Origin of the sequence: Pontibacter diazotrophicus, assembly GCF_003367245.1 — a bacterium.
Lineage (GTDB): Bacteria > Bacteroidota > Bacteroidia > Cytophagales > Hymenobacteraceae > Pontibacter > Pontibacter diazotrophicus.
Window position 1 is genome coordinate 230,687 of record NZ_QRGR01000008.1, and the last position, 48,352, is coordinate 279,038.

A 48,352-nucleotide genomic window follows, 5' to 3' on the forward strand; every position below is an offset into this window, starting at 1 on the left:
GTGGTGCCAATGCTAAAACTAAAATTAATTTCGGTTATTACACAGGTGTGCAGGAAACCTGGAACAGGCTGAATACTTTGACTGGTCCGCAGCAAGTAGAGCTTTACAATGAAATGGTCTTCAACAGGTATGGTGATGCTACAGGCTTGGGCTTTGCTTCACAAGCGGACTTAACGGCCTACTTCTTCAATGGTTTCAGACGTGCCAGAAACGATGCCGGATTGTGGGCTGCAGTAGATAGACCAGACGGCTTACGTGCTGTTTCAACTTTTGAGGACCCATCTACCGCGCCAAATACTGACTGGCAAGATCAGATTTTCAGAACAGCTCCTATCTCTAACTATGACCTGTCTATCTCCGGAGGTAATGAACGAACTAAATTCCTGGTGTCAGGTACTTATTTTGATCAGCAAGGTATTGTAATAGGTTCTGCTTTTGAGCGTGCCAATGGTAGATTAAACCTGGACCACAGCATTAGCGACAAGATCCGTGTTGGTACAAGCTTGGGTATAAGCCGTTCGGTTAACAGCCGTATACAGAACGATAACAATATCAACGGTGTGGTTAGTACTGCTTTATTGGTGGCAAGCGATATCCCGGTATACCGTGAAGACGGTACTTATGCAAAAGACCCAGGCGCCTCTACTGAAAACCCGGTTGCCGCAGCCGTTGAGCCTACTTTGTCCGCTATTAGTGCCCGTGTAATTGGTAATACTTTTGCAGAGTGGGATATACTTCCTAGCCTGAGATTCAGAACTACATTCGGCATAGATTACCTGACATTCCGTGAAGAAGACTTTAGACCTACGACTACAAATACTGGTGCTGGTTCTAACGGTTTAGGCCAGATGTCTTACAGACAGGACGTGTCCTGGTTGAATGAAAATACCCTGAATTATAATAAAGTATTTAACGAGATTCATGATTTCTCTGCTTTAGTGGGTATTTCTTATCAGCAATCTACTTTTAACTCCATATTTGCTGCTGCTACTGGTTTCCCTGGTAATGATATCCAGCAACTTTCTGCTGGTTCTATTAAAACAGATGCTTCTTCTTCTGAATCAGCATGGGGACTGGAATCTTACTTTTCCAGATTTAACTATAGCCTGATGAACCGTTACCTGTTTTCTGCCAGCGTAAGAGCTGACGGATCTTCCAGGTTTGGTGCTAACAACCGTTATGGTGTGTTCCCGGCTGCATCTGTTGGCTGGAGAATATCAGAGGAGGCGTTTATGGAAAACCTAGACTTCCTGAGCGAATTAAAGTTGAGAGCCAGTTACGGTATTACTGGTAACTCCGAAATTGGAAATTTTGACGCCCTGGCACTTGTTGGTGCAGGTGCTAACTACCTGCAGCAGGCCGGTCTGGCTCCAACGCAGTTAGGTAATCCTAACCTGACTTGGGAGGAGACAAAGCAGACTAACATTGGTTTGGATTTTGGTGTGCTGAACAATAGAATAGTGTTAAATGTAGACGCTTACCTGAAACTAACAGACAATCTTTTACTGGCAAGACCATTAGTAGGTAGCTCTGGTTTCACAAGCGTACAGGAGAACATAGGTTCTATGGAAAACAAGGGCCTTGAATTTGCTTTGACTTCTTATAACATTGAGTCAAACGAACCAAACGGCTTTAACTGGAATACGAACTTTAATATTGCCTTCAACAGAAATGAAATTACCAAATTGTATGGCGGTAATCCTTACGGTGTCGGATTTGCCAGTTGGGTTGAAGAAGGACAGCCATTAGGAGCTTTCAGAGGATATGTAGTGGATGGTATATTCCAGACACAGGACGAGATCACCGCGTTAAACGATGCAGCAGCAGCAAGTACAGGTAATGCAGGTGCTGTTTATCAGTCTGCAGCCACAAGTCCAGGGGACATTCGATTCAGGGATTTGGATGGAGACGGCAGAATCACTGGTGACGATCAGCAGATTATTGGAAGTGCACAGCCTAGGTATACAGGTGGTCTTACTAACAACCTTTCTTATGCTGGCTTCGACCTTTCTTTCTTCTTCCAGTTTACACAAGGCAATCAGATTTATAACAACACACGTGCTTTTTCTGAAGGTATGAACGGTGTGTTTGGTCAGACAGCTGGCGTACTTAACAGATGGACTCCTGAAAACACAGATACAGATGTACCCAGAGCTGTATATGGTGACCCGAACAACAACAGAAGAACTTCTGACAGATGGTTGGAAGATGGTTCTTACATAAGACTGAAGAACATTGTACTGGGTTATAACCTGCCAACAAGCTTAACAGAGCGTGTGCACCTGCAGCGTGCCAGACTATTTGTGCAGTCTCAGAACTTGTTCACTATCACGGATTACTCAGGATTTGATCCGGAGGTAAATACTTTCAGTGGTAGTAACGCCGCTCTCGGAACAGACTTCCTGGTTTATCCACAGGCAAGAACCATCACTTTTGGTGTAAACATTGGTCTTTAATTGTTAATCTGATTCAAAATGATTCATAATAAATATTTTAAAATAGTTGCGTTGGGCTTGCTGCTGTCTTCTACGGCATGCGACCCGCTGGATGTTGAGCCACAGGCTTCTTTACCTGCAGAGACTGCTCTTGATAATAGAACTGGTGCTGAGGCAGGTCTAATTGGTGCCTATAGTGCTTTGCAAAGTGTCAACTACATGGGACTGCGTTATTTTACATTTGCTGATTTAACAGCGGACAATGCAATACATAGCGGAACGTTTCCTTCATTTGCTCAAATTTCTCAGCAGAATATTCTTCCAGATAACGTGGAACTGAGCAACATGTGGAATGCGATTTATGCAGGTATCAATAGAGCTAACAATCTTATCGCAAATGTTCCGAATGTGGATGATCCAGCCTTTAACCAGGAGTCTGTATTAGGACAAGCCAGGTTTCTGCGTGCTTATCACTACTTCAACCTGATTAACTATTTCGGTGGCTCTACAACCGGGTTTGGTGATAATGGTCTAGGGGTGCCGCTTCGTACCGAACCTACAATAACGCCTGAGGATGCAAACCCAACCCCACGTGCCTCTGAGGCTGAAGTGATTGCGCTGGTGCTGGAAGATCTGGACTATGCTATCGCTAACCTACCAGAGTCTTTCGCTGGTGCTGCCGGAAAAGGACGTGCTACGCAGGCAGCAGCACTTGCCCTTAAATCTCGTGTTCAGTTATATCAGGGAAACTACCAGGATGCTGCAGAACTTGCACAGCAGGTAATAGAGTCTGAAAGGTTTACTTTGGTAGATAACTACCAGGATATCTATGAGCAGCGAAATACGGCAGAGTCTATCTGGGAGCTTCAGTTTGATCCTGTAAACGATAATAGTATTGCATTTTTCTGGTTGCCAACAGGTTTGGGAGGCCGTAACGAAGTATCTCCATCACCAGATTTAGCTGCAGCGCATGAAGAGGGTGATGAACGTTTAAATACGAACGTTTTAACACCTACTTACACTGGGAAGTATACCAGGATTTCAGACGGTACTGACCACGTAATGTTAATCAGATATGCAGAGGTGCTCCTGAATAGGGCTGAGGCATTGGCAAGACTGGGTGGTATAGAGAATTTACTTGAAGCTACCAGCCTGCTGAACGAAGTCAGAGAAAGAGCAGAACTTGCTCCTGTAGTTGAGTTAACACAGGAAGCCCTTATCGATGCTATTCTGCAGGAGAGAAGAATCGAGTTGGCAAACGAAGGACACAGATGGTTTGATCTCCGCCGTACACAAAGAGCTGCTGAAGAGCTTGAGATAACTGATCCGAACAGATTGCTTTGGCCAATCCCTCAAAGAGAAGTTTTAAACTCTGAGGATCTGGTAGAGCAAAATCCAGGATACTAATCTATATTCCTGAACAAATGAAAATAAGGGGTAGACATTATGTCTACCCCTTATTTTTTATCAAATTTTAGTACTTTAGTTGAATTAAAATTTTCAAATAACATAGATGAAAAAGAATGCAATTGCTTTGTTGGGTGCCGCCTGCTTTGTTTCAGGAGCATTTATAATGAAAGTAGCAGAAGATAAAATTACGCTGGATGTGCTGCAGGATGCACAAAAGCTCATAGGGCTTACCTTCACAAATGCACAGCTCGACTCTACCCTGTCGGAGATGGAGGATTTCAAAGAGAGTTATGAAGCTATCCGGAAGGTGCCACTGCCAAACGATGTAGCCCCGGCACTGGTATTCAATCCCATTCCGGTGGGGTATACCTTTGAAAAGCAGAAAGTGGCTTTTGATGTCGCGCCCCCCGCCAACGTGAAGCTGCCAAAGAAGCGCGAGGAGCTGGCATTTTACTCTATTCCGCAACTGGCAGAGCTGGTGCGTACGCAGCAGATAAGCTCTGAAGAGCTGACAAAATTTTACATCGCGCGCCTGAAGAAGTATGGCCCTACCCTGGAATGTATCACCACGCTCACAGAAGAACTGGCCATGCAACAGGCACGGCAGGCAGACAAGGAAATAAAAGCCGGAAAATACAGAGGCCTGCTGCATGGTATACCGTTTGGTGTGAAAGACCTGCTGTCGACAAAGAAGTATAAAACAACCTGGGGCGCTATGCCATACAAAGACCAGGTAATAGATGAGGATGCCACCGTTGTGCAGCGCCTGCAGGATGCAGGAGGCGTGTTAGTAGCGAAAACGACCTTAGGCGCGCTGGCCATGGGTGATGTTTGGTACGGCGGTAAAACACGTTCGCCCTGGGATATCAGCAAGGGCTCGAGTGGCTCTTCTGCCGGGTCCGCTGCGGCAGTGGCGGGTGGTTTGCTGCCCTTTGCCATTGGCACAGAGACCTTAGGCTCTATTGTTTCTCCGTCCACCGCTTGCGGTACCACAGGTCTGCGCCCTACTTTTGGCCGCGTGAGCCGCCATGGTGCCATGGCTTTGAGCTGGTCTATGGATAAGATAGGCCCGATTACCCGGTCCGCAGAAGATGCCGCTATTGTGTTTAATGCCATTTACGGCCCTGACGGGAAGGACCAGTCGGTGTACGATGCGCCTTTCAACTATAACCCGGGCATAGATGCAAAGAAGCTGCGCGTAGGTTACCTGAAAAAAGATTTTGAGCGCAGCTACGGCTTCAAGGAAAACGATGAGGCGACACTGGCCGCGTTGCGCCAGGCAGGTATAGAACTGGTGCCGATTGAGCTGCCAGATTTGCCGGCAAGGGAACTGACGCTGACGATTTCTGTGGAAGGGGCGGCTGCCTTTGATGAGCTTACCCGAAGTGGCCGCGACAGCCTGCTGGTGGCCCAGCATAAGAATGCCTGGCCGAATACGTTTAGGGCCGCCCGTTTTGTGCCAGCCGTAGAGTACCTGCAGGCACAGCGCGTGCGTACTTTGCTGGTGCAGCAGATGCAGGAGAAACTCAAGGACGTAGACGTATACCTGAGCCCTTCCTTTGCCAGTAACAACTTAGTGATGACCAACCTGACAGGGCACCCGTGTGTGGTGTTGCCAAACGGCTTCCAGAAAAATGGCATGCCCACCACCATCACGTTTATGGGTAAGCTTTTCGGCGAAGCGGAGTTACTAACTCTGGCTAAATTTTACCAGGAAATCACAGCGCATGACGAGCAGCACCCGGATATGAATTTCGGAAAGAAAAAGAAATCCTAAGAAATGCCGGAACCGCCACCTGAAACTAAATGCATCAGGTGGCGGTTTTGCTTAATGAGTTTGGGTTTCTTAATTTTATTCGCAACAGAGCTAATTACTCAACCTACTAACCAATCAACCTACAAAAAAACATTCATGTTATTCAGAAAACGAGCCGTAGCCCTGGTGGCCTACCTGATGCTGTGTGGCGGAGCCATGCAGGCGCAGGACGGGAAGATGGAACTCAGCGTGGAGAAAATAATGCGCGACCCGAAATGGATGGGTACTTCTCCGAGCAACATCTTCTGGTCAGAAGACGGCAAAAAGATCTACTTCAACTGGAATCCGGATGGCAACAAAGCAGACTCGCTGTACAGTGTATCTGCTGACGGCAAAAACATCTGGAAGGTAAGCCCGCAGGAACGCCGGAGCCTGCCTTCTCCTTATGGAGAATATAACCGCGCGGAAACAAAGAAGGTGTACGAGAAGAACGGCGACATCTTTTTGTATGATATAAAGTCCGGGAAGCCGCATCAGATAACAAATACTGTAGAGCGGGAAAATAGCCCCTCGTTCAGCCATAACGAGCAAAAGGTAGTTTACATTAAGGACAATAACCTCTTTGCCTGGCATGCGACCGACGGGCAAACTGTACAGCTAACCGACTTTAAAAAAGGACGAAAGGCGGCAGAAGAGGGAAAAGATGCCCAGCGGGACTGGCTAAAGTCACAACAGTTGTCGCTGCTGCAGATTGTGCGGGATCGCGAGGCTGAGAAAGAGGCGCAGAAAAAGCAACAGAAGCAGGACGCGCCGTCCCGCCCGAAAGAGATTTACATAGAGGATAAGTCTGTCAGCAGCATCAACCTGAGCCCGAATGAGCGCTTTATCACTTATCAACTGGTAAACCGCCCGAAAAACGCCAAGGTAGCCATTGTGCCGGATTACGTTACCTCCTCCGGCTATACAGAAGACATCAACACCCGCACAAAAGTAGGTGATGCGCAAGCTACCTATGAATTCTTTGTGTACGATACCCAGCGTGATACCGCTTTTGCCGTCTCCATGAAGGATGTCGCTGGCATTATGGAGCAGCCTGCTTACCTGCAGGAAAGAGAGGCGAAAGCCAGTGCAGCAAAGGACACAACCGATAGCAAAGCGAAGAAAATAGCAGAGCGTGCCACCGTTATCTATGGCCCTTTCTGGTCTGACAACGGCAGCGAGGCAGTGGTGGTAGCTCGCTCTCAGGACAACAAGGACCGCTGGATTCTGAAGTTAGACCCTGCGACAGGTAAGCTGTCGGTGCTGGACCGCCAGCGCGATGAGGCCTGGATAAGCGGTCCCGGTATCGGATACGGCTCCGGCGATATTGGCTGGATGCCGGACAACAAGCGCGTGTGGTTCCAGTCAGAGGAAAGCGGCTATTCGCACCTGTATACAGTGGATGTGAACAGCGGCACAAAGCAGGCCCTTACCAGCGGCAATTTTGAGGTGTCGGATCTGCGGATGTCAGATGATAAAAAAAACTGGTACTTTACCGCAAACCTGGTGCACCCGGGCGAGCAGCATTTCTACCGTATGCCTTTGCAGGGAGGGGAGATGGTACAATTGACCACCATGCCTGGTGCCCAGGAAGTCACGCTGTCGCCGGATGAGAAGCATCTGGCCATTCGCTCTTCTACCAGCAATCAGCCGTGGGAGTTGTATGTGCTGAATAACAGAAAAAACGCGAAGCCGAAGCAGGTGACGCAATCGCTGACTGAAGAGTTTAAGTCTTATGACTGGCGTGAGCCGGAGGTTATTTCTTTTAAGGTAAAGGATAATACGGATGTATATGCCCGCCTGTATCGCCCGGAGAACCCACAGAACAACGGACCTGCCGTGGTATTTGTACATGGCGCCGGCTATCTGCAGAATGCCCACAAGTGGTGGAGCAGCTATTTCCGGGAGTACATGTTCCATAACTTCCTGGTTGACCAGGGCTATACCGTGCTGGACATCGACTACAGGGGCAGCGCCGGCTACGGCCGCGACGTACGCACCGGCATCTACCAGTTTATGGGCGGCAAAGACCTGAGCGACCACGTAGACGGGGCAAAGCTCCTGGTAGAGAAGTATAACGTAGACCCGAACCGCATTGGTATCTATGGTGGCTCATACGGAGGCTTCATCACGCTGATGGCCATGTTTACAGAGCCCGATGTATTTGCTGCGGGTGCTGCCTTGCGCTCTGTTACAGACTGGGCACACTACAACCACGGCTACACCTCCAACATCCTGAACACGCCTCAATCGGATAGCCTTGCTTATGCAAAGAGCTCACCTATATACTATGCAGAAGGCCTGAAGGGTGCCCTGCTGATGTGCCATGGCATGGTAGATACCAACGTGCATTTCCAGGATATTGTGCGCCTGTCGCAGCGCCTCATCGAATTGGGGAAAGACAACTGGGAACTAGCTGTATACCCGGTAGAGAATCATGGTTTCACAGAGCCATCCAGCTGGACAGATGAGTACAAGCGTATTTTCAAACTCTTTGAAGAGAACCTGAAGGAGTAAATTCTTTAACCTATCACGAAAAGCGTATGGTGCCTGGCATCATACGCTTTTTGCTTTTATGGCTTCTGGGAGAAGTGTGTAAAATTTTTTTTTCTTTCAATCATGGCTCTAATCAAAGGAGCAGGTACTGGAACAAAAAAATAATGAATATAACATAAGTTGTGCAGGTCTAATGCTTGGCTTTAGCCCAGGGTAAAAGAATGTACAATTAGTGGCTTAGGTCAATGGAATCTGAAATATTTGGTTTCAGGAGCGTAATAGCCGGTGCTTCAATGTTTTAACACTAAAAGCAGAAGAGATTTAAAGGGATACTAGTGGTTTATTGAAAAAAGTAAATTTCACATTTAACGATAACCACTTGGGCTTCAGGTTGAGTTATAACAGAAAGAGAGAGGGGTGCTGGGAATAAGGCGATTGAATGGCTGGAATGTGAGGTTTTTTTCATCTTAGTTTAGATTTGTTTTTTTATGTTGTAACTTCGAGTTATAAACAAATTTCCAACCAAATTTTATTTTTATTTAACTTCATGAGAAAAGTTATATTTCTTAGTTTGGTGATGCTCCTGTCACTTGTAAGTCAGGTGTGGGCGCAAAGTCAGACTATCTCAGGGGTCGTATCCGACGCTGGGAATGGACAACCGCTGCCAGGTGTGAACGTGGTGGTAAAGGGTACATCTATTGGCACATTCACAGGAGCAAACGGAGAGTTTACTGTGGATGTGCCAGAGGGAAGCGAAACGCTGGTGTTCTCGTATCTGGGCTATGTAAACCAGGATGTAAACATTGCTGGCAAAACTTCTGTTAACGTGGCGCTGAAAGAAGACAGCAAGGCGCTTTCTGAGGTGGTGGTCATAGGCTACGGTACCCAGGAAAAGCGCGATATCACTGGTTCGGTAGCGTCTGTTAAATCAGAGGAAATCGAGAACCTACCCGTTGCTGGTCTTGACCAGGCTATTCAGGGTAGAATTGCCGGTGTAAATGTTACCTCCAGTTCAGGTACTCCGGGGGGAGGTATCTCTGTGCGTGTGCGTGGTACAAGTTCTATCTCGGCAGGTAACAGCCCGCTATATGTAGTAGATGGTGTGCCAGTTTCAAATACAGATATTTCGCAGGGTGGCTTCGGCAACCAGGAAATCAACCCGCTGTCTGAAATCAACCCGAACGACATTGAATCGATTGAGGTGTTAAAAGATGCTTCTTCTGCCGCTATTTACGGTTCGAGAGGCTCTAACGGTGTTGTGCTGATTACTACGAAGAAAGGTAAAGCCGGCAAAACACAGGTAGACATTGATGCTTATTCAGGTGTGCAGAGCTTTACAAAAAAAGTGGATTTCCTTAACTCTAATGAGTATGTGGATGTCGTAAATGAGGCGCGCCAGAACTACATGAATGACAATCCGGGCAATACAGTTGACCTTCTGGGTGCACCTGCTGTAAACACGAACTGGATAGACGAAATAACCAGGAACAATGCTGCCATTTCTAACCTGCAGGTAAGCGTAAGAGGCGGAAACGATAAGACACGCTTCTATATCTCCGGTGCCCGCTTTTTGCAGGAAGGTATTATCCTGAACAATGAGTATGAGCGTAAGAACCTCCGCCTGAACTTAGAACATTCTATCAGCGATAAAGTTGAGATTGGTTCTAATCTGGGTGTTAGCCGTTCAGTGAACAACCGTATCATCGGTGATAACAGCATTTTTGCGCCATGGCCAAACGCCCTGCAGTCCCGCCCGGACCAGCCTGCTTATAACGAAGACGGTACTTACTTTGCCACACAGCGAAACAACCCGGTACAGGGGGCGCTGGAGCCGCAGTATGAAACCACCATCTTCCGTGTTTTCGGTAATGTTTTCGGGTCTTACGAAATCATCCCGGGCCTGAAGTACAGACTTTCTGCCGGTGGCGACTGGTACAACAACAAGGAGTTCCAGTATGAGCCAATCACGTCTGGGCAGGGCTTCGGTACAAAAGGATATGGCCTGGCTGGTAACGGTGTGGCGAGCAACTACCTTGTCGAGAACACTATTGACTACTCAAAATCTTTTGGTGAACTGAACCTGTCTGCTTTAGCGGGTTATACTTACCAGGAGTTTGTAACAGAAAGACAAAATGTGCAGGGAACGGATTTCCCGTCTGCCAGCTTCCATTACATCACTTCGGCAGCCAAAATCCTTTCAGGTACAAGCACCTGGACATCAAATGCGCTGGAGTCTTACTTAGGGCGTGTTAACCTGGACTATGGTGACAAGTACCTGTTGTCTCTTGCCATCAGACGCGACGGTGCCTCTAAGTTCTCTGAAGACAACAAGTATGGTGCATTCCCATCTGTTTCTGTGGGCTGGAGACTTTCGCAGGAAGCATTTATGCAGCAGTTCGACTTCCTGAGTGACCTGAAGCTGCGTGCCAGCTACGGTATAACCGGTAACCAGGAAGGTATTGGCGACTATGCCGCCATGGCCCTCATCACAGGTGACCGCAACTACAACGACCAGTCAGGTATTGCCCCTTCGCAGCTTCCTAACCCGGACCTGAGATGGGAGCAGACAAAGCAGACAAACGTAGGTTTAGACCTTGGTTTGTTTAACAACAGAATCAGCCTTGGTGCAGATTACTTTATCAAGCAAACAGATGACCTGTTGCTTAGCAGACCGTTGCCAAGAACATCCGGCTACACCAGCATCACAGAGAACATCGGTTCTGTGGAAAACAAAGGTTTTGAGTTTGCTATCACAACCAGAAACTTCGATGGCGCTTTCAGGTGGTCTACTGACTTTAACATTGCCTTCATTAACAACGAGGTAACCAGACTGAACAACAACGAACCGTTTGACAGAGGCTTTGTAAACAGAGTGGCGGTTGGGCAACCAGTTGGTGCATTCTATCTGCTGGAGCAGGTAGGTATTTACCAGACAGATGAGGAAGTGCCTGCCAAGCTATATGCAAGGGGTGTAAGAGCCGGTGATGTTATGTTCAGGGATGTGAATGGTGATGGTGACATTACGACTGGCGCAGACAGAACGTTTGTAGGAAGCGCCGTGCCGGATTATTTCGGTGGTATCACTAATAACTTCGCTTACAAAGGATTTGACCTGAGCGTGTTCTTCCAGTACAGTGTAGGCAACGAGATCTATGCCATGTGGAAAGAACTGGATGCAGCCGGTAACCTGGGTGCCCGCGAGAACAACAACGCCATTGCCAGAGACGAAGCAGAGAACAGGTGGACTGCCCCGGGCACTAGCAACACTGTGCCAAGAGCTATTTACGGTGCTGCCGGTACTTATAACACACAGCGTTCTTCCAGATACCTGGAAGATGGTTCTTACCTGCGCCTTAAAACATTAAACCTTGGCTACTCTTTGCCAGGACAGCTGGTAGACAGAGTAGGTTTGAGAAAGGTAAGAGTTTATGCTACAGGCCAGAACCTGCTAACCTTTACAAAGTACTCCGGATTTGACCCTGAAGTAAGCTCTAACGCACAGGATGCTGTAACGGCAGCCAACGACCAGGCCACGCTGCCTCAGTTGAGAAGCTTTACGCTGGGTGTGAACATAGGCTTTTAATTATTCGACTTTACAAAGATGATAAATAAGATAAAATTCAAAGTTATTTGCATGGCAGTGGCTGGCTTATCGCTGACTGCCTGCGAAGATAAACTGGATATAGAGCCACGCGGCTCTATATCGCCGGAGGCTGTTACTCCGAGCGACACAGAGGTATTGCTGAATGGTGTGTATGACGGCTTCCAGGGTGGTGCCAGCTCTTACCAGTACCTGGCATTCCTGACAGACGATTTGTCTGCTGATAACCTAGCGTACAGGGCTACCTTCTTCCAGCATGGAGAGGTGGACGACAATGCTATTGCGGCCAATAACCTGCTTATCCAGTTTTACTGGCAAGGGCTGTACCAGGGCATTTACAGAGCAAATTTCTTTCTGCAAACGGTAGAGCCGCTGGATGAGTCTACTTTCAGCAGGCCAGAGCGTAAGCAGGAAGTAATAGCGGAAGCACGTTTCTTAAGAGCGTACGGCTATTATAACCTGGTGACACGATGGGGCGGAGTGCCAATCCTGAGAGAGCCGACAAGCGATAAAGTTGCCAGAAACTCCGAAGAGGAAGTATGGAACTTTATTATCGAGGATTTAACCTTCGCTGTAGAAAACGCAGGAGAGTTCAGAAGCGCGGCTTACGCCTCTAAGGCTGCCGCCAAAGCGCTGCTGGCAAGAGTATACCTGGCCACTAAGAACTACGCTGAGGCAGAAAGACTTGCAGAAGAACTCATAGCAGACAGCAATTTCCAGCTTTCCGATAACTATGACAATATCTTCACAAACAAGGGCAATGCTGAGCACATCTTCCAGCTGAACAGCACGCCAAACGATGGTACATCAATGAGCTACTTCCTGATTGCGAACGTTGTTCTCCCAAGCACAGGACAGCAGACAAATGGTGGCCGCTTTGAGTTGCCAATCGACAACTCGCTGGCCGCAGCATTCGAGGCCGGAGATGAGCGCAAGAACACAACGCTGCAGCCAATTACGTTTGGTGGGAGGGACTATAACATGGCTTATAAGTACCGCCAGAGTGCGGATGGTGCTGATGCTTGGCCTGTTGCGCGTATAGCAGAGATGTACCTGATTAGTGCAGAAGCCCGTGCCGAGCAGAATGACCTGGAAGGTGCACTGGAGAGACTGAACCAGGTAAGAGAGATGCGCGGCTTAGAAGCTACTGATGCTGCATCACTGGCTGAGCTCAGGTTAAAAATTGAGCAGGAGCGAAGAGTGGAACTTGCTGTGGAAGGCCATAGATGGTACGACCTTATCAGAACAGGAAGAGCCATCGAAGTGCTTCCGAACGTAACAGACGAGAACCAGTTGAAATACCCGATTCCTCAGGCTGAGATAGTGGTAAACGATTTGTTAGAACCGAATCCGGGGTACTAGTACTTAGCAACCCTATTCAAAAAAGAGGCTCCTGTTTGGGAGTCTCTTTTTTTTATGCTTTTCCAGACAAGGCTAAAAAGTATAAACAACGGCCACACCATCATGTTCAGGACTACTTACAGGCAGTAGTGCCACCCGCGAATCCCGCTTGTGCAGCTCTGGCACCAATATGCCGATGCCTGCCCCAATGGCATACCCTAAAATATTGTCGCTCAGAAAATGTTTGCCAGCCCTTAACCTCAGATACCCCACAGTGACGGGTACGGCTGCGGCGGCAGCCCATATATAAGGACGAGCCGGAGAGTCCGGGTTCAGGTCATGGAAAACCTTGGCGACGAAGAAAGTGGCTGTGGCGGTGGCAGCGGTGTGCCCGCCATAAAATGAGTTTTCGCCATACTTATGTAACCTGGCTTCCAGCGGAGCGTCAGTGGCATATACACTTGGCCGCTTCCGGTTTATCAGTCCGGCAGAGAGGCTGTATATACCTCCTGTAATAGACATGGCCTGGCCGTACAATAAAAATATCTGTGGTGCATCCTGCACTACCTTATCATCCAGCAGCAGGAGGAGGGGAGTAGCAAAGGACCCATAAAAGAAGTAGTCGCTGGTGTGTTCGGCATTGGCGCTGTAGTTGCCTGCTGCAAAGCGGTCGAAGCGATTCACATCGTTTCTATCCAAGCCTACCAGATCTGCCTCTGTTAACCTTTCTTTATTTGTTATCAGGAGACTTCCAGCCACGGATGCACCAATGGCACCTGCTGTTATAGCACCGTCCCGCAGCCAGTTCACGTGGTAAGGGGAGTTGCTGGTCTGGCTCCAGGCATAATTAGCCCCGAAACCGTATATAGCAAGCCATAACAGCAGGATTTTTTTCATTCGATTTTTAGAATGTGTAAGATAAGGCAGCGCCTCTGTAGTCTGGTGCAGCTACAGGAAACAGGCTGAGGTTTGTGTTGTTAGACTTCTTGTGCAGCTGAGGTACCAATATGCCGGCACCAGCGCCAACTACATACCCTATGATGACATCACTAAGAAAATGCTTGCCTGCCCGCATTCTCATGTACCCTACTACAGCAGGCACAGTAGCTGCTGCTGCCCATACATAATGCCTTGCCGGCGAGTCCGGGTTGAAGTCATGAAAAACCTTTGCCGCAAAGAACGTGGCTCCTGCTGTGGCTGAATTATGGCCCCCGTAAAAGGCATTCTTGGTGTTGCTTCTCATTTTTTCTGATAAAGAAACATCCGGGCTGTAGGCGTTAGGGCGCACACGCTCTACATGACCATTCGCCATGGTAAAAAAGGCTCCTGTTACCGCCATTGTCTCCCAATACAGCACAAATACCTGCCCGGCGTTGCTCTTTACATCCTCATCCAGGAGTAGTGCCAGCGGTGCTACAAAGGAGCCATAAAAAGGGAAGTCGCTGAGATTGTCTGCTGATTCTGAGTCCCAGCCTGCTGAAAACCTGTCGAAGCGATTCACATCGTTTTTGTTCAGGTTCGCAACCTCTTCCTCTGTCAGACCATTCTTGTCCTGCATTCTGGTTAGGCCATAGTAGGTCAGCCCCATGCCTGCCACAATAATGGGTGCATCTACTTTAAAACTTGTTTTATAAGGGGAGTTGTCCTGACTATAAGCCTCTCCTGCCAGAAAGGTAAATAAGGTAAGTACTGCTAGTATACGTTTCATATATATAATACGGGTGATTTGTTATGCTCTTCAAACGGGGCATATTTTCAAAAGGTTGTTGCAACAAAGGCAGCAGCAGCAACTTTTAAGGGCAGCGTGTGCATAATTTGATGGAGTATTGGATTATTTTAAGTATATGCTGAGGCAGCATTATCTTTCCTGATAGTGTTCTTCTCTTTTACCTATATATTTTAACTGTTGCAGAAATGTTTTAGCTTTGTAGCCGCTGCCGGATAGGCTAGCTGGTTTATACTTTGTACCTAAACCCACATAAAATGCCTTATTTATTTACTTCTGAGTCCGTGTCAGAAGGCCACCCGGATAAAGTGGCTGACCAGATCTCAGATGCATTATTGGATGAATTCCTGAAGCAGGACCCCCAGTCGAAGGTGGCCTGCGAAACACTGGTAACTACTGGTTTGGTAGTGCTGAGCGGAGAGGTGAAAACCGAAGCCTATGTAGATGTGCAGAAAGTGGCACGTGAGGTGATTAAACGCATCGGCTACACCAAATCTGAATATAAATTTGATGCGGAAGCCTGCGGTGTGATTTCAGCCATCCATGAGCAATCCGCTGACATCAACCAGGGGGTAGAGCGTTCAAACCCGGAAGATCAGGGGGCAGGAGACCAGGGTATGATGTTCGGCTACGCTACAAACGAGACAGACAACTATATGCCGCTGGCGCTTAGTGTTTCGCACCTGTTGTTGCAGGAGCTTGCCGCTATTCGCAAAGAAGGTAAGGAAATGACGTACCTGCGCCCGGATGCTAAATCGCAGGTGACGATTCGCTACAGCGACAACCACGTGCCGGAGAAAATCGACACCATTGTTATCTCTACACAGCACGATGAGTTTGTAGAAGCTTCTAACGAAAGTAACGAAGCCAGGAACGAGGCGGAGGCGCAAATGGTGCAGCGGATCAAAGAAGATGTGGACAGCATCCTGATACCACGCGTGCTGAAGCAACTGCCGGAGCGTATCCAGGAACTGTTCAACAGCAACATCACCTACCACATTAACCCGACTGGTAAGTTCGTAATCGGTGGCCCACACGGTGACACTGGTCTGACTGGCCGTAAAATCATTGTGGATACCTATGGTGGCAAAGGAGCACACGGTGGCGGCGCCTTCTCCGGCAAAGACTCATCTAAAGTAGACCGCTCTGCGGCCTATGCGGCCCGTCATATCGCCAAGAACCTGGTGGCAGCCGGTGTGGCTGATCAGGCGTTGGTGCAGGTAGCCTATGCCATTGGCGTGGCAAATCCGGTTGGTTTGTACGTAACTACCTATGGCTCTACCAACGTGAAAGATTCGAACGGCAACACCATGAGCGATGGCGAAATTGCCGAGAAAGTAAACAAGCTGTTCGACATGCGTCCTTACGCTATTGTGCAGCGCTTCGGGCTGCAGAACCCTATCTTCTCTGAAACAGCGGCTTATGGCCACATGGGTAGAACACCTTATATGAAGCAGGTGGAAGTAGGTAGAAACGGCCAGAAAGAAACAAAGGAGTTCGAGACTTTTACCTGGGAGAAGCTGGATCACGTGGAGAAAATTAAAGCGGAGTTTGGCCTGTAGTCTCTTAGACGAAAGACACGAAAGTATATAAAACAGAACGGCCTGCTATGCATAGCAGGCCGTTCTGTTTTATATACTTTCCTAATTCAGAATTTATAATTCTTAATTCATAATTAGAAAGCAAAGCTTCCTTAATGTGTTGCTTGCTTCTCTTTGTGTCGCTTCAGTTGGCGGCGCATCGCATCAACAGCGGCATCAGCAGCTGCCTCAAAGGAGTCCGCATTTTCCTGTGAAAAGAGCGTTGAGCCCGGTACAAACAAACGAATCTCCACCTCTTTATTATCTGTGCCACCCTGGCTGCCATTGTCCTTCATAAACACCTCCCCGTCTATTATCCTGTCGTAGAACGTTTCCAACTTATTCACCCGCTGCTGAATAAAGGCATTCAGCTGCTCGCTGGCATCGAAGTTGACGGAATACATTTGTAGCTTCATAGTCTTGAATTTTAATAGTTAAACTTACGCTTTTGGATGGGCTTTCTCGAAAACCGATTTAAGCTTCTCAATTGAATTATGGGTATATACCTGCGTTGCCGCAAGGCTTGCATGCCCCAATAGATCCTTTATTGCGTTCAGATCTGCCCCCTTGTTCAGCAGGTGCGTCGCAAAAGAATGGCGCAACACATGTGGGCTGTTATGTTCGGAGGTTGTGATCAAGCTAATGTATTTTTTTACAACGCGATAAACGAATTTGGGATAAAGGGGACGTGCCTTATTAGTAACGAGCAATTTTACGGAATTGTTATCAGCAAAATATTGCTTCTTCTGGGCTTCATAAGCGGCGATACTGTTTAGAAGAGAGTCGTTGAGGGGCACGATGCGCTCTTTGTTTCCCTTGCCCAATACGCGCACTACCTTTGCTCTATGGTCAATATCAGTATGATCCACGCCAAGAAGTTCTGCCAGGCGTATACCGGTGCCATACAGAAACTCCAGGATCAGGCGATCGCGCTGGCCTTCAAAGTTATCTTCGAAAGTAAAGTTGTCGAGCAGCGTATTAAAGGGCTCCTCAAGCACAAAGGCGGGTAATTTTTTAGACGCTTTAGGGGCTTTTATGCGCAGCATCGGGTTTACGGCAATGCGCTGTTGTGCGAGCAAAAAACGGTAATAAGATCGCAGGCAGGCAATCTTCCGGTTAATAGAGCGGGGTTGTATGTTGTGTTGCACCAGGGTCAGTAGCCAGGACCGGATAATGGTGTGGTCGGCCTCGGCAGCATCCGTGATGTCGTACACTTGCTGGAGGTACTGGGCAAACTGACCTAAATCAGTGTGGTAGGAGGTAAGGGTGTGCGGGCTGTACCGCTTTTCGTACTGGAGGTACTTAAAAAATAATTCCATAACTTAGTATACCTGATGTTCTGAATCAGGTATACTAAGTTATGGAAAAATAAAGTATCTTGTTAGAAAGACTAGTAGTTATCGTTAGCGAAAAGCTGCTGCTTGTATACCGCTCTTTCTTTCTGCTTTCTTCTTGCTACAGATGGTTTCTCAAAGTAAGCTCTAGAACGCAGCTCCTTCAGAACGCCAGTTCTTTCAAATTTCTTTTTGAATCTCTTCAATGCACGGTCTACAGACTCGTTATCTTTTACGTTAATAATAATCATATTTCTCTCTTTTCTCTTTGAATTAGGGTTGCAAATTTAACTAAGCTTGCACCTAAAAATCAACAGATTGGCTAAATATATTTACCGCCAACCAATCTTTTTATTTTGAAAGCTCGGAAAACGGCTAAATAAACGCCTCACTGCAGGTTTATTATTTAAGTACTGCTCTTGATATAACAAGTTTTTGTATCTCACTTGTTCCCTCGCCGATGGTGCAAAGCTTTGCATCACGATAATATTTCTCGGCAGGGTAGTCTTTTGTGAAGCCATAGCCGCCGAAAATCTGAACAGCTTCGTTGGCCACACGCACCGAGACCTCGGAGGCATACAACTTGGCCATGGCAGATTCTTTGTTCACGTTCAGGCCACGATTCTTCATATCTGCTGCCTGATAGGTCAGCAGGGAAGCTGCCTCAATTTCAGTGGCCATATCGGCCAGTTTAAAGGCAATGCCCTGGAAGCTGGAGATCGGCTTGTTGAACTGGTTCCGCTCCTGCGAGTATGCCAGCGCAGCATCAAAGGCACCCTGTGCTATTCCTAACGAAAGGGCGGCAATAGAGATACGGCCGCCGTCCAGCACTTTCATAGCCTGTATAAAGCCTTCGCCAACATTGCCCAGCATCTGGTCTTTGTGCACGCGGCAGTCCTGGAAAATAAGTTCTGTTGTTTCAGAGGCACGCATGCCAAGTTTGTTTTCCTTGCGACCGGCGCTAAAGCCAGGGGTGCCTTTTTCAATGACGAAGGTGGTCATACCATGCGAGTCACCAACTTCTCCTGTGCGTACAATCACCACCGCCACATTCCCTGACTTGCCGTGTGTAATAAAGTTCTTGGCACCATTAATTACCCAATGGTCACCGTCCTGTACGGCTACCGTACGCATGTTGCCTGCATCAGAGCCTGTATTTGGCTCCGTTAAGCCCCATGCCCCTATCCACTCCGCGGAAGCCAGCTTCGGGAGGTACTGCTGCTTCTGCGCCTCGTTGCCGAACTGTAGAATATGGCCGGTGCACAGGGAGTTATGCGCTGCCATGGAAAGACCGATGGAGCCATCTATCCTGGACAACTCTGCGATGGCTGTTACATATTCTGTGTAGCCAAATCCTGACCCGCCGTATTCAGCCGGCACCAGTACGCCCATCAAGCCTAACTCTCCTAATTTTTTGAAGACCTCCACCGGGAACTCCTGGCTTTCGTCCCACTCCATCATCTTCGGTTTAATATGCTTTGCACCAAAATCACGGACCATTTCCGCAATCATACGCTGGTTTTCAGTTGTCTTTAGTTCCATTTATAGTTTAGAGTTGCAGGTAAATCAGTAGCCGTATAACGGGTAATCAATAGCCGTAGTTTACAAAGCTATATAAAAGTAACGCTATTTGAGCTTAAATTTTCTGTTTTCGTAAAATGAATTTGTTTTAACCTTACTTGTTTTAATAATTGCTGGTAAAAAGGGTCTTGTATTATGAATTTGATAATAAAAGCCTCGCCGATACATGGAAAAGGAAGTAAGCGTGATATGGAGGTGTTATGCGGTTTGATTGAGCATCATTTATTCATGAGACAGCTTATGCTGGTTATATGGTAATTATTATATATGTTTAATGGTATGCTTTTGTGCAGGACAGGGCGTTCCAGAGTTTATTTTGAAGGCGCCCTTAATTTCTGTTATTTTGAAGTATAATATTATACGGGAGCCCACAGCTGAAAGAGTCAGTATTTAGGAGATGATACAGTTTTTGAAGAATATTTTTGGGGACAGTACTCCGAAGGAAGAGTCGTTCAGCGCTTTGGGCGTTGATATGCACTCTCACATTCTGCCTGGCATAGACGACGGGTCAGAGAACATGGAGCGATCCCTGGAGTTGGTGCAGGTGATGCAGTCGCTCGGGTACCGCAAACTGATCATGACACCCCACATCATGAGCGACTTCTATAAGAACACGCCGGAAATTATCCGTGAAAAGCTGGCTTTGCTAAGGCAGGCGGTAGCGGAAGCGGGTATTGAGATGGAACTGGACTGTGCCGCCGAATATTACCTGGACGAAGGGCTGCTGCACAAGCTGGAGCACGGAGAGGAACTGCTGACCTTTGGCGATAACTACCTGCTGTTTGAAACATCTTTCCTGAACGAGCCGCTCAACCTACGGGAGGCAATCTTTAAAATGCGATCCAGGGGATACAAGCCGGTGCTGGCCCACCCGGAACGCTATACCTACTTTTATGGTAAGTTCGATGCGCTGGTAGCCCTGCGAGAGAATGGCGTGCTGTTTCAACCCAACCTTAATTCGCTCACGGGCTATTACTCGCCTGGTGCAAAGGAGTATGCCGAGCGTCTGATTGAAGGCGGCCTGGTGGACTTCCTGGGTTCTGACGCGCATGGCCTGAAGCATACCAACAGTTTGCAGAAGGTATTCAACAGTAAATACCTGAGCAAGGCGCTGGCGCTTCCCATTCGCAACAGTCAATTGTAATAACCCTTCTTTTTTATTTTTTCTCAAAGACATGGTATTTGTAACTGGTGGCAGCGGCCTGATTGGCACTTTCTTAATCCCGGCGCTTTTAGAGCAGGGGCATAAGGTAAAGGCGGTCTACCGGGGGCAGGTACCTGCTGTGCCCGGCTCGGAGCAGGTGCAGTGGCTGGAGGGCGATGTGCTGGACCCGCTGTTTCTGCGGAAGGCGCTACAGGATGTGACCCACGTTTTCCATAGCGCAGGCGTGGTGTCGTACGCACCCCAGGACGAGGAGCTACTAAAGCAGGTGAACATAGAGGGCACGGCCAACATAGTGGACGTGTGCCTGGAACATCCGGGCATCAAGCTGTGCCACGTAAGCTCCATCGCATCGGTGGGGCGGCCTAAAAGCGTTACGCTGCTCACCGAGAAAGATAAGTGGGATCCGGCAGAGGAACATTCCGCCTACGCCAGCTCTAAATACTGGGGCGAGCTGGAAGTGTGGCGGGGCATAGCCGAAGGACTGAATGCCGTTATCGTAAATCCTTCGGTTATACTTGGCCCTGCAGACTGGAGCCGCAGCAGCACGCAGCTCTTTAGATATGTATACCAGGAGCGGCCTTTTTATACGGGTGGCAGTGCCAACTTTGTGGATGTGCGGGATGTGGTAACGGCGATGTTGCAGCTTGCCTTCTCGGATATTTCAGGAGAAAGATTTATATTGAATGCGGGGCTCATGAGCTACAAAGATTTCTTCGAACAGGCAGCGCGCGGCTTCGGCAAAAAAGCCCCTTCTACCAAAGTGCCTCCGGCACTGGCGGAGGTGGTGTGGCGCTTTGAGCATGTGCGCACGTGGCTTACCGGTGGCCGGCCACTCATAACAAAAGATACGGCCCGGGTAGCGGCGAAGAGCCATGAATTCAGTAACGATAAAATTCGCAAGGCGATAAACCTTGCATTCAGACCCCTTTCAGAGTCAATAGTTTGGGTATGCGAAGAGCTACAGCTGTCTGCTTCAGAAGTAGACGGCAACCCCGGTAAATAAACTATTTGCACCGTAAAAATGTAGTAAGACAGAGGCTGATTTAGCAGCTTGTTGGATATTGGAGATGAAAGAAAATTTCGAAGAACATAACGAGGAACTTGAATTGATACAGCGCTTCGAGCGGATGCTCGGCAGCAACGAGACTGTATTTTTCGACCTGACTGATTTTGAATATATTATAGATCATTATACAGCCAGCTTTGAATATAAGAAGGCGCTGGCAGCCTGTGATTCTGCCATTGCGCAGTATCCCTTCTCTACTGATTTGCAGATTGATAAGGCGCAGTTACTGGCCATGGCAGGCAGCTTTGAAGATGCGCTTGTGCTGATTAACCAGGTAGCGGAGGTAGACCCGGAAAACGCAGATGTGCAGCTGACACGCGGCATTATTTTCACGCAGCGCGGGGAGTTCAGGGAGGCGATTGATTACTTTAAGAAAGCGCTGGCCTATGCCGAGGATGACCGGGATGATATCTACTTTAACATCGGCCTTGCCTACCAGACCTGGGGCAAGTTCAGCTCGGCTGTTAAGTACTATAAGAAGTGTATTGAGCTGAACCAGGAGAATGAGGCGGCGATGCAGGAGATAATATATTGCCTTGACGCTACAAACACCATCAGCGAGAATGTGCCCTTCTTTCAGCAGTTTGTGGACAATGAGCCGTACTCGTCTGTTGCCTGGTTTAACCTGGGGAACGTGTATAATAAAATGGGCGCGTATGACAAGGCCATCGCTGCCTATGATTACGCCACCATCATTACGCCGGACTTTATCACGGCCTACAACAACATGGCCAATGCGCTCGTGTTCCTGGGTGATTTCCCAAAGGCCATCGACGCGTTTAATGCGATGGTGGAGCACGGATCGCCCACGGCAGAGGCATACTGCAACATTGGCGAGTGCTACGAAAAACTGCAGCAGTGGGATCTTTCCCGCCGCTATTATCAGAAATCTGTGGATTTAGACCCGGAGATGGATGAGGCCTGGTTCGGCATCGGGATGATACTGGATGCGCAGGGCAAGTGGTACGAAGCGGTGCACTTCTTTAAGAAGGCCGTGGAGATGTATGACGACAGCGCCGATTACTGGGTAGCGCTTGCTGCCGCGGAGTATCATGTAGGCCATGTGGTGTCGGCTTTGGAGAGTTATGAGCGTGCCGCCGAGATCAGGCCCGACGACAAGGACATCTACCTGAACTGGTCCATCATCCTTTACGAGCAGGGCAACTTCGAAGAGGCTACTGACATAATTTTAAATGCGATAGAAATACAGCCTAAAGAGGCTGAACTGTATTATAGGGCCTGTGCCTACATGCTTTCGGCAGGAAAATACCGCGAAGCTTATAATTATCTGGAAAATGCGTTAATTTTGGACTTCGATAAGCATAAGCTGCTCTTCGAGTTCTTCCCTGAACTGGAGTCGCAGCGCGCATTATCCCGATTAATTGATCAGTATCGCAAATAGAAGTAGATGAATTATTCGCTGAATAGCATTCCAGAGCGTGCGCCAAAGCCACGTGAGCGCGGTTATACCATGGCCATGGACAAAGGGTTAAGTATCCGGGAAGTAGAAGACTTCCTGGAAGTAGCCTCAGAGTATGTAGACATTGTGAAGTTAGGCTGGGCCACCTCGTATGTGGTGCCTAACCTGCAGAAAAAGCTGGATGTGTACAGAGCCGCCGGTATACCGGTATACTTCGGGGGCACGCTGTTTGAGGCCTTTATTGTGCGCAACCAGTTTGATGACTACCGCCGTGTGCTCGATAAATATGAGATGACGTTTGCGGAGGTGTCCGACGGGTCGCTCGAAATGGACCACGAAGAGAAGTGTGAATACATCCGGACACTTTCGGAGCAGGTAACCGTGCTTTCAGAGGTGGGCTCCAAGGATGACCAGAAGATCATTCCGCCGTACATGTGGATCAGGCTGATGCAGGCAGAACTGGATGCCGGCGCATGGAAGGTAATTGGCGAAGCCCGTGAAGGCGGTAATGTCGGCTTGTTCCGTTCTACCGGTGAGGTACGAAGCGGCCTGGTAGAAGAAATCCTGACGAAGATCCCTTTTGAAAAGATCCTGTGGGAGGCGCCGCAGAAGGCACAGCAGGTATGGTTTATTAAGTTACTGGGTGCTAACGTTAACCTGGGTAACATTGCGCCAAGTGAGGTCATCCCGCTGGAGACAATCCGCTTAGGCCTGCGTGGCGACACCTTCAACCATTTCCTGGATATGGAAAAACCTTGCTAAAAAGATAAAGCGAAGCTCAGAAGTATATAAATTAGTATATAAATTGCCCGTCGGTATGGCCGCACGGGCAATTTTGTTTTTAGCTGCTACCTGGAGCTATTATCACACTTATGCAAAGACGAAACTTAAGAGATTACCTTTTACTTTTTACAAAAGGAGCAGGCATGGGCGCCGCTGATGTAGTGCCTGGGGTATCAGGCGGTACTATTGCTTTTATCACAGGCATTTACGAGGAACTGCTCGGCTCCATCCGTTCTGTAGACGGTGAGGCTGTAAAACTGCTGCTGCGCTTCCGGCTGGCAGACTTCTGGCGGCACATCAACGGGAGTTTTCTGGTGGTGCTGCTGGCAGGCATTGGCTTTTCTGTTGTCTCGCTTTCGCGTGTTATCCTGTTTTTGCTGGAGAACTACCCGGAACTGCTGTGGTCGTTCTTCTTTGGCCTGATAGTGGCCTCGGCCTTAGTGGTGGGTAAAAAGATTGCCCGCTGGACCCCTGGAGTGATTTTGGTTGGTTTGATAGGGGCGGCTGTTGCCTATTATATCACCGTGGCAACGCCTACGCAAACGCCGGAGGCCTACTGGTTTATTTTCCTGTCCGGGGCCATCGCCATTTGTGCCATGATTCTGCCCGGTATTTCGGGTTCCTTTCTACTGGTGCTGCTGGCAAAGTATGAGTTCATCCTGAATGCGGTGAAGGAGCTGCGGTTAGGCATTATTGCTGTGTTTGGATTAGGCTGCGTGGTGGGTATTCTGTCTTTCTCTCATGTTTTAAACTGGGCACTTAAGAACTACCACAGCGCCACGATAGCCCTGCTGACGGGCTTTATGGTGGGCTCTTTAAATAAGGTATGGCCATGGAAGGAGACACTGGAAACATACACCGACCGCCACGGCGTAGTAAAACCGCTGCTACAGGAGAACGTGCTGCCTGGCACCTACGAGTCCCTGACAGGGCAGGAGTCTTACCTGGGGTATGCCATTGTGCTGGCGATTTTTGGTTTCCTGCTCGTGTACCTCATCGACCGCTTTACTGACGACGATACTGCAAGAGTATAAAACAACATATAAACAGCATGCGCAAATTCGGACTTATCGGCAAAAAGCTTGGCCATTCCTTCTCAAAGAAGTATTTCACCCAAAAATTTGAAAGGGAGGGAATACAGGAGGCGCAGTATGAACTATATGAGTTGCCAGAGGCCCAGGCCCTGAAATCACTGCTCCAACACGAAACGGAACTGGTCGGGCTGAACGTAACGGTGCCCTATAAGCAAGACGTGATTCCGCTGCTGGATGAACTGGATGAGGTGGCTGCGAAAATAGGCGCGGTAAACACCATCAGCATAAGCGAAGGCAAAACCAAAGGCTTTAACACCGACTATATCGGTTTTAAGAGCACTCTGGAAGAATTTTACCCGCAAGCGGAACGGAAGCAGGCATTGGTATTGGGTACAGGCGGCGCCGCCAAAGCGGTATGGGCTGCCCTGGATGCGCTGCAGATTCCTTACCGGTCTGTGTCACGCAACCCGGACCCGGCAAAGCAGGAGCTGGGGTACGATGAACTGACACCGGCTTTGCTGCAATCTTACAACCTTATTATCAACACCACCCCCCTGGGTATGCACCCATATACAGATACTATGCCCGAGTTGCCCTACGAGGCGCTGACGGAGCAGCACTACCTATATGATTTAGTTTATAATCCGGAGCAAACGCTTTTTCTGAAAAAAGGAGCCATAGCTGGTGCTCAGACGTGTAATGGTCTGGATATGCTGTACCGGCAAGCCGATGCTGCCTGGGCTATCTGGAATGAGTAGCATGAAATAATCCTGTTTTTGTTTTGCTTAGTGTGCTGATATATTGCAACTTTATGCTGTGCTGTTCTCGTAGAATGACCATAGAACGATACAGAACAGATGACACAATTAGACACCCTAAAGCAGAAAACACACGCGATAAATACAGAAATCTACGCTTTATACCTGTCGTACCGCGATAGCCGTGTAAAATGGTATGTGCGTATGCTGTTGGCCTTGGCTATTGGCTATGCTCTAAGTCCTGTAGACCTGGTGCCGGATTTAACACCCGTTTTCGGTTACCTGGACGATGTGGTTATTGTAGCGGCAGGGTTTAGGATTTCTTATCAGTTGTTGACAAAACAAGTACGGCAAGAGGCACAGCTTCAGGCATTCGAAGATATGAGCAGCAACACCCCAACATCTGCTTTTGCGCTGAAAATTGTAAGTTATGCCTGGTTGCTGCTGTTTTCACTGTTGCTAGTGTTTTGCTATAAGCTGTTGCACATGCACACGCTGTAAAGGATAGAAGCATCAGGACAAAAGTCACCAGCTTTTCATATTACTTAACCGGCGATTTTAACGCTATATACATTTATCCAAATACTTACCCATACTATACTTGAGAAGAGAAGCCTCCTGCCCGGGAGGCTTTTTTCATTTTCTTCAAATATAGCCTCTGAAGTTCGAATAACAGGAGTTTAATTTCGTGTAATAAATTTTAGAATTACTTAAATAATTTCCGTTTGATGTTGTGACTGTAAATCATAAATTTCTCTATCTTTACAAAGGTTCTGGGGCGTTTTATGGGCGTTGCAAGAAAAGAATTCTGAAACTAAAAAAATATTTTCAGGTGCTTGCAACCATTCCGCCTCCACGGGAATCATGTGAGTGTGTAGGGCAAAAATAAACAGGCAGTTTTTGAAGCTATTTACAAAACCTAAGTCAGATGAGGATAAGCTCATAGAGGGGTGCATCGCGGGCAAACGCGAGATGCAGCGTCTCCTGTATGATCTTTATTCAAAAAAGATGATGGTGGTTTGCCTGCGGTATGCCCCTACCACGTTTGAGGCTGAAGATATTATGCAAGAGGCGTTTGTGAAAGTGTTTTCAAATATCGGGAATTTTAAGCGGGACTGCCCGCTGGAGTTCTGGATCAGGAAAATTATGGTGAACACAGCCCTGAAGCACCTGCGCGGCAAACAACTGCTCACGGTGTCGCATGAGGCGGAGGAGGTGAGTAACCTGGCCTCCGAAAGCTCCAGCCTGACAGGCTACTCTCTGGATGAACTGCTCAGCATGATCCAAAGCCTTGCTCCCCGCTACCGTATGGTGTTTAACCTGTATGCCATAGAAGGTTATAACCATAAAGAGATAGGGGAGATGCTGGATATCTCAGAGGGTACCTCTAAGTCACAGTATTCACGTGCGAGAGCCATACTGCAGGGTATGATCTCCCGCCAGGAAAATAACTATAAGAATGTCATCAGCAGCTAACGATAAGCGCGGTAAACTCGAAGAAGAGTTTCAGAGCCGTATGTACGATGCTGAGGCGTCGCCGTCTCAGCACCTTTGGGACCGTATAGACCATGAACTTACGGTGCAGGAAAATGGTGCGTATAAACAGCACGCGGGATTTTACCGGCAACTGGCCGCTGCCTGCATCACGCTCCTGCTATTGGCAGGCGGTTTAGGTGCCTGGTATTTCAGCAGCCCCGCTGGCACGGAACAGCCAATAGCCACCGTGGCACCTGCCACAAACTCTGGGCCCGCAGCTACTTTAAGTGCCCCTTCTGAAGAAGCGGAGATGGCAGGCGCAGTAGCAGCCACCACAACACCCCCGAAACAGGCAGAAAGAAAAGCGCCTGCTCCTGGCGCAACAGAAATAAATCCTGCAGCGCCGGCCCCTGCCGCTCTGGGTGCCATTGCAGAAGCTTCCAGCACCACATCGCGTAGCAAAACAGGCGTAACAGATGCAACTGCATTACCTCAGCCTGATGCAGGAAATGACCCTGTTGCAGAGATGGCTGCAGTTACTTTAACCATAGCAGAAACCAAAACACCGGACGCAGTTGAGGAAGCAGTAGAGAAAGAGAACCCTCTCATCCTGAGCAGGTCTTTGAGGCAAACGATAGCCGCGCTGTCAGCTACTGAACAGCAGGCTGGCAACAGCCCTGCCCTGTTGCAACAGCCGTTTGCTGCCAAAGGAGCCGAGGCAAAGGCTACCGACGACTTTAGAAAACTGAATGAGCAGGTGATGGCCCATGCCAAACGTATGGAGGAAGAGCAGAAAGCCAGGTTGCTTGCTTACAATGAAGCGGCAGCCAGCAAGAAAGACTCAGAAAAAGAGAATAGTAAAGGGAACAGCCGCTGGTCACTGGGAATGGCTTATGCTCCAGGCTACTTCAACCAGAATATTGGGTCTTCAGGCCAGGATATGAGTGCTGCCAGCGACCAGATGAGCCTGATGCCGAGTAGTTCCTCTTCCGCATCTATCTCCTCTCTGTACATGGATGAAGCGCGCGAGGAGTATGCTGAGAATGCTGATCCCGGATTTTCTTTTGGATTCGAAGCAAAGACAGGTTTCAAATTAGGCAAAAAGCTGAAACTGCTCACAGGGCTTGGCTTCCTGCAAAACACAACGCGTTCCAGGTCCAGCTACATGGTACAGGAGTCCCTGGGGAATTCTTATGCAAGAGGTTTTAATTCCAGCGGGCCTTCTACTGTGTTCATTCCTTCTATCAGTTCTAACCTCGCTGCAGATTCTTTATATGTAACCAGAACACCAGAGTATAAGGTAAACCAACGCCACCGTTTCCTCACAGTGCCCGTGGGGCTGCAGTATGAGGGTAACATGGGTAAAGACTGGTTCTGGTATGGAGGAGCAGGCGTTGCCGCGAACATACTCTTGCAAACTACTATTCTGGCTTCTTCCGCTGAGGTGGAGGATGTGGCATATGACCTGCAGGACGATTCGCCTTTCCGAAAGCTGCAGTGGTCCGGCAATGTATCCGGGGGAGTAGGCAAGCGGTTGGGTGGCAACATGTCAGTTACTGTAGGGCCCGAGTTCAGGAGTTATTTTAACACGCTTCTGGCTGAGACGGAGAATGCCCCGTTACCACAGGGCAGGCCTTACGCGGTGGGCCTGAACATGGCCGTGAACTATGAATTAAATGCCGGGAAAAAAAGCAGGTGATTTTTTCATAGCCATGCAACCCTTCCGGTAAAAGCCGGGTCATTCAGATGAGCACACACACTAAACCATAGCTGCTACTGACATGAATGCCATACGCGATGTTTTTACTGCACTAAACATTGTACTGCAACAGAATATGTACGGCTGGTATGCGCTCCTGGGGCTCTTGTTCTTAACACTGTTTGGTTAGTTCAGAAACGCGTCCTTTAACACAGATTTTTATTGCCCGCTCTATTCCCTATTAGCTATGAAACACTCCGCTCTAAACTTAATAAGCTATGAAAAAAACTGCCTGAAAGGTTGTGGTGCCCCAAAAGGGTGCCACGCCTGATTGCAGTAAACGATGCCTTAGTCAAAATGAAACTATGAAAAGCTTCCTCTGTATCGTGATTTTTTACCTCTGCCTGTCGATGCTGGTGGTGAGTTGCTCGGAGAGTGATCCGGCTCCTACCTGCATGCAGGCAGAGGTAATCGGTCCCGATAACTGCCAAAACGGATGGTATATCCTGAAACTAAAGGATGATGCCACCTTAGCCGGGAGCCAGAGCAACCATTACATTGGGCAACTGCACGGAGGATATGTAACTACCCGAAATCTGCCGGAGGAATATCGGCAGGAAGGGCTCCAGTTGAAGTTGTCTTTGGAACTGGATGAGGAGCCGACCCAGATTTGCCCTGCTATTTATGTGATATACCCGGCAGTCAGGGTGGTGCGTGTATGCAGGCAGGCCAGCTGATTTATAAAAGATTTACCTTCAGTTTTATCTTTAGTACCTATTGTTTGTTGATTAAAAATGGTTGATTAAAGCAGGAGGCCTGTCATCTTTTGGCAGGCCTTTCTGCTTCCTTTAACAGGGAGAGGGCAGCAACGGTGGCTGTTTAAAGGCTGGCAATGTAAGGTTGAGAATTGGAGGGTGATAACAGTTGAAACATATAGCAATGTTTCTTGAGTTTCAGGCAGTAGTTGTGCAATATCTTGTGCCAAAGGAAGTTTAGTATAGGACATTATCTTTCTGATAGCGAAAATATAGTGTTATATTTGGGGCCTGGAAAAGAAAATTCTTTATAGAAGCGTTTTGTGGCACTTTCCTAAAGGCACTTTGTTTGCTAGTCAGCAGCTATTAACGGAGGCTGAAACAGATAAAATTTCAGGCCCCACCGCATTGTATTATTATCAAATTAGAAGAAGAATCTGTTTACAACAGTATTAACCTATGCAATTTTTAAGTAAAAACGCAATCCTGCGAAACAAAATAACGCTGTTCCTTTGCTGCTGCCTGGCGCTTGCCTCCTGCGAAGATCCCAATGAGCTGGGCGTGGGGCTGGTGGATGACAACATTGCCGGCAGATTCACAGATACCCTGACAGTGAATGTTTCGACGGTATACCTTGACTCGGTAGCAACATCAGGACAAAGTACGATGCTGGTAGGCCAGTTTTCTGCGCCTTACAGCGGCACACTGGAGTCAAATTCATTGTTTCAGCTTGGCCTGGGCAGTGCATGGACCGTTGCGGCAGACGCTACTTATGATTCTCTGCAACTGGTTGTACCTTTAAGCGGCTACTACTATGGGGATACCACACAGGCACAGACCCTGGAGTTTTACAGGCTTACGAGCGACATACAGGCAAGAAGACTCAGCCCTTATTTCTTTAATGAAGAGCCTGCCTCTGTTTTCTATACTGATAACGCACTTTATAACATCAGCAGAACTGATGCCGCACCAGAGCCTTTTAGTTCTTTTACATTTACCCCACGGCCGGTAAGTCAAGATACCCTCGCTATTCCGTTGTCTGATGAGTTGGGGCAGGAGTGGCTCGACCTGAAGAAAGCAGGCGACAGCAGGCTGGCAGATGCCACAAATTTCCTGAACTACTTTAAGGGCCTCAAAGTAGCAAGTACGGAGGGAAGCGCCGTGTTAGGCTATGCATTGGCTGGTGCAAGAGTACGCTTGTACTATTCTGAAACAGTAGACGGCACTCTGACCGCGAGAACAAAAGACTTTACTGTAACGAACTCCAACTTGCAGTACAACCAGATAGAAACAGACTTAGAAGGTACTCCGCTGGAAGGCGTAACGCGCAGTGGTGGAGAAGTGCCAGCCGAACAAACAGGCAATGTAAGTGTAACGCAGGCTGGTGCAGGTCTCATGATAAAACTGGAATTCCCCTACCTGAATGACCTGAGCAGCCAGTTAACGCCTGACCTGATCAACCGTGCGGTACTGGTGGTAGAGCCGCTGAGCAATACAACACAGTATCCTGCTCCTGCTACGCTGTCGCTGTACAGTACAAACAGGACAAATGTGCCGTTCAGGCCACTCCTGCTTAACCCGCTCGATGCCAATAGTCCAGCGCTGACGGCTGCTTACCAGGAAACCAGCAACCGGTATGAGTTTAACCTTACTCCTTATATCATTGATCAGCTGAAGACGGAAAACACGAGAGGTAATGCGTTATTTCTGGCCCCTCCGGTTGCTACTTATATTCAGAGCGTGAGCAGGTTGGTTGTGGGTGGGCCACAGAGCGTTAAATTAAGACTTTACTATACTACAATTAAATAAGAATTACTGAGCTATGACAATCCTTTATAAAAACATGCGCCTGTTAACGAGCCTATTTCTCATGTTAACCATGTGTGTGTTTACATCGTGTGACAGCGAAGAAGTTCTGCTTGGTAACTGGACGCGACAGTCTGACTTTGCCGGAACAGCGCGTACCGGCGCCGTTGCCTTCACCATCGACGGAAGAGCATACGTAGGCACAGGCTCTGACGGTACAAATCGCTTAAATGATTTCTGGCAGTATAACCCGGAAAGTAATGAGTGGACCAGGATGGCGGATTTCCCTGGTGTGGCCCGAAGTGGGGCAGTTGGTTTTGCTGCAAACGGCAAAGGCTACATCGGCACCGGCTACGACGGCACCAACAACCTGAATGACTTCTGGGAGTTTGATCCGGCAGGACAGGGCACCTGGACACAGATTGCCGACTTCCCTGGTACAGCCCGGTTTGGCGCTGTTGCCATGACCCTCGAAAACAAAGGCTATGTAGCGGCCGGCTATGACGGCAGCTACCGCAAAGACTTCTGGCAGTTTGACCCAGCAACGGGTACCTGGACTGAAAGAACAGAATTGTCTGGTGCAAGGCGCGTAAACGGGTTTGCCTTTACTGTAAACGACAAGGGATATATAGGGGGAGGCCTCAACAACGGTATTTTAGAGACTGACTTGATAGAATACACTCCTGCCACAGACACCTGGCGTAACATGCGCAGCCTAAACTCAGCGGAACGCCCTGGTACAGAGTATCCTACGCCACGCACCAATGCCACTGCTTTTGCAATCAACAATAGAGCTTATCTATTGGGAGGAACCAGAGTTAGTCGGGCTGACACTCAAACAGGAGAGCCTTACAGTTCAAACCCAACAAATGCTGCAGCGCAGAGCGACGCATGGGAGTATAACCCTGCTACCGATACATGGCGCACCCTGAGTGGTGCTACACGCGCCGCCAGCAGAGAAAGCGCTATTGGCTTTGCCATCGGCGACTATGGCTACATTGGTTTAGGTCGGAACGGCACAACGCGCTCCAGCGAAATCTGGCAGTACGACGTTACCAGGGGCGGCGATTAAACAAAGCACCTGCTTGTGTACGCGATTGTATAGAACAGCAAAGCCTGCCTTTAAGAGCAGGCTTTGCTGTTTTACTCCGCGGAAGGCAGCCTGCACAAATAGCTATGACTGTAGCAAAAGCGTAAACTTACTGCCTGCTCTTTGTGTTATAGTATATCCTATCATATCCGTAAAAACAACGAATGGATTTTCAGCTAACATCAGAATTTAAACCAACCGGCGACCAGCCGAAAGCCATACAACAACTTACTGAAGGCATAAATAATGGAGAGCCGTCGCAGGTGCTTTTAGGTGCCACCGGTACCGGAAAAACCTTCACAATGGCCAACGTTATACAGAACGTAGGCAAGCCTACGCTGGTGCTTTGCCACAACAAAACACTGGCAGCCCAGCTCTACGGCGAGTTCAAGCAATTCTTTCCTAACAATGCGGTAGAATACTTTATCTCTTACTACGACTACTACCAGCCGGAGGCATACATTGCTTCTTCGGATGTTTTCATAGAAAAAGACTTAGCGATAAACGAAGAAATAGAGAAGCTGCGGCTGCATACTACTTCAGCGCTGCTCTCGGGCCGCCGCGATATAGTGGTGGTGGCCTCCGTGTCCTGTATCTACGGTATCGGTAACCCGGAGGAGTTTGGAAAAAATGTGCTGTACCTTGCCCCGGGCCAGCGCTACAGCCGGAACAACCTCCTGTATACCTTTGTGCAGATCCTGTACAGCCGCACCGAAGCGGAGTTCACACGTGGAACATTCCGGGTGAAAGGCGATACCGTGGATATCTTTCCAGCCTATGCAGACTTTGCTTACCGCCTGTATTTCTTCGGAGACGAACTGGAGGCGATCCACCGCATCGATCCGCAATCCGGCAAAAAGCTGTCGGACGAGAAGGCGATTTCGCTATACCCGGCCAACCTCTTCGTAACTGGCAAAGACACGCTGCACCAGGCCATCAACGAGATTCAGTTCGACATGGTGGCGCAGCACGAGTACTTCCTGAAGGAGGACCGGCCGTCAGAAGCCAAGCGCATTAAAGAGCGCACCGAGTTTGACCTGGAGATGATCCGGGAACTGGGCTACTGCTCCGGTATTGAGAACTACTCCCGCTACTTCGACCGCCGTGCCCCTGGTGCCCGGCCCTTCTGTTTGCTCGACTACTTCCCTGACGATTTCATGATGGTGATTGACGAGAGCCACGTAACTGTGCCGCAGGTGCGCGCCATGTGGGGCGGCGACCGCTCGCGCAAAGTAGCCTTGGTAGAATATGGTTTCCGTTTGCCTGCCGCCATGGACAACCGCCCGCTCACCTTCAACGAGTTTGAAAGCATGATGCACCAGGTGGTGTTTGTAAGTGCTACACCCGGCGACTATGAGATGCAGCGTTCAGAAGGCGTGATTGTGGAGCAGATTATTCGTCCTACTGGTCTGCTGGACCCTGTAATAGAGGTGCGGCCAAGCACCAATCAGGTAGATGATTTGCTGGATGAGATAGACGAGCGCGTAAAAGAAGGGGCACGCGTACTGGTTACCACCCTTACCAAGCGCATGTCTGAAGAACTGACCAAATATCTGGAGCGCCTCAACATAAAGGCAAAGTACCTGCACTCTGAGGTGAAGACACTGGACCGGGTAGAGATTCTGCGGGAGTTGCGTTTGGGAGTTATTGATGTGCTGGTGGGGGTAAACCTGCTGCGCGAGGGGCTTGACCTGCCGGAAGTAAGCCTGGTGGCGATATTGGATGCCGATAAAGAAGGCTTCCTGCGCGACCAGCGTTCGCTGATACAGACGATGGGCCGGGCCGCCCGTAACGAGAAAGGTAAAGTGATCATGTATGCCGACCGCATGACGGGCTCTATGCAACGTGCGATTGACGAGACAAACCGCCGCCGTGCCACCCAGATAGCTTACAACGAGGAGCATGGTATTACGCCACGTACCATCCTCAAGTCCAATGATGAGGTCTTCGAACAGAGAGCCGCAACCGACGGCAAAGGAAGGGATGTGAAAATGTATGCCGGGGCAGAGGGAGTGTCTCTCGCTGCTGAACCTGTAATACAGATGATGAAGCGCGACGAACTCGAAAAGCTCATCAAGAAGACAGAAAAGCAAATGGAAGCCGCCGCCAAAGACCTCGACTTTTTACAGGCAGCCAAGTACAGAGATGAGTTAACAGAGCTAAAGAACCTGCTGAAAACAAAGCGGGAGTAGCAGTAGATTTTATTTTAGTTAGTAAGAAAGCGGAATGATGCACCTTCAGGGAACATCGTTCCGCTTCTTATTTTGAAGATGAATTGCCTGAGGTTTAATCTTAGCAGTTTATCGTTTCCTATAGAGCGTTATCTTCGCAACAAAAAAGAATACATGCCTTTTCCTGATTCAAATATTTTTACGTTTCGTGCCGGAGCCAATGACGATGCCGCTTTGCTGGCTGACTTAGGCTGGCGCACGTTTGAGGAATCCTTTGCCGCTTACAACAAGCCTGAGGACATGGCCGCTTTTCGGCCTACCATGTACAGCCCAGAACTACAGGCCACTGAATTAGCCGACCCCACAACCAAGTTTATACTGGTAGAGGTGGCAGGAGAGGCCATAGCATACCTGAAACTCAACAAAGGACCGGCACCAGAAGCCATTCAGGCGGAGCGTCCGCTTCAGATAAACCGCCTCTACATCACCAGTGCCTGGACAGGCCGCGGATTGGGTGACCAACTCATGCAACTGAGCCTAGAAAAAGCCCTGCAGCATGATCATGATGTGGTGTGGCTAACGGTGTGGGAGCACAACGAACGGGCCAAGCGGTTTTATCAGAAATACGGCTTCAGAGAAGTAGGCGAACTGGAGTTTGTACTGGGCCAGGACGTACAGCGTGATTTATATATGCAGCGGGAAGTAAGGCTAGGCTAAAGGCAGGGAAACTGCCATAGTAACAGTTTTAAAGAGAGGTAGCTTCTAATGTGTTGATCAGATATTCAAGTGGTTCTCTGAGCTGTTATTTCTTAGTTCCATCGGGTCATACACTTCCTGAGAGACAAAGCAAGTAACAAAGAAACCCCGACAGCTTTAGCTAAGAAACTCTCTTTAGAGGATATAGCTAAACCTGTCGGGGTTTTAGCACTTGCACTTATACACTCTTCACCTTCAGATATACCCATGAGAATGTGCAGGTGAATCATGCAAATGCCGCTGCTTTATTTAGTAATATAGCCAAACAGGCCATCTGTTTCCTCATCTGGCCCGGCTGCAAAGTATAACCTGTTCTGATCTATAGTGGTAGCTGTACTTGGAGGGAAGGCTATTGCCCATAAGCCATCAATAGCAATGGGGCTGTCATCATCCCGAAGTTGCCCGATAAACTTTCCATTGGCAGTATAAGCGTTGATGCGTCCATCCCCGAAGTTGCCGACCAGGATAACGTTTCGGAAAGCCGCACTGTTGTTAGAACCATCATCTATAAAGCCATCAGGCGCCTGTGCTATACCCCAGGGAGAATTGAGGACCCCTTTGGAAGCAAAACGCCTCTCCAGGTTACCATCTGGATAAAAGATGTTCACATAGCCATTACCAAGTCCTGCTTCATCTTTCCCACTCGCTGCTACTTTGGCATAAGTTACATACAGCCTGTCGCCAACATTCTGAATGTTGAAAGGCGCATATCCAGCCGGTATAGCCGGATCCATGAACAGCATATCGCTCACTTCATTAAATTCTGAATCATACACTTCAATTTTACGCTCGCGGTAATTGGCTGCATACAGATATGTCTCGCCTTCATCTGAGGCTATGGCAAGGCCAGTATAGGCGGCAGATGAAGAGTTGTCTATCATTTTCACCGCTGCGTCTCCACCGTTCCAACCTGAGATAACGCCATCCGCTCCAACAAAAATGAAGCGTGCCGGCTGCCCGTTAGGAAGTTGAAAGCCGGACGAGCCATTGAAGACAATGCCAGTAGGGTGACCACCTGTTTCAGAGGTAGGTGACGGAATAGTGACAGGACCTCTGAGTTCATCCCCATCCTGGTTGTACAAATAGCTCAGGCCTGTACCTTCAGCAGTCGGCCAAATCACACCACCCGGGCTGAAAGTTATACCCCAGGCATTGATCAGCGTAGGGTCAACCCTTGCTGCATCATACGCTGCAGTGTTGGCCACTAAGTCTACCTGCCTGTAATCCTTCAGTTGCCTTGGGTTTTCAGGAAAGAAGTCAGGAAACTCCTCCTGAAGCTTATCGCAGCCTGTGCTAATAAAAATGAGTATAAACAAAAGAATGGCAATTCGTGAAAGAGGAGTATTGCGCTTGATTTGATCGATCTTTTTCATGAAGTTGATTTTAAAAACCCAAGTACTTGCGTTGTTTCATTTGTCTGTCTAACCTTTTAGAGGTTCAACCTGTGGAGTCTTCAATGCATCAGTTTTAAAGATTCTTGCAAAGAACTGTGGTAAAACAAAAGATCATCGGCCGAAAGCCGGGCAGGAGCAAAGCAAGCACATGAATCAGGCTATGCTTTAACGAAATGGCGAACGTAGGATTAGACGTGCTGATTGTTGAAAGACTTTCTTCAGCAATCCTGCAATGGTGTGCAGCAACAGACTTTTATCCGAATAAAGGACAACAAGTACACGCACTAGTAGCCAGATGGAAAGAGTGAGACAGCTAATAACCATTGAGGTGCAGGAAATTAGCTTCCATCAGAGAACAATCTTAACAGGCACACGTCTTATCGAATCCGGCTGAATTTTTGAAGCCGTTGCCTGTTGCAGAAAATAAATTATAGGATTTATTATATCGCATAAATTATAAATTACCTGCGATGCAATTACCGGGTCCAATTATTGTTCTGCAGCAAAATGAATATTCTGGCGCTAATTACAAATCATTGAAGTTTAAAGGTGAGGATAACTTAGAGAAAGCATGGCGTAAAAGACTGTATATTCCGGTTACTTTTCTTCTGGAGAAGAAAAGCAAAAAGCAGGCAGCTGTAGTTTACTTGTGTGGCCTGTCTTATTAAAGTATATTCATAAATAAACTTTTCTGATATGAAGCACCCTAATTCAATTGCAACATTCTTTAGCATCGTTTTCATTCTGTTTCTACCAGTAATGCTGTCAGCGCAAATCACAGACAAGGCGTCTATTGTTGCCAAAGGCGCACAGGTGGAGAAGCTTGGCGATGGCTATACCTTTACCGAGGGACCCGCCGTGGATAGGGAAGGGAATGTATATTTCACTGATCAGCCAAACGATAAGATCCTTCGCTGGTCGGCAAGTACAAGCGAGATCAGCACGTTTTCTGATAAAACCGGGCGCTCTAATGGCCTGTACTTTGATGCCAAAAGTAACCTGATTGCCGCTGCAGATGAAAAGAACCAGCTCTGGTCCTTCGACGAGTCAGGAAACCCCACGGTGCTTGTCTCTGATTATGAGGGAAAGTTACTCAACGGGCCTAATGATATCTGGATCACGCCTGAGGGTGGTATGTTCATAACCGATCCGCTGTACAAGCGGGACTACTGGACACGCGACCCGCAAATGCAGCAGGATGGCCAGCACCTGTACTACCTGAGCCCTGACCGTAGCCAGATGCGCAGAGTAGACGAAAACCTTCAGCAACCAAACGGAATCATAGGCACGCCAGACGGAAAGAAACTGTATGTTGCCGATATAGGTGCGGGTAAAACATATGTGTACGACATTGAGCAAGATGGAATACTTTCAAACAGGAAGCTTTTTGCGCCTATGGGATCGGACGGTATGACCATCGACAACAAAGGGAATATTTACCTCACCGGAAAAGGCGTGACTGTTTTCAGTAAAGAAGGAGAGCAGATTGCCCATATCCCCATTGACGAAGACTGGACAGCCAACGTGACCTTTGGTGGTGAAGACCGCAAAACGCTGTTTATTACGGCGATGGACTCAGTTTATGGTTTGAAGATGAACGTTGAAGGAGCGCGATAGCTTTCTTACAGGCTTTTAAAGAATTGATAATTGCCTGCAGCGCCTCACACAGAAAGCAGGAATAGGTTTCTTCATAAGGTTGCACAGCAATCAAGCATAGGCTGAGAACTAATAGCTTTGTTGCATGCTTTTAGAGTATAAGCGTCTTTATAGTGGGTAGCTAGTATGGAATTTAAAGAGGATTTTTCTTGATATAAAATATATAACTAAATAATTAGTTATTATGAGTAGATTTTTTTTTCTTTAGTAAACTAAGAAAGAAAAGAGATGAAAAGAATGCTCCTGACCACGCTATTGGTGGCAAGTATGGCTGCTGCTGTGTCGGCTCAAAGTATAGGTGAGGCGAGTGCGCTTTACAATGCCAAAGAGTATAAAGCCTCTGGTGAAATGTACGACAAGGCCCTGGCAAAAGGAAAAGACAACCCCACCGACTACTACAATGCGGCATGCTCCTGGGCTCTGGCCGGAGACAACAACAAGGCGCTATCGCACTTGCAGCAGGCTGTAGCCAAAGGATATATTAACCTAAGCCATCTAAAACAGGATACTGACCTGAACAGCCTTCACCAGGAAAAACGCTGGAAAACCCTTGTGCAGGACCTGGAGAAAAAAGTGGCAACCCTGGAGGCAAACTACAATAAACCGCTGAAGGCACAATTAGAGCAGATCTACAAAACGGACCAGGAGATTAGAATGAAAATTGAGCCGGTTCAGAAAGAGTTCGGGCCCGAGTCTCCTCAAATGAAGGCGCTTTGGGAGGAAATGGCCAAAACGGATGAGGCGAATAAAAAAGAAGTAGTGGCTATACTGGAAAAGTACGGCTGGCCTGGTAAAAGTATGGTGGGCCCACAAGCCAATTCAGCTGCTTTCCTGGTAATTCAGCACTCCGATAAAGAAACGATGGAAAAATACCTGCCCATGTTGCGGGAGGCAGTGGCCAAAGGGGAGGCAGCCAAAAGCCAGTTGGCGTTAATGGAAGACAGGGTGCGGATGAACAATGGACAGCCACAGCTTTACGGCAGCCAACTGCGCATGAACGCTGAAACAGGGCAATACGAGCTATACACTATAGAAGACGAGGTGAACGTAGACAAGAGACGGGCAAGCATGGACCTGGAGCCGCTGACAGACTACATGAAAAGATTCGGAATCGATTATCAGGTGCCGCAGGCCTTATCAAACTAAAACCTATAACACGGGCAAAGGCTGAATTTCGATTTTTCCAGTCTTTGCCCGACTTTTTGCTACAAGAGCAGCAGGCCTTTCTCACGCAGCTCAAACCAGCTTGGCGAGCTTAGAAACTCAGCAAAGCTGAGGTGTGCATCTGCTGGAAAGCTTTCCTCCAGCTGCTTCAGAAGCACCGCTTCTATATTGTCCGGGTTCGCTTTTTGCAGCACATCAAATACCCACTGCCCGATGCTGGCGGTGGTCTTCACCTGGAAATCCTCTCCTTTTTCGTAGAAGGTGAGCACACAACGCTCAATGGTCTGGCCTTTCTTGGCGATCATGGTAAACTCTATCTCCGGCTGGTTGCCCAACCAAAGCACGCGGGCGTTGCGGCGCTCGGCGTCAGGCTTTGGTGCCTGCTGAATAGCTTTATAAATAAGGTCGGAGCGGGTTTTTACACGTGGAACCTTAAAATCGAACCAGAAAGAAAGCGGTTGTTCCAAGCCAATGCCGTGCATGTAGTTATAAATGGCTTTCGCCAGTCCCTGCCCGAACAGTTCATGGTCGGTGCCGGTCGGGTCGTCGTGCCAGAGGTCGTTATTTGCGAAAGGCCCTTCTTCCGGACCGACTTTCACCACACCGTACTTCTCCGGGTTTTTGCCTACCGGGCTGTGCGCCGTCATACTAAAGCGGTGCCAGTAGCCGGACTGTATCACACTATTCACGAAAAGTTGCCGCACTACCTCCAGCGAGTCAATGGTTTCCTGGGCTGTCTGCGTCGGAAAGCCATACATGAGGTAGGCGTGCACCATAATGCCTGCCTGCGTAAAAGCATCCGTTACACGGGCCACCTGATCGATGCTTACTCCTTTCTCCATTAGTTGCAGCAGCCTGTCGGAAGCCACTTCCAGGCCACCCGACACGGCAATGCAGCCGGAGGCAGCCAGCAGGCGGCAAAGGTCCGGCGAGAAAGTTTTCTCGAAGCGGATGTTTCCCCACCACGAGATTTTTACGCCCCGCCGAATCAGCTCAATGGCCATGTCGCGGAGTGGGGCAGGAGGGGCCGCCTCGTCTACGAAGTGGAATCCGGTTTGCCCGGTCTGGGCAATAATCTGCTCCATGCGGTCTACCAGCAGGGTGGCTGGCGCCACTTCATAGCGGTTGATGTAATCCAGTGTAATGTCGCAGAAGGAGCAGCGTTTCCAGTAGCAGCCGTGGGCAATCGTGAGTTTGTTCCAGCGGCCGTCGCTCCAGAGGCGGTGCATCGGGTTAATGACGTCTATCACCGAAAGGTAGTCAGGCAGGCGCAGGTCACTGTAATCGGGGGTGCCTATCTCCGTGTGCGGCACGTTAGGGTCAGTGCAGCTGTTCATGTACTGCACCTTGCCCTCCTGTAGCAGGAACGTGCGCTGCAGCTGGTCATGTGGGCGTTGCCCCTGCAGGTGCTCCAGCAGTTTCAGCCACGGTCCTTCACCATCATCAAGCGTCACGAAATCGATGTACTGGAACAGGCGCGACTCCTGCAGGCTGCGCAGCTCTGTGTTAGGATAGCCGCCTCCCATGGCGGTTTTAATGTGTGGATAGTTCTGTTTGATGTACTGTGCCATCCGGAGGCCACCATACAGGTTGCCGGGGAACGGAATGGAGAAGCCCACAATGGTAGGCTGTACTGCTTGCAGCCGCTCTTCCAGCAACTGTAGCAATATATCATCTACCAGGTTTGGCGTTTCCTGGAGCGCCTCCTCCAGTGGGTCGAAGTGCGTGGCTGACATCGCCAGGCTATCGGCGTAGCGGCTGAAGGCGAAATAGGGGCACACGGTTTCCTTTATCAGGTCGCCGAGGTCCTCCAGGTACAAGGTAGCCAGGTAGCGGGCTCTGTCCGTGATCCCCATGCTGCCGAAGGCCCAGTCAATGTCCTCCACCACCTGGTCGAAGCGTGATGCCTCCGGCAGAAAACGGCTGAAGGAAATCTGCTGCGCCAGCGTGTTGTCCTTGTTCTGCAAAAAGTGGATAACTGGCTCAATCGTCTGCAAGTACTCGCGCTTGAGGCGCAGCATCCGCAGGCTGTTATCAGAAAGTTCATAGTCACCTGCCTCAATGGCTCCGAATATCTGCTGCAGCCCCTTTCTGGTGAACATCCGTAACACAAGCTCAATGCCCATGTCGGCCTGCGTCACCTGGTATCCGCGTCCTGTTAAAAAGCCCTTTAAGTAGGCTGTAGCAGGATAAGGAGTATTGAGTTGTGTAAGCGGGGGCGTAATGAGCAGTATAGTAGGCTTTTCCAAAATTGAATCGGTGTTTGAATGATATAGGGCGGGGCGTAAACCCAAAGGCAAAACTACATATTAAAGTGCAATTCCAATATGTTTGCTGCCCTTGCAACAGCTGGAATGTTTCAGGGGTTCAACAAGTGTAAAACATGTTGAGAAGATACATATTTGTGTTAATATATAGGTAAATAACTATGTTTTATAAAAAGTTTTATATAATAGAAAATAGTGTATATTTGTTGTATTCAAAAGAATGCTATAAAAGTGATACTGCTCCATTGCCCCGATTCAAACTTATTAAGCCACCACAACCACCCTTATCATGTATTCCTGGAAAAATTTACAAATGGTAGTAACGGTTGTCCTGCTGGGTCTGGCAGCTGCTTGCTCACTTTTTGAGCAGAATGTAGAGGTGCTGCAGACATTTGAGCTGCGTATTGATAAGCCTGCTGACGCCGCGATGCAGTTTTCTGTACAGAAGGATGTATACACGAACACAGAGCAGGTGCAGAAGTATGCCAATGATATAGATGCCTTCGTCATCAGAAAGATAAGTTATAAGGTGAAAGACTTTGCAGGAAGTGAAGCGCCTTTTGTTTCTGGCACGATAGAATTTGCCCCATCCGGCAGCAATGAGTTTACTATGCTGAGCGCCATTACCAGTTTACACCTGAAAGAAATGGCGGAGCAGGAGCAGGAAAGTACCATCGTGTTGCCCGATAAGACAGTAGAAGAAAAGCTAACCGAACTGTTACGCATGGGCAGCCCTGTTACGTTCCGTTTGAACGCTGTTACAGACAATAACCCTATTGCTGCCACGCTTGTAGTGTACATCGACGCACTCATGACAGTAGAGATGTAGACTACCACTGCTTTAAACCCTAAAAAACAAAAGCCTGCAGGTATTATCTGCAGGCTTTGTTATGTATTGACGGTTTTGCTACCATTTCATAATCCTGTTCACGCCGTTGTTTACGGCCGGTACAATGGCTAGCTTCGTAACGGAAATCATCACGAAAAACACAAAGAAGCTGCGCAGCCACCGGATCATAAAGTCAGAGGTAAACCCAAAGACATAAATTTCTAAAGCAGAGGCTAAAAGCAGGCTGATAACGGCTATAAGTATTAGCTGGCGTTTGAGCTGCGGTGTCAGGAGCTGTTTTTTCATAAATATATTTTACCAGCGCAATTTACAGCGCCGGATACCACATTCAAAAATCAGGAGTGGCCTTTTTCCGCTTCCTCCTCTTCTCTCCCCTTGTTGTTTTTAGCCATTTCCCGCTCTGTTTCAGTTTGTGGCGGAGGAGTCGGCTTGTCCTGTTTTACTCTTTCTACATCCGACGAATCATCCTTTGTTGTCTCCTGCATCGGAGCCTTCTGCTTGTTCTCTTCCATATCTTTCTTTTTTTGTAAAAGCTTTACATGGTGTACGGCACTCATGCCCCGGCGGTGTCGGAATTTAACAATAAGCTTCTGACAGACGTACATGAAAGAGCCGGGTGTTAGTAAAACAACGGATTTCAATTTTAACCGGAAAGGACTGAATCATATGAATACGAAAAAAATAAAAACGACTATACTCACTTTAGCCACAACGGCCATCGCCACTTTTGGTCTGGCCGCCTGCGATACAGGCACAGATCCAGGTGAAGTAAACACAGAACGCAGCGACATAAGAGAGGAAGGATCGATGGTGGGGGGTGAAAATGAAGGCGCTTCCCGCTACGATACTGCCGGTGCTGACATGGAACGCCATTACGACCACGCCGACCATGAGAACCATAACGGTGAAAGAACCGGGGCGGTGCACGCCGGCGACGGTAAAGACAGCGTTATACAGCGCGATGATGTGCAATAACCTTAACTATAGATAAGCATAAACCAGCAGCGCCTGCTCCTTTTGGGGGGCAGGCGCTGCTGGTTTACTAGGTATAAGAAAGCTTAGTTGAAGACAAAGCCGTTCGGGCCGATACCTGCCCTGAACTCTGTTACTTTAGTGCCATCTGGTTGATATACATGCACAGTTCCCTCCCCGGCAAAACCGTTGGAGTCACCGCCATAGATATAGCCGTTGTCCGGATCCACACCTAAGCCGTAAAAGCTGTGATCTATAATAACGGTGTTACTTAGGCTGGTGGCGCTCACGTCCTGCACATAGGTACCACCATCATAGTTGAAGTACAGTTTGTCTCCGTTGCCATTGATAGTTAAGTTGCCTGGCTGGCTTTGGTTGCTGCCGAAAGTGTAGGTTTGCACATTTTGCGTACCTGGCGTGATTTTGCTTAGTGCTCCGGCAGTTGTCTGGTCATAATCTATCGCTGTCCAATCATCGTTATAAGTAATTCGCCCCGCACTCAGCACCCAAATGTTGTTGTCACGATCCAGTGCAAGTTCTGTGGGTGCATCCGAAACAGTAATTGTGCTCTCTACTGCATCAGTAGCTGTGTTGATAACTGTAACATTATTGTCGCCGCTATTGGCTACATAAAGTTTACCGCCCGCTACTAAGAGTTGCTCGGGTTCCATGCCTACTTCAATCGTCTCGGTAACGGTATAGTTATTCAGATCAATTACTGACACCCGACCTTGGGAACCTGCATAATCTACTGTCTCCGTTACGTAGCCTTTCTCATTATTGAGGGCAACGAAATGGCGGGGCAACTGCAGATTTTCCACTACGCCAACTGATTCAAAAGTATATGCATTCACCACTTCTATTTTGTTGCTGTTGTTAGCCACTATATAGGCTAGGGAATCATAAAGCTCCATGTCCTGAATCACGTCGCCGAGTGGTCTTCCTGCATTCGCGTTACTAAAAATGCCGTTCTGCACCTGGTGCCCTGCGCTGTCGCTTAAGAAAGAGATAGAGCCATTTGGTGTACCCCAATTGCCCTCGTTTATAATGAAGACTCCTTCCTGGTCATATGGGCCGCGGACTTCATTTTCAATAACTGGTTCTACATCATTTTCGTCATCACAGCTTGTAAAGGCAACGGAGGAAGTAATTAGTGTAGCTGCTAAAAAGAAGCTGCGAAAGAAATTTAGTTTTCTCATTTTATAGTCTAAAAGTGTTTAAGGAATAATAAAGCGTAAGCTGAAAGTATAGCCGCGAGGCGGCATGGCCCGGTAAGCCATTGTCTGGTATTCTGTGTTCGTCACATTATCGGAGCGGAGCGTGAGGATGAGCGTGTTCTGCCGGATTTGCAGCTTCTTGTTCAGGGCCAGTTGCAGCAGCAGGAAATCATCTAGGCTGGTGGTTTCAGAGTTGCTGGTATAGCGCAGGCCGGTGTAGTTCAGGTTACCCAGCACAGACCAGCCACGATAGCTTGCCTCTGTGGAAAACGTAGCCTTATGCAGCGGCACATACATCAGCTGCTTGCCTTTGTCGCCTGTACCTTCATACACCGCCACCTGTTCTGAGGAGGTATAGGTGTAGCCTGCGGTGCCGCTGAGTTTTACGTCACCTACGGTAGCGGTAGCGGTACTGCTGAGTTCTATACCTTGCGAGCGGACTTTCTGCAGGTTTGTTGGCCGCCAGTTACCGGTATAATCCGGTGCCCATTGTATCCAGTCGTCCACAAACATATGATAAGCTGTGGCTTCTGTTTCCAGCAGCAGCGTGTTGCCCAGCACCAGCAGGTGGCGTAGGCCTCCCTCGTAGCTCCAGCCCTGCTCCGGTTTCAGGTTTGGGTTGCCGGCGCCAATCCAGAAGCGGTCGTTGAGGGTAGGTACGCGGTAACTGCCTGAGACATTGCCTTTCAGGGAAAGCTGGTGCCTGTTGTTATTATAGAACTTCCAGTTAAAACCAAGGGCGGGCGTGGGCAGTGGGTCATAATTCTCGACAAAAGCCTGTCGGAAGTTGAGGCTAAGGGCAAGCGGCTCCACAGGGTTGTACCGGAAGAGCGCGAATACAGAAGCCCTGTTCTCATCCTGCTGCCCCGCATAACCGTCGTTCTCTGCCACAAAGTGCTGCAGGTTAATACCCCCGCGCAGGCTCCAGTTCTGGCCTTGCGTATAGGTCTGCTCCGCCTGCAACTGGTATGTTTGTACATCGGCCACAGAATTGGTGGAGTTGTCGGTATAGTGCAGGTAGTCCTTAAAATAGGCCGCTTTTATGTCCGTCTGGCCCCATCGGCTGCTGTGACCAAAGGTTGTCATCAGGCGCAGGTTCTCGTCCAGCTGCTTTGCATTATTATAGGCTGAGCCCATGGCTGGTTGTAACTCCCGGTCGGCATACGTGTACCAGGTGTGCAGCGCCACATTGGTTTTGGAGGATAGGTGGTAGGTGAGGTCCTGCGTAAAGCCACGGAGTTGCTGCGCGGCGTGTTCCTGTTTTACTTCCGGAGTGCGGAAGCGGGAGAGGTCCCGGTAAGTAAAATCATTCTCTGCCAGGCGCAGGTAAGCACTGGCGCCTACCTCTAGTTTAGCACCACTGTAGTGGAGGCTGCCACTGCTGAAGTAGCGGCCAAAGCTGCCCGCCTCCTGCTGCAGATCAGCCCCGAAGCCCTTGCCCTTGTATTCAGGAGAACTTAATAATACTGCTCCTCCAATGGCTCCGCTACCGTATGTAGCCGCCGCGGAGCCATACTGTACCGCTACCTCCCCAATACCACTGACCGGCAAGGTAGAAAAATCAGTCTGGCCCAATGTGGCAGGGGCAATATTGAGTCCGTTCCAGAGCACTGCCGTTTGCGTGGCACTGGTTCCCCGAAAAGCGACAGAGGAAAGCCCACTGACGCCATAGGTTTTAAAGTAGATAGGCGTGCGGGCCTGCAACGCGTCTGCCAGCGAACTGGAGGCATAGGTGCTGAGGTAGCTGCTATCAACAGTGCTCACGCGGCTGCCGGCGGCATACACCTCGGCAGGCTTGCCAAAAACCTCCACCGTACGCAGTTGGTGCGCAGTAGAGTCTTGTTGTGCCACAGCAGGTACAGCTAACCCAAAAGAGCAGGCAGCCAGCGCAAAAAACTTACGAAAAGAAAATAATACCACGTACCCGGTTGCTTTTATCCCGAAGCATGCGATAAGGTAAAAAGGCAGAGGCAGCAAGCGCATGAAGCGAAGGCCGTGCAGCTTTTTACCCGGAAGCATACGACAAATCAGTGTCGGACTGGCAGGTCTCCTGGCTCTCTTCAGTTAGCCCGCCTTCCCATGTGGCAGATGCCGCACAGTGGCCGTTGGTGTATAGGCTAACCCTTTTTATGAAGATGACAGTTGCGGGAACAGCACAGGTTTTGCACCTGTTTCCCTTTTAAGGCTTTTACCACGGCAGTAGTAAGAGCCACCAATCTGGGCGCAAAGATACGTTATAATTACGAATTATAAATTATGAATGGAGGGTAGGACGTATTTAACTCACTAGCCGTAGCCTCGTACCAACTTATTAAAAACCGAATAAAGAACAACGCACAACTAATAACGAAACTTGAAGCTACCGAAAGAATTTTATACCCGGCCTGATGTAGTGGAGCTGGCACAGGAACTGATCGGCAAATATCTTTATACAAATATAGATGGCATCCTGACCGGTGGCATGATAGTCGAGACCGAGGCTTATTCAGGGGAAAATGACCAGGCCTGCCATGCCCACCTCAGCCGCCGCACCCAACGCACCGAGATTATGTACCACGAAGGCGGTGTTGCTTATGTGTACCTGGTGTACGGCATCTATCACCTGTTCAACATCATTACAAACCAGAAAGATAAAGCCGATGCAGTGCTGGTGCGGGCCATTGAGCCGGAGGTAGGAGTAGAGGAAATGTTGCTGCGGCGGAAAATGGCAGTTATCAAGCTCAACCTGACCGCCGGGCCGGGGGTACTGAGCATCGCCATGGGCATCAACAAAAATCTTTACGGCGCCGACCTGACCGGCAACACCATCTGGCTCGAAGACAAAGGCATCAGTTTTCCTTCTGAAGACATAGCCGCTGGACCACGTATCGGCATCGATTATGCGGGCGAGGACGCCAGCCTGCCCTGGCGCTTCTGGCTGAAGGGGAATAAGTGGGTGAGTAAGAAGCGATAGCTTGTTAACCGTTGTTCGTGCTTCTGGTGAGTTGATAGTTATGATTCGGAGTTAATAGATTTTCTCTTCAATAAAGTTGATCAGGCTTTCTGCCATTTTTTGCTGTTCCTCAACTCTGGGATGGCCCGGCGTGTTCTTAAAAGGCATAAAGTGTGTGTACACTTTAGCATCGTCTAAAGAGGCTACAGCTTTGGCCACGTAACCCGGCCAGGGGGAACCTTCTTGGGTAATATCCATGCTACCGAGTGCGGCGATGATGTGTGCCTCCGGGTACTTTGCTCGGATTGATAGTACAAAGTTCCGGTAAGCCTCTACAATCGCTTCTTCTGTTGGTGCCTCGGTGCCGAACTCTCTTTTAAACTCTTCATGCTCCGGCCTGTTTACCAGCCACGAGTCGTTCTGAAACAGGTTAATTACCACCACATCAGGTGTATAATACCAAATAGTATGAAGGTTATTCCATAGCTATTTTAGCCTGCGCGACAGCCTTTTTGATGTAGGGATATCCAGTCAGGGAGGCTATTTGCTGTGAGGAGTAGCCCTTGGCGGTGTTTTCTATCCACTGCTCCAACTCTCCTTCATCCTTGAAGTTGTTGAAGGC

The 48,352-nt window shown here is 48.7% G+C and carries 39 protein-coding genes and 1 riboswitch (1 of these 40 only partly in view); of the genes, 26 read left to right on the forward strand and 13 right to left on the reverse strand.

Going from position 1 to position 48,352, the window contains the following annotated elements; all coding sequences use genetic code 11:
- From DXT99_RS09165 to DXT99_RS09190, 6 genes are all read left to right on the forward strand, one after another.
- Positions 1 to 2,456, forward strand: partial view of a SusC/RagA family TonB-linked outer membrane protein gene (locus DXT99_RS09165; protein WP_115565238.1) — the 3' portion only. 733 nt of this gene lie to the left of the window's left edge; the window shows 2,456 of its 3,189 coding nt (coding positions 734-3,189); its start codon lies off the left edge, out of view; it ends in the stop codon at positions 2,454 to 2,456.
- Positions 2,457 to 2,474: 18 nt separating this feature from the next.
- Positions 2,475 to 3,842: a RagB/SusD family nutrient uptake outer membrane protein gene (locus DXT99_RS09170; protein ID WP_115565239.1), complete on the forward strand. Its 1,368-nt coding sequence runs from the start codon at positions 2,475 to 2,477 to the stop codon at positions 3,840 to 3,842.
- Between the two features lie 106 nt (positions 3,843 to 3,948).
- Positions 3,949 to 5,622 carry an amidase gene (locus tag DXT99_RS09175; protein WP_115565240.1) on the forward strand — a complete coding sequence of 558 codons (1,674 nt, stop codon included), beginning with the start codon at positions 3,949 to 3,951 and terminating at the stop codon, positions 5,620 to 5,622.
- Positions 5,623 to 5,757: 135 nt separating this feature from the next.
- The gene (locus DXT99_RS09180; protein WP_115565241.1) at positions 5,758 to 8,157 is read left to right on the forward strand and encodes a prolyl oligopeptidase family serine peptidase; all 2,400 of its coding nucleotides are present in this window, start codon (positions 5,758 to 5,760) and stop codon (positions 8,155 to 8,157) included.
- Between the two features lie 526 nt (positions 8,158 to 8,683).
- Positions 8,684 to 11,719: a SusC/RagA family TonB-linked outer membrane protein gene (locus DXT99_RS09185; RefSeq protein ID WP_115565242.1), complete on the forward strand. Its 3,036-nt coding sequence runs from the start codon at positions 8,684 to 8,686 to the stop codon at positions 11,717 to 11,719.
- 18 nt (positions 11,720 to 11,737) lie between these two features.
- Positions 11,738 to 13,099, forward strand: coding sequence for a RagB/SusD family nutrient uptake outer membrane protein (locus tag DXT99_RS09190; RefSeq protein ID WP_115565243.1), 1,362 nt, complete (start codon positions 11,738 to 11,740; stop codon positions 13,097 to 13,099).
- A 72-nt stretch (positions 13,100 to 13,171) separates the two neighbouring features.
- On the opposite strand, the gene DXT99_RS09195 is transcribed toward DXT99_RS09190, so the two are convergent.
- Both DXT99_RS09195 and DXT99_RS09200 read right to left on the reverse strand, forming a co-directional pair.
- Positions 13,172 to 13,975 (reverse strand): phosphatase PAP2 family protein, encoded by an 804-nt coding sequence (locus tag DXT99_RS09195; RefSeq protein ID WP_115565244.1) that lies wholly within the window; start codon positions 13,973 to 13,975, stop codon positions 13,172 to 13,174.
- A 7-nt stretch (positions 13,976 to 13,982) separates the two neighbouring features.
- On the reverse strand, positions 13,983 to 14,786 hold the full coding sequence (locus DXT99_RS09200) for a phosphatase PAP2 family protein (RefSeq protein ID WP_115565245.1): 804 nt from the start codon (positions 14,784 to 14,786) through the stop codon (positions 13,983 to 13,985).
- A gap of 275 nt (positions 14,787 to 15,061) precedes the next feature.
- Between DXT99_RS09200 and metK the strand changes: the two genes are divergently transcribed.
- Entirely contained in the window at positions 15,062 to 16,366 is a 1,305-nt protein-coding gene (metK, locus tag DXT99_RS09205) for a methionine adenosyltransferase (protein ID WP_115565246.1), read from the forward strand.
- Positions 16,367 to 16,497: 131 nt separating this feature from the next.
- Here metK and hpf read toward each other — a convergent pair whose 3' ends face one another.
- The 4 genes from hpf to DXT99_RS09225 all read right to left on the reverse strand — a co-directional run bounded on the left by hpf (position 16,498) and on the right by DXT99_RS09225 (position 19,260).
- Positions 16,498 to 16,800 (reverse strand): ribosome hibernation-promoting factor, HPF/YfiA family, encoded by a 303-nt coding sequence (gene hpf, locus DXT99_RS09210; RefSeq protein ID WP_115565247.1) that lies wholly within the window; start codon positions 16,798 to 16,800, stop codon positions 16,498 to 16,500.
- A 24-nt stretch (positions 16,801 to 16,824) separates the two neighbouring features.
- Positions 16,825 to 17,703, reverse strand: a complete 879-nt coding sequence (locus tag DXT99_RS09215) for a tyrosine-type recombinase/integrase (RefSeq protein WP_115565248.1) — start codon at positions 17,701 to 17,703, stop codon at positions 16,825 to 16,827.
- Positions 17,704 to 17,774: 71 nt separating this feature from the next.
- Entirely contained in the window at positions 17,775 to 17,969 is a 195-nt protein-coding gene (gene rpsU, locus DXT99_RS09220; protein WP_115565249.1) for a 30S ribosomal protein S21, read from the reverse strand.
- A 151-nt stretch (positions 17,970 to 18,120) separates the two neighbouring features.
- The gene (locus tag DXT99_RS09225; RefSeq protein ID WP_115565250.1) at positions 18,121 to 19,260 is read right to left on the reverse strand and encodes an acyl-CoA dehydrogenase; all 1,140 of its coding nucleotides are present in this window, start codon (positions 19,258 to 19,260) and stop codon (positions 18,121 to 18,123) included.
- A gap of 436 nt (positions 19,261 to 19,696) precedes the next feature.
- Between DXT99_RS09225 and DXT99_RS09230 the strand changes: the two genes are divergently transcribed.
- The 14 genes from DXT99_RS09230 (at position 19,697) to DXT99_RS09295 (ending at position 35,239) form a co-directional block, all read left to right on the forward strand.
- Positions 19,697 to 20,443 (forward strand): tyrosine-protein phosphatase, encoded by a 747-nt coding sequence (locus DXT99_RS09230; RefSeq protein WP_115565251.1) that lies wholly within the window; start codon positions 19,697 to 19,699, stop codon positions 20,441 to 20,443.
- Positions 20,444 to 20,474: 31 nt separating this feature from the next.
- Positions 20,475 to 21,467: an NAD-dependent epimerase/dehydratase family protein gene (locus DXT99_RS09235; RefSeq protein WP_115565252.1), complete on the forward strand. Its 993-nt coding sequence runs from the start codon at positions 20,475 to 20,477 to the stop codon at positions 21,465 to 21,467.
- Between the two features lie 64 nt (positions 21,468 to 21,531).
- Positions 21,532 to 22,932: a tetratricopeptide repeat protein gene (locus DXT99_RS09240; RefSeq protein WP_115565253.1), complete on the forward strand. Its 1,401-nt coding sequence runs from the start codon at positions 21,532 to 21,534 to the stop codon at positions 22,930 to 22,932.
- 6 nt (positions 22,933 to 22,938) lie between these two features.
- Positions 22,939 to 23,712: a phosphosulfolactate synthase gene (locus DXT99_RS09245; RefSeq protein ID WP_115565254.1), complete on the forward strand. Its 774-nt coding sequence runs from the start codon at positions 22,939 to 22,941 to the stop codon at positions 23,710 to 23,712.
- Positions 23,713 to 23,822: 110 nt separating this feature from the next.
- A complete protein-coding gene (locus DXT99_RS09250) occupies positions 23,823 to 24,767 on the forward strand; it encodes a DUF368 domain-containing protein (protein WP_246000607.1) in 945 nt (314 codons plus the stop codon).
- 17 nt (positions 24,768 to 24,784) lie between these two features.
- The gene (locus tag DXT99_RS09255) at positions 24,785 to 25,525 is read left to right on the forward strand and encodes a shikimate dehydrogenase family protein (protein WP_115565256.1); all 741 of its coding nucleotides are present in this window, start codon (positions 24,785 to 24,787) and stop codon (positions 25,523 to 25,525) included.
- 99 nt (positions 25,526 to 25,624) lie between these two features.
- Positions 25,625 to 26,026 (forward strand): YkvA family protein, encoded by a 402-nt coding sequence (locus tag DXT99_RS09260; RefSeq protein ID WP_115565257.1) that lies wholly within the window; start codon positions 25,625 to 25,627, stop codon positions 26,024 to 26,026.
- A 399-nt stretch (positions 26,027 to 26,425) separates the two neighbouring features.
- Positions 26,426 to 27,001, forward strand: coding sequence for an RNA polymerase sigma factor (locus tag DXT99_RS09265; protein ID WP_115565258.1), 576 nt, complete (start codon positions 26,426 to 26,428; stop codon positions 26,999 to 27,001).
- Entirely contained in the window at positions 26,985 to 28,700 is a 1,716-nt protein-coding gene (locus DXT99_RS09270; protein WP_115565259.1) for an outer membrane beta-barrel protein, read from the forward strand. The genes DXT99_RS09265 and DXT99_RS09270 overlap by 17 nt, the downstream gene beginning before the upstream one ends.
- Positions 28,701 to 29,065: 365 nt before the next feature.
- Entirely contained in the window at positions 29,066 to 29,437 is a 372-nt protein-coding gene (locus DXT99_RS09275; protein WP_115565260.1) for a hypothetical protein, read from the forward strand.
- 477 nt (positions 29,438 to 29,914) lie between these two features.
- On the forward strand, positions 29,915 to 31,264 hold the full coding sequence (locus tag DXT99_RS09280) for a DUF4270 family protein (protein ID WP_115565261.1): 1,350 nt from the start codon (positions 29,915 to 29,917) through the stop codon (positions 31,262 to 31,264).
- Positions 31,265 to 31,340: 76 nt separating this feature from the next.
- Complete coding sequence (locus DXT99_RS09285; protein WP_181885076.1) at positions 31,341 to 32,333, forward strand: Kelch repeat-containing protein; 993 nt, start codon at positions 31,341 to 31,343, stop codon at positions 32,331 to 32,333.
- Between the two features lie 182 nt (positions 32,334 to 32,515).
- Complete coding sequence (gene uvrB, locus DXT99_RS09290; protein WP_115565263.1) at positions 32,516 to 34,543, forward strand: excinuclease ABC subunit UvrB; 2,028 nt, start codon at positions 32,516 to 32,518, stop codon at positions 34,541 to 34,543.
- A gap of 153 nt (positions 34,544 to 34,696) precedes the next feature.
- Positions 34,697 to 35,239: a GNAT family N-acetyltransferase gene (locus DXT99_RS09295; protein ID WP_181885077.1), complete on the forward strand. Its 543-nt coding sequence runs from the start codon at positions 34,697 to 34,699 to the stop codon at positions 35,237 to 35,239.
- Between the two features lie 284 nt (positions 35,240 to 35,523).
- Here DXT99_RS09295 and DXT99_RS09300 read toward each other — a convergent pair whose 3' ends face one another.
- Positions 35,524 to 36,651 (reverse strand): TIGR03118 family protein, encoded by a 1,128-nt coding sequence (locus DXT99_RS09300; RefSeq protein WP_115565265.1) that lies wholly within the window; start codon positions 36,649 to 36,651, stop codon positions 35,524 to 35,526.
- 780 nt (positions 36,652 to 37,431) lie between these two features.
- On the opposite strand from DXT99_RS09300, the gene DXT99_RS09310 reads away from it, so the two are divergent.
- Complete coding sequence (locus tag DXT99_RS09310) at positions 37,432 to 38,289, forward strand: SMP-30/gluconolactonase/LRE family protein (protein WP_115565292.1); 858 nt, start codon at positions 37,432 to 37,434, stop codon at positions 38,287 to 38,289.
- A 267-nt stretch (positions 38,290 to 38,556) separates the two neighbouring features.
- Positions 38,557 to 39,474, forward strand: a complete 918-nt coding sequence (locus DXT99_RS09315) for a DUF6624 domain-containing protein (RefSeq protein ID WP_115565267.1) — start codon at positions 38,557 to 38,559, stop codon at positions 39,472 to 39,474.
- 59 nt (positions 39,475 to 39,533) lie between these two features.
- On the opposite strand, the gene DXT99_RS09320 is transcribed toward DXT99_RS09315, so the two are convergent.
- Positions 39,534 to 41,741 (reverse strand): B12-binding domain-containing radical SAM protein, encoded by a 2,208-nt coding sequence (locus tag DXT99_RS09320; RefSeq protein WP_115565268.1) that lies wholly within the window; start codon positions 41,739 to 41,741, stop codon positions 39,534 to 39,536.
- A 331-nt stretch (positions 41,742 to 42,072) separates the two neighbouring features.
- Between DXT99_RS09320 and DXT99_RS09325 the strand changes: the two genes are divergently transcribed.
- Entirely contained in the window at positions 42,073 to 42,588 is a 516-nt protein-coding gene (locus DXT99_RS09325) for a hypothetical protein (RefSeq protein ID WP_147294193.1), read from the forward strand.
- Positions 42,589 to 42,666: 78 nt separating this feature from the next.
- Here DXT99_RS09325 and DXT99_RS09330 read toward each other — a convergent pair whose 3' ends face one another.
- Positions 42,667 to 42,894, reverse strand: a complete 228-nt coding sequence (locus DXT99_RS09330; protein ID WP_115565270.1) for a DUF2798 domain-containing protein — start codon at positions 42,892 to 42,894, stop codon at positions 42,667 to 42,669.
- A 50-nt stretch (positions 42,895 to 42,944) separates the two neighbouring features.
- Positions 42,945 to 43,121, reverse strand: coding sequence for a hypothetical protein (locus tag DXT99_RS26990; RefSeq protein ID WP_181885078.1), 177 nt, complete (start codon positions 43,119 to 43,121; stop codon positions 42,945 to 42,947).
- Between the two features lie 154 nt (positions 43,122 to 43,275).
- On the opposite strand from DXT99_RS26990, the gene DXT99_RS09340 reads away from it, so the two are divergent.
- Positions 43,276 to 43,584, forward strand: coding sequence for a hypothetical protein (locus tag DXT99_RS09340; RefSeq protein WP_147294194.1), 309 nt, complete (start codon positions 43,276 to 43,278; stop codon positions 43,582 to 43,584).
- 83 nt (positions 43,585 to 43,667) lie between these two features.
- Here DXT99_RS09340 and DXT99_RS09345 read toward each other — a convergent pair whose 3' ends face one another.
- Both DXT99_RS09345 and DXT99_RS09350 read right to left on the reverse strand, forming a co-directional pair.
- The gene (locus tag DXT99_RS09345; RefSeq protein ID WP_115565273.1) at positions 43,668 to 44,780 is read right to left on the reverse strand and encodes a YncE family protein; all 1,113 of its coding nucleotides are present in this window, start codon (positions 44,778 to 44,780) and stop codon (positions 43,668 to 43,670) included.
- A gap of 18 nt (positions 44,781 to 44,798) precedes the next feature.
- Positions 44,799 to 46,817 (reverse strand): TonB-dependent receptor plug domain-containing protein, encoded by a 2,019-nt coding sequence (locus DXT99_RS09350; protein WP_115565274.1) that lies wholly within the window; start codon positions 46,815 to 46,817, stop codon positions 44,799 to 44,801.
- A gap of 4 nt (positions 46,818 to 46,821) precedes the next feature.
- Positions 46,822 to 47,030: riboswitch (cobalamin riboswitch) on the reverse strand.
- Between the two features lie 121 nt (positions 47,031 to 47,151).
- On the opposite strand from DXT99_RS09350, the gene DXT99_RS09355 reads away from it, so the two are divergent.
- On the forward strand, positions 47,152 to 47,751 hold the full coding sequence (locus tag DXT99_RS09355; protein WP_115565275.1) for a DNA-3-methyladenine glycosylase: 600 nt from the start codon (positions 47,152 to 47,154) through the stop codon (positions 47,749 to 47,751).
- 51 nt (positions 47,752 to 47,802) lie between these two features.
- Here the strand turns inward: DXT99_RS09355 and DXT99_RS09360 are convergent, their stop codons facing one another.
- On the reverse strand, positions 47,803 to 48,174 hold the full coding sequence (locus DXT99_RS09360; protein ID WP_115565276.1) for an SGNH/GDSL hydrolase family protein: 372 nt from the start codon (positions 48,172 to 48,174) through the stop codon (positions 47,803 to 47,805).
- Positions 48,175 to 48,352 lie beyond the last annotated feature (178 nt).

What these genes read in the sequence shown, in the direction of transcription:
- DXT99_RS09275 (WP_115565260.1), top strand. Translation starts at nt 29,066, where the DNA reads ATGAAAAGCTTCCTCTGTATCGTGATTTTTTACCTCTGCCTGTCGATG.
- DXT99_RS09295 (WP_181885077.1), top strand. Translation starts at nt 34,697, where the DNA reads ATGCCTTTTCCTGATTCAAATATTTTTACGTTTCGTGCCGGAGCCAAT.
- DXT99_RS09250 (WP_246000607.1), top strand. Translation starts at nt 23,823, where the DNA reads ATGCAAAGACGAAACTTAAGAGATTACCTTTTACTTTTTACAAAAGGA.
- DXT99_RS09235 (WP_115565252.1), top strand. Translation starts at nt 20,475, where the DNA reads ATGGTATTTGTAACTGGTGGCAGCGGCCTGATTGGCACTTTCTTAATC.
- DXT99_RS09245 (WP_115565254.1), top strand. Translation starts at nt 22,939, where the DNA reads ATGAATTATTCGCTGAATAGCATTCCAGAGCGTGCGCCAAAGCCACGT.
- DXT99_RS09330 (WP_115565270.1), bottom strand. Translation starts at nt 42,894, where the DNA reads ATGAAAAAACAGCTCCTGACACCGCAGCTCAAACGCCAGCTAATACTT.
- DXT99_RS09195 (WP_115565244.1), bottom strand. Translation starts at nt 13,975, where the DNA reads ATGAAAAAAATCCTGCTGTTATGGCTTGCTATATACGGTTTCGGGGCT.
- DXT99_RS09200 (WP_115565245.1), bottom strand. Translation starts at nt 14,786, where the DNA reads ATGAAACGTATACTAGCAGTACTTACCTTATTTACCTTTCTGGCAGGA.
- DXT99_RS09300 (WP_115565265.1), bottom strand. Translation starts at nt 36,651, where the DNA reads ATGAAAAAGATCGATCAAATCAAGCGCAATACTCCTCTTTCACGAATT.
- DXT99_RS09260 (WP_115565257.1), top strand. Translation starts at nt 25,625, where the DNA reads ATGACACAATTAGACACCCTAAAGCAGAAAACACACGCGATAAATACA.
- DXT99_RS09270 (WP_115565259.1), top strand. Translation starts at nt 26,985, where the DNA reads ATGTCATCAGCAGCTAACGATAAGCGCGGTAAACTCGAAGAAGAGTTT.
- uvrB (WP_115565263.1), top strand. Translation starts at nt 32,516, where the DNA reads ATGGATTTTCAGCTAACATCAGAATTTAAACCAACCGGCGACCAGCCG.
- DXT99_RS09315 (WP_115565267.1), top strand. Translation starts at nt 38,557, where the DNA reads ATGAAAAGAATGCTCCTGACCACGCTATTGGTGGCAAGTATGGCTGCT.
- DXT99_RS09280 (WP_115565261.1), top strand. Translation starts at nt 29,915, where the DNA reads ATGCAATTTTTAAGTAAAAACGCAATCCTGCGAAACAAAATAACGCTG.
- rpsU (WP_115565249.1), bottom strand. Translation starts at nt 17,969, where the DNA reads ATGATTATTATTAACGTAAAAGATAACGAGTCTGTAGACCGTGCATTG.
- DXT99_RS09325 (WP_147294193.1), top strand. Translation starts at nt 42,073, where the DNA reads ATGGTAGTAACGGTTGTCCTGCTGGGTCTGGCAGCTGCTTGCTCACTT.
- DXT99_RS09215 (WP_115565248.1), bottom strand. Translation starts at nt 17,703, where the DNA reads ATGGAATTATTTTTTAAGTACCTCCAGTACGAAAAGCGGTACAGCCCG.
- DXT99_RS09185 (WP_115565242.1), top strand. Translation starts at nt 8,684, where the DNA reads ATGAGAAAAGTTATATTTCTTAGTTTGGTGATGCTCCTGTCACTTGTA.
- metK (WP_115565246.1), top strand. Translation starts at nt 15,062, where the DNA reads ATGCCTTATTTATTTACTTCTGAGTCCGTGTCAGAAGGCCACCCGGAT.
- DXT99_RS09170 (WP_115565239.1), top strand. Translation starts at nt 2,475, where the DNA reads ATGATTCATAATAAATATTTTAAAATAGTTGCGTTGGGCTTGCTGCTG.
- DXT99_RS09310 (WP_115565292.1), top strand. Translation starts at nt 37,432, where the DNA reads ATGCTGTCAGCGCAAATCACAGACAAGGCGTCTATTGTTGCCAAAGGC.
- hpf (WP_115565247.1), bottom strand. Translation starts at nt 16,800, where the DNA reads ATGAAGCTACAAATGTATTCCGTCAACTTCGATGCCAGCGAGCAGCTG.
- DXT99_RS09345 (WP_115565273.1), bottom strand. Translation starts at nt 44,780, where the DNA reads ATGAGAAAACTAAATTTCTTTCGCAGCTTCTTTTTAGCAGCTACACTA.
- DXT99_RS09225 (WP_115565250.1), bottom strand. Translation starts at nt 19,260, where the DNA reads ATGGAACTAAAGACAACTGAAAACCAGCGTATGATTGCGGAAATGGTC.
- DXT99_RS09240 (WP_115565253.1), top strand. Translation starts at nt 21,532, where the DNA reads ATGAAAGAAAATTTCGAAGAACATAACGAGGAACTTGAATTGATACAG.
- DXT99_RS26990 (WP_181885078.1), bottom strand. Translation starts at nt 43,121, where the DNA reads ATGGAAGAGAACAAGCAGAAGGCTCCGATGCAGGAGACAACAAAGGAT.
- DXT99_RS09180 (WP_115565241.1), top strand. Translation starts at nt 5,758, where the DNA reads ATGTTATTCAGAAAACGAGCCGTAGCCCTGGTGGCCTACCTGATGCTG.
- DXT99_RS09190 (WP_115565243.1), top strand. Translation starts at nt 11,738, where the DNA reads ATGATAAATAAGATAAAATTCAAAGTTATTTGCATGGCAGTGGCTGGC.
- DXT99_RS09340 (WP_147294194.1), top strand. Translation starts at nt 43,276, where the DNA reads ATGAATACGAAAAAAATAAAAACGACTATACTCACTTTAGCCACAACG.
- DXT99_RS09230 (WP_115565251.1), top strand. Translation starts at nt 19,697, where the DNA reads ATGATACAGTTTTTGAAGAATATTTTTGGGGACAGTACTCCGAAGGAA.
- DXT99_RS09350 (WP_115565274.1), bottom strand. Translation starts at nt 46,817, where the DNA reads ATGCTTCCGGGTAAAAAGCTGCACGGCCTTCGCTTCATGCGCTTGCTG.
- DXT99_RS09255 (WP_115565256.1), top strand. Translation starts at nt 24,785, where the DNA reads ATGCGCAAATTCGGACTTATCGGCAAAAAGCTTGGCCATTCCTTCTCA.
- DXT99_RS09175 (WP_115565240.1), top strand. Translation starts at nt 3,949, where the DNA reads ATGAAAAAGAATGCAATTGCTTTGTTGGGTGCCGCCTGCTTTGTTTCA.